The sequence below is a fragment of the Desulfobacula sp. genome (assembly GCF_030611305.1).
GTDB lineage: Bacteria > Desulfobacterota > Desulfobacteria > Desulfobacterales > Desulfobacteraceae > Desulfobacula.
Window position 1 is genome coordinate 1 of record NZ_JAUWQB010000016.1, and the last position, 50,896, is coordinate 50,896.

52 protein-coding genes and 1 pseudogene are annotated in these 50,896 nt (G+C 39.4%); 21 read left to right on the plus strand and 32 right to left on the minus strand.

What is annotated here, in order from left to right:
* Positions 1 to 118 precede the first annotated feature (118 nt).
* The 7 genes from QAI40_RS04655 to QAI40_RS04685 all read right to left on the minus strand — a co-directional run bounded on the left by QAI40_RS04655 (position 119) and on the right by QAI40_RS04685 (position 6,847).
* Entirely contained in the window at positions 119 to 2,695 is a 2,577-nt protein-coding gene (locus QAI40_RS04655) for an AAA domain-containing protein (protein WP_299976550.1), read from the minus strand.
* Between the two features lie 253 nt (positions 2,696 to 2,948).
* The gene (locus QAI40_RS04660; RefSeq protein ID WP_304511461.1) at positions 2,949 to 3,620 is read right to left on the minus strand and encodes a hypothetical protein; all 672 of its coding nucleotides are present in this window, start codon (positions 3,618 to 3,620) and stop codon (positions 2,949 to 2,951) included.
* The gene (locus tag QAI40_RS04665; protein WP_299976555.1) at positions 3,613 to 4,200 is read right to left on the minus strand and encodes a hypothetical protein; all 588 of its coding nucleotides are present in this window, start codon (positions 4,198 to 4,200) and stop codon (positions 3,613 to 3,615) included. Before QAI40_RS04665 ends, QAI40_RS04660 begins: the two co-directional genes overlap by 8 nt.
* Before the next feature lie 158 nt (positions 4,201 to 4,358).
* Entirely contained in the window at positions 4,359 to 4,664 is a 306-nt protein-coding gene (locus QAI40_RS04670; RefSeq protein WP_299976558.1) for an addiction module antidote protein, read from the minus strand.
* 54 nt (positions 4,665 to 4,718) lie between these two features.
* Positions 4,719 to 4,964: a type II toxin-antitoxin system RelE/ParE family toxin gene (locus QAI40_RS04675; protein WP_299976561.1), complete on the minus strand. Its 246-nt coding sequence runs from the start codon at positions 4,962 to 4,964 to the stop codon at positions 4,719 to 4,721.
* 170 nt (positions 4,965 to 5,134) lie between these two features.
* Positions 5,135 to 5,785 carry a hypothetical protein gene (locus tag QAI40_RS04680; RefSeq protein WP_299976564.1) on the minus strand — a complete coding sequence of 217 codons (651 nt, stop codon included), beginning with the start codon at positions 5,783 to 5,785 and terminating at the stop codon, positions 5,135 to 5,137.
* A 177-nt stretch (positions 5,786 to 5,962) separates the two neighbouring features.
* Positions 5,963 to 6,847 (minus strand): alpha/beta hydrolase, encoded by an 885-nt coding sequence (locus tag QAI40_RS04685; protein ID WP_299976567.1) that lies wholly within the window; start codon positions 6,845 to 6,847, stop codon positions 5,963 to 5,965.
* Between the two features lie 94 nt (positions 6,848 to 6,941).
* On the opposite strand from QAI40_RS04685, the gene QAI40_RS04690 reads away from it, so the two are divergent.
* Positions 6,942 to 7,796 carry an HAD family hydrolase gene (locus tag QAI40_RS04690; RefSeq protein WP_299976570.1) on the plus strand — a complete coding sequence of 285 codons (855 nt, stop codon included), beginning with the start codon at positions 6,942 to 6,944 and terminating at the stop codon, positions 7,794 to 7,796.
* Positions 7,797 to 7,813: 17 nt separating this feature from the next.
* On the opposite strand, the gene QAI40_RS04695 is transcribed toward QAI40_RS04690, so the two are convergent.
* From QAI40_RS04695 to QAI40_RS04710, 4 genes are read right to left on the minus strand one after another with little or no spacing between them, the layout of a single operon-like run.
* On the minus strand, positions 7,814 to 8,533 hold the full coding sequence (locus tag QAI40_RS04695) for a pyridoxine 5'-phosphate synthase (protein WP_299976573.1): 720 nt from the start codon (positions 8,531 to 8,533) through the stop codon (positions 7,814 to 7,816).
* 20 nt (positions 8,534 to 8,553) lie between these two features.
* On the minus strand, positions 8,554 to 9,018 hold the full coding sequence (gene ybeY, locus QAI40_RS04700; RefSeq protein WP_299976576.1) for an rRNA maturation RNase YbeY: 465 nt from the start codon (positions 9,016 to 9,018) through the stop codon (positions 8,554 to 8,556).
* Complete coding sequence (locus QAI40_RS04705) at positions 8,915 to 11,299, minus strand: HD family phosphohydrolase (RefSeq protein ID WP_299976579.1); 2,385 nt, start codon at positions 11,297 to 11,299, stop codon at positions 8,915 to 8,917. Before QAI40_RS04705 ends, ybeY begins: the two co-directional genes overlap by 104 nt.
* Positions 11,274 to 12,224: a PhoH family protein gene (locus QAI40_RS04710; protein WP_299976582.1), complete on the minus strand. Its 951-nt coding sequence runs from the start codon at positions 12,222 to 12,224 to the stop codon at positions 11,274 to 11,276. The genes QAI40_RS04705 and QAI40_RS04710 overlap by 26 nt, the downstream gene beginning before the upstream one ends.
* Before the next feature lie 108 nt (positions 12,225 to 12,332).
* On the opposite strand from QAI40_RS04710, the gene QAI40_RS04715 reads away from it, so the two are divergent.
* Positions 12,333 to 12,839: a CvpA family protein gene (locus tag QAI40_RS04715; RefSeq protein ID WP_299976584.1), complete on the plus strand. Its 507-nt coding sequence runs from the start codon at positions 12,333 to 12,335 to the stop codon at positions 12,837 to 12,839.
* A 3-nt stretch (positions 12,840 to 12,842) separates the two neighbouring features.
* Complete coding sequence (gene mazG, locus QAI40_RS04720; RefSeq protein ID WP_299976587.1) at positions 12,843 to 13,628, plus strand: nucleoside triphosphate pyrophosphohydrolase; 786 nt, start codon at positions 12,843 to 12,845, stop codon at positions 13,626 to 13,628.
* A 34-nt stretch (positions 13,629 to 13,662) separates the two neighbouring features.
* On the opposite strand, the gene QAI40_RS04725 is transcribed toward mazG, so the two are convergent.
* A complete protein-coding gene (locus QAI40_RS04725; RefSeq protein ID WP_299976590.1) occupies positions 13,663 to 14,952 on the minus strand; it encodes a class II fructose-bisphosphate aldolase in 1,290 nt (429 codons plus the stop codon).
* Positions 14,953 to 15,247: 295 nt separating this feature from the next.
* Here QAI40_RS04725 and QAI40_RS04730 point away from each other — a divergent pair, with 295 nt between their 5' ends.
* The 4 genes from QAI40_RS04730 to QAI40_RS04745 all read left to right on the plus strand — a co-directional run bounded on the left by QAI40_RS04730 (position 15,248) and on the right by QAI40_RS04745 (position 19,835).
* The gene (locus tag QAI40_RS04730; protein WP_299976593.1) at positions 15,248 to 15,829 is read left to right on the plus strand and encodes a TetR/AcrR family transcriptional regulator; all 582 of its coding nucleotides are present in this window, start codon (positions 15,248 to 15,250) and stop codon (positions 15,827 to 15,829) included.
* A 132-nt stretch (positions 15,830 to 15,961) separates the two neighbouring features.
* Entirely contained in the window at positions 15,962 to 18,013 is a 2,052-nt protein-coding gene (locus QAI40_RS04735) for a (Fe-S)-binding protein (protein WP_299976595.1), read from the plus strand.
* A 65-nt stretch (positions 18,014 to 18,078) separates the two neighbouring features.
* A complete protein-coding gene (locus tag QAI40_RS04740) occupies positions 18,079 to 18,864 on the plus strand; it encodes an electron transfer flavoprotein subunit beta/FixA family protein (RefSeq protein ID WP_299976598.1) in 786 nt (261 codons plus the stop codon).
* A 2-nt stretch (positions 18,865 to 18,866) separates the two neighbouring features.
* Positions 18,867 to 19,835, plus strand: a complete 969-nt coding sequence (locus tag QAI40_RS04745; protein ID WP_299976601.1) for an electron transfer flavoprotein subunit alpha/FixB family protein — start codon at positions 18,867 to 18,869, stop codon at positions 19,833 to 19,835.
* A gap of 315 nt (positions 19,836 to 20,150) precedes the next feature.
* On the opposite strand, the gene QAI40_RS04750 is transcribed toward QAI40_RS04745, so the two are convergent.
* From QAI40_RS04750 to QAI40_RS04760, 3 genes are all read right to left on the minus strand, one after another.
* On the minus strand, positions 20,151 to 21,041 hold the full coding sequence (locus QAI40_RS04750) for a nickel/cobalt transporter (protein ID WP_299976603.1): 891 nt from the start codon (positions 21,039 to 21,041) through the stop codon (positions 20,151 to 20,153).
* Positions 21,041 to 21,646, minus strand: coding sequence for a DUF1007 family protein (locus QAI40_RS04755; protein ID WP_299976606.1), 606 nt, complete (start codon positions 21,644 to 21,646; stop codon positions 21,041 to 21,043). Before QAI40_RS04755 ends, QAI40_RS04750 begins: the two co-directional genes overlap by 1 nt.
* A 187-nt stretch (positions 21,647 to 21,833) precedes the next feature.
* Complete coding sequence (locus QAI40_RS04760) at positions 21,834 to 22,253, minus strand: metal-dependent transcriptional regulator (protein WP_299976608.1); 420 nt, start codon at positions 22,251 to 22,253, stop codon at positions 21,834 to 21,836.
* Positions 22,254 to 22,425: 172 nt separating this feature from the next.
* Here QAI40_RS04760 and QAI40_RS04765 point away from each other — a divergent pair, with 172 nt between their 5' ends.
* From QAI40_RS04765 to QAI40_RS04790, 7 genes are all read left to right on the plus strand, one after another.
* Positions 22,426 to 22,659: a FeoA family protein gene (locus tag QAI40_RS04765; protein ID WP_299976610.1), complete on the plus strand. Its 234-nt coding sequence runs from the start codon at positions 22,426 to 22,428 to the stop codon at positions 22,657 to 22,659.
* Position 22,660: 1 nt separating this feature from the next.
* Positions 22,661 to 24,883 (plus strand): ferrous iron transport protein B, encoded by a 2,223-nt coding sequence (gene feoB / locus QAI40_RS04770; protein WP_299976613.1) that lies wholly within the window; start codon positions 22,661 to 22,663, stop codon positions 24,881 to 24,883.
* A 17-nt stretch (positions 24,884 to 24,900) separates the two neighbouring features.
* Positions 24,901 to 25,044 carry a FeoB-associated Cys-rich membrane protein gene (locus tag QAI40_RS17155; RefSeq protein ID WP_299976616.1) on the plus strand — a complete coding sequence of 48 codons (144 nt, stop codon included), beginning with the start codon at positions 24,901 to 24,903 and terminating at the stop codon, positions 25,042 to 25,044.
* Positions 25,045 to 25,487: 443 nt separating this feature from the next.
* Complete coding sequence (locus QAI40_RS04775; protein WP_299976619.1) at positions 25,488 to 27,233, plus strand: hypothetical protein; 1,746 nt, start codon at positions 25,488 to 25,490, stop codon at positions 27,231 to 27,233.
* A gap of 43 nt (positions 27,234 to 27,276) precedes the next feature.
* Positions 27,277 to 27,885: a MotA/TolQ/ExbB proton channel family protein gene (locus QAI40_RS04780; RefSeq protein ID WP_299976622.1), complete on the plus strand. Its 609-nt coding sequence runs from the start codon at positions 27,277 to 27,279 to the stop codon at positions 27,883 to 27,885.
* Between the two features lies 1 nt (position 27,886).
* Positions 27,887 to 28,294 (plus strand): ExbD/TolR family protein, encoded by a 408-nt coding sequence (locus QAI40_RS04785; RefSeq protein WP_299976625.1) that lies wholly within the window; start codon positions 27,887 to 27,889, stop codon positions 28,292 to 28,294.
* 81 nt (positions 28,295 to 28,375) lie between these two features.
* Complete coding sequence (locus QAI40_RS04790) at positions 28,376 to 28,987, plus strand: energy transducer TonB (RefSeq protein ID WP_299976627.1); 612 nt, start codon at positions 28,376 to 28,378, stop codon at positions 28,985 to 28,987.
* 61 nt (positions 28,988 to 29,048) lie between these two features.
* Here the strand turns inward: QAI40_RS04790 and QAI40_RS04795 are convergent, their stop codons facing one another.
* From QAI40_RS04795 to QAI40_RS04815, 5 genes are all read right to left on the minus strand, one after another.
* Entirely contained in the window at positions 29,049 to 29,852 is an 804-nt protein-coding gene (locus QAI40_RS04795) for an ABC transporter ATP-binding protein (protein ID WP_299976630.1), read from the minus strand.
* Positions 29,849 to 30,751, minus strand: coding sequence for a FecCD family ABC transporter permease (locus tag QAI40_RS04800; RefSeq protein ID WP_299976701.1), 903 nt, complete (start codon positions 30,749 to 30,751; stop codon positions 29,849 to 29,851). The genes QAI40_RS04795 and QAI40_RS04800 overlap by 4 nt, the downstream gene beginning before the upstream one ends.
* A gap of 114 nt (positions 30,752 to 30,865) precedes the next feature.
* Complete coding sequence (locus QAI40_RS04805; RefSeq protein ID WP_299976632.1) at positions 30,866 to 31,945, minus strand: ABC transporter substrate-binding protein; 1,080 nt, start codon at positions 31,943 to 31,945, stop codon at positions 30,866 to 30,868.
* A complete protein-coding gene (locus QAI40_RS04810) occupies positions 31,942 to 33,003 on the minus strand; it encodes a radical SAM protein (RefSeq protein WP_299976635.1) in 1,062 nt (353 codons plus the stop codon). The genes QAI40_RS04805 and QAI40_RS04810 overlap by 4 nt, the downstream gene beginning before the upstream one ends.
* 23 nt (positions 33,004 to 33,026) lie before the next feature.
* Positions 33,027 to 35,024, minus strand: a complete 1,998-nt coding sequence (locus QAI40_RS04815) for a TonB-dependent receptor plug domain-containing protein (protein ID WP_299976638.1) — start codon at positions 35,022 to 35,024, stop codon at positions 33,027 to 33,029.
* Positions 35,025 to 35,718: 694 nt separating this feature from the next.
* Between QAI40_RS04815 and QAI40_RS04820 the strand changes: the two genes are divergently transcribed.
* Genes QAI40_RS04820 through QAI40_RS04845 form a run of 6 tightly spaced genes read left to right on the plus strand, consistent with a single transcriptional unit; the run spans position 35,719 to position 42,505 of the window.
* Positions 35,719 to 37,872, plus strand: a complete 2,154-nt coding sequence (locus QAI40_RS04820) for a TonB-dependent receptor (RefSeq protein ID WP_299976641.1) — start codon at positions 35,719 to 35,721, stop codon at positions 37,870 to 37,872.
* 34 nt (positions 37,873 to 37,906) lie between these two features.
* Entirely contained in the window at positions 37,907 to 38,941 is a 1,035-nt protein-coding gene (locus QAI40_RS04825) for an ABC transporter substrate-binding protein (protein ID WP_299976644.1), read from the plus strand.
* Positions 38,931 to 39,959 carry a FecCD family ABC transporter permease gene (locus QAI40_RS04830; protein WP_299976647.1) on the plus strand — a complete coding sequence of 343 codons (1,029 nt, stop codon included), beginning with the start codon at positions 38,931 to 38,933 and terminating at the stop codon, positions 39,957 to 39,959. The genes QAI40_RS04825 and QAI40_RS04830 overlap by 11 nt, the downstream gene beginning before the upstream one ends.
* Positions 39,959 to 40,807: an ABC transporter ATP-binding protein gene (locus QAI40_RS04835; protein ID WP_299976649.1), complete on the plus strand. Its 849-nt coding sequence runs from the start codon at positions 39,959 to 39,961 to the stop codon at positions 40,805 to 40,807. Before QAI40_RS04830 ends, QAI40_RS04835 begins: the two co-directional genes overlap by 1 nt.
* A 22-nt stretch (positions 40,808 to 40,829) precedes the next feature.
* Positions 40,830 to 41,396: a hypothetical protein gene (locus QAI40_RS04840; protein WP_299976652.1), complete on the plus strand. Its 567-nt coding sequence runs from the start codon at positions 40,830 to 40,832 to the stop codon at positions 41,394 to 41,396.
* Positions 41,393 to 42,505, plus strand: a complete 1,113-nt coding sequence (locus QAI40_RS04845; protein ID WP_299976654.1) for a DUF2117 domain-containing protein — start codon at positions 41,393 to 41,395, stop codon at positions 42,503 to 42,505. Before QAI40_RS04840 ends, QAI40_RS04845 begins: the two co-directional genes overlap by 4 nt.
* A 114-nt stretch (positions 42,506 to 42,619) precedes the next feature.
* On the opposite strand, the pseudogene QAI40_RS04850 reads toward QAI40_RS04845, so the two are convergent.
* Positions 42,620 to 42,808 (minus strand): annotated as a pseudogene (locus tag QAI40_RS04850) (ISNCY family transposase); the annotation flags it as partial.
* A gap of 11 nt (positions 42,809 to 42,819) precedes the next feature.
* Between QAI40_RS04850 and QAI40_RS04855 the strand changes: the two are divergent.
* Positions 42,820 to 43,056 (plus strand): hypothetical protein, encoded by a 237-nt coding sequence (locus QAI40_RS04855; RefSeq protein WP_299976656.1) that lies wholly within the window; start codon positions 42,820 to 42,822, stop codon positions 43,054 to 43,056.
* Between the two features lie 87 nt (positions 43,057 to 43,143).
* Here QAI40_RS04855 and QAI40_RS04860 read toward each other — a convergent pair whose 3' ends face one another.
* The 11 genes from QAI40_RS04860 to QAI40_RS04910 form a co-directional block, all read right to left on the minus strand.
* Positions 43,144 to 43,386 carry a hypothetical protein gene (locus tag QAI40_RS04860; RefSeq protein ID WP_299976657.1) on the minus strand — a complete coding sequence of 81 codons (243 nt, stop codon included), beginning with the start codon at positions 43,384 to 43,386 and terminating at the stop codon, positions 43,144 to 43,146.
* Complete coding sequence (locus QAI40_RS04865; protein ID WP_299976659.1) at positions 43,376 to 44,245, minus strand: NAD(P)H-hydrate dehydratase; 870 nt, start codon at positions 44,243 to 44,245, stop codon at positions 43,376 to 43,378. The genes QAI40_RS04860 and QAI40_RS04865 overlap by 11 nt, the downstream gene beginning before the upstream one ends.
* Positions 44,230 to 44,778: a putative Se/S carrier-like protein gene (locus tag QAI40_RS04870; RefSeq protein WP_299976661.1), complete on the minus strand. Its 549-nt coding sequence runs from the start codon at positions 44,776 to 44,778 to the stop codon at positions 44,230 to 44,232. The genes QAI40_RS04865 and QAI40_RS04870 overlap by 16 nt, the downstream gene beginning before the upstream one ends.
* A gap of 15 nt (positions 44,779 to 44,793) precedes the next feature.
* The gene (locus tag QAI40_RS04875) at positions 44,794 to 45,012 is read right to left on the minus strand and encodes a sulfurtransferase TusA family protein (RefSeq protein WP_299976663.1); all 219 of its coding nucleotides are present in this window, start codon (positions 45,010 to 45,012) and stop codon (positions 44,794 to 44,796) included.
* Between the two features lie 2 nt (positions 45,013 to 45,014).
* Positions 45,015 to 46,109 carry a YedE family putative selenium transporter gene (gene yedE / locus QAI40_RS04880; RefSeq protein WP_299976665.1) on the minus strand — a complete coding sequence of 365 codons (1,095 nt, stop codon included), beginning with the start codon at positions 46,107 to 46,109 and terminating at the stop codon, positions 45,015 to 45,017.
* 325 nt (positions 46,110 to 46,434) lie between these two features.
* Positions 46,435 to 47,187 carry an energy transducer TonB gene (locus QAI40_RS04885; protein WP_299976667.1) on the minus strand — a complete coding sequence of 251 codons (753 nt, stop codon included), beginning with the start codon at positions 47,185 to 47,187 and terminating at the stop codon, positions 46,435 to 46,437.
* Positions 47,184 to 47,600 carry an ExbD/TolR family protein gene (locus QAI40_RS04890; RefSeq protein WP_299976669.1) on the minus strand — a complete coding sequence of 139 codons (417 nt, stop codon included), beginning with the start codon at positions 47,598 to 47,600 and terminating at the stop codon, positions 47,184 to 47,186. The genes QAI40_RS04885 and QAI40_RS04890 overlap by 4 nt, the downstream gene beginning before the upstream one ends.
* A complete protein-coding gene (locus QAI40_RS04895; protein WP_299976671.1) occupies positions 47,597 to 48,229 on the minus strand; it encodes a MotA/TolQ/ExbB proton channel family protein in 633 nt (210 codons plus the stop codon). The genes QAI40_RS04890 and QAI40_RS04895 overlap by 4 nt, the downstream gene beginning before the upstream one ends.
* The gene (locus QAI40_RS04900) at positions 48,226 to 49,047 is read right to left on the minus strand and encodes an ABC transporter ATP-binding protein (RefSeq protein WP_299976673.1); all 822 of its coding nucleotides are present in this window, start codon (positions 49,045 to 49,047) and stop codon (positions 48,226 to 48,228) included. The genes QAI40_RS04895 and QAI40_RS04900 overlap by 4 nt, the downstream gene beginning before the upstream one ends.
* The gene (locus QAI40_RS04905; RefSeq protein WP_299976674.1) at positions 49,044 to 50,054 is read right to left on the minus strand and encodes a FecCD family ABC transporter permease; all 1,011 of its coding nucleotides are present in this window, start codon (positions 50,052 to 50,054) and stop codon (positions 49,044 to 49,046) included. Before QAI40_RS04905 ends, QAI40_RS04900 begins: the two co-directional genes overlap by 4 nt.
* Positions 50,055 to 50,058: 4 nt before the next feature.
* On the minus strand, positions 50,059 to 50,896 hold an 838-nt coding region (locus QAI40_RS04910; RefSeq protein WP_331520619.1), incomplete at its 5' end, for an ABC transporter substrate-binding protein.

The window sequence follows — 50,896 nt, forward strand, 5'->3', positions numbered from 1 at the left end:
CCCTGTGCGGACCCGCATGCAGGGTGTTGTGGGGGCTGGGGGATTAAAACCCCCGGCTACCCGATTGAGTTTTATAATACAATAATCAAGGTTCTACCCTATTATTAGATTTGACTCCCTATGCTATCATTATTTCTGTCAACTTTGTCAATTCATCTTTGAGGGTATCCTTAGTTATTGACGCATGCGTCTCTAACCTCAAAATCGGAATATCATACTTATTAAAAATATCATCCTTCTTTTGATCCCTTAACTGCTGCTCTGGATTATTCAAATGGAATTCAGTACCATCGACTTCTATTGCAAGAACCGGGCTTTTGTCAAACTTGTTGGAAATTAAAAAATCCACGCTGCTTCTTGGCTGTTTGATAAACTTTTTTTCAATTTCACTACATCGTTTCCTATTTAAAAAGATATCCGCGAGTCTTACCTCATGGGAAAACGAATAACATATGAAAGCTTCTTCCGAGAGCAGTTCCTTAAGGATAGAGTAAATTATTAGTTCACTTTTGAAACTAATGTTCTTTTTTACATTACTCATAGCCAACTTTCTTTTCCACAGCCTTTCTGAAAAATCTTTATATAATAGGTCAAATACTGAAATGACACGACCGTTCTCAATATTACTTTTATCATGGTATTCAATATACCTGAGCAAATCACCGATGTTATTTCCGTTCTTTTTATAAAATGCATCAGCGTTTGATATAATAATCAACTGTTTCTCCGCCCTGGACACAGCTACATTAACCATTTGAGGATCATCTACAAAACGCATTTTAAAATTTGATTTAGCTGATTGGTCGAGAATTGTTGAAAACACAATAACCGGTTTCTCCCGCCCTTGGTACTTGTGTACTGTATCTTTTTCAATGGCTGACGGGTTTAGCTTTTCAGACAATTTTACCTGTTTTCTATAGGGAGTGATCAAGCCTATGTCATCCAGGTTCTGAGAGTAAAGGCTGAACTTATAATCTTTTTTATTATCAATCAGGTTATTAAGTTCTTCCAGCTCTCTTTGATTGAAAGGGCCTCTTTTTCCTCTAGTTATCTCCCGCATGTGATTCCCTGGAGCTGTTTTAATAACATTTATGGGGGCGGAATTTTCTGCTTTGGTGTATACGATGAGTTCTCCATTGTAATAGTTCATATTACAGAACCGGATAATGTCTGGATGACATCTGTAATGTTCTTTTAATAATGTTTTCTGAAGTCTCTCTCCATACAAAACATCCAAAGAAGACATGATATTTTGCTTTTGATAATCATAGGCCTCATTCTCAAAATAGTGTTCGGTTTTTTCTGGAATATGAGGTAGTTGTTTCTGATCTCCTACGATTATTATTTTTTCAGCACATGATAACGGCAACATTGCTTTAACTAAGTCAAGGGTCGATGCTTCATCCACTATGACATAGTCAAATACAAATCCATTTGCAGCAGAATTTGTGATTGAATAAGCTGTGCTTAAAATTATCGGATAATCATTTATAAATGAATCAAATACTTTTTTATACTTTTTTATAGTATATTTCTTTCTTTCCTCCTTAAATCGTTGGCTCAAATAATGATCAAAAAGCGTTTTAGAAACTTTGCTGTGCTTTTCTGCCAAATCCAAAAAGTTTCCTTTTCCTAAAATCCGTTCACATTGCTTCAGCTTGTTTTCTAATTCTTTTATCTTAAGTTTGTAAAAAACCTTTTGGAATCTGGAGATAACCTCGTGATTATTCTCCTGTAATTCTTTGAATTTATAGACACCATATTTGGCAAAGAGCTTAAACTTGCTAATGAAATTCAGTTTCTCCTTATTTGAAATCATTATCCGATGGTCTACAAGAAAATCTAAAATTTTCTCATGCCCTAAATTATAAAAGCTGATATAAAGTCTCTCATCTAACTTATCAATTCCATCAACATTGTTATAGTAGGCCTGCTCCAATCTCAAAGCGTTCAGTTTTTCTTTAATCTGCTGTTGCTCCCGTTCTTTTTTCATCAATTGCCGGAGTTTGGTACTGCATTCAAGCAACTCATTTTTAGTGCGTTTAAGATCTTCTGAATCAAGCTGATTCGGCACTATTTCTCTAATAATATTTGATTGATTTAAAAAAAACTTTTCTTGCTTTTCCTTTCTTCCCAATTGGGCATATATGTATCCATAATTGTATTTATTGAGTTTGTCCCTTACGTTATCAACTGCTGCATTATTATTAGATACTAAAGCAACGTTCTTTCCTCTTAGCATTACATTTGCAATAATGTTCAATATGGTTTGTGTTTTACCTGTTCCGGGCGGTCCTTGAATAACACTTAGTTCATTCTTGAATACACTTTTTGTTGCCTCTAACTGGCTAATATTAAATCTAAATGGAAAAATTAACGGCTCTTCGTCATTGAAATTCTCAAACGCAGCCCCATTTAAGTACTTATGCAATAATGAATTTTCTTTAATTTTAATGCCATTGCAATATCTGCCCAGCACTGAAGAACCGTCTTCTGCTTTAGTATCTTGTGCGATCGAAGTATATATTTCAAAAGGATCATTAGATTTGGTTTCGATAGTCACGTTCTTTGAGCTATAAGGGTATGGCGTCTCATTGTTTTTAAACCGGACGATGTACTTATCCCCAATTTTATCCAAGCTTTCAATTTCATTTGTTTGGTCAATACCCTTTAAAAAGATTCTTTTTGTTTCCATGTTTGAGTTTTTCAACTAATTTAAGTGTCAATCCGAATCACTATTGCCAAAATGGTCTGTTGGTCTAATTTTTTGCTTTACCAATACGTTTATTCTCACCAAACAATAAAAATGAAGTTAAGAACTTTGAACATGCTGCGGCTCGGCCGCAGCATGTTGCATGTTGAACGTTTTACAAAAAAAGCAGCCTAATTTCGATCACAGTTTTTTGAGGTAGGGTCACTCCGAATTCTGTGATGGGGACATCTATCCGCTACTGTTCCAAAAGCTTTCGGGATAAACTATGCAATTCCACATTTGCCAGCGCAACAACCTTTTTCTTAACTGTTCTTGAATAATATTCCTTTTCGGTTTTAGTCAATAGGCTTCCTTCTAATTTCTTCTTAAACAATTCTTTTTGTTTAGGAGAAAAAACCTGCGACAAAGCATATTCCATAGAAAATTCTTGAAATTTATCTTTGCGCCTTCGATCCTTTTCAACTTTTTTTTCAAAATAAAGTTCAAAAAGCCCCATTACCCGTTCTGGATCAAATTGATCTTTCCCCGTTTGAGGTGCCTGGTGGTGAACCAAATTATTTTTCCATGTTTTGACACGTTTCTTGTCTTCATCGGAAAATGTTTTTTTGAGTTTGTTGAGCCATGGGAATGAGAGGTGATACGTTGAGTAAACTGAAGCCGATAAAAGCACAAGTTGATGGAATTGTTGTTTTTGTTTTTTGGCATCTAACTGCTGCACGACCATGTCTGGCGAAAAATGATAACTTTCAGCAGCATTTGCCAGTATCACAGGAAACCCTTCCCAAAGACGAGTATCATTACTTTTCACAACCTCTGCCAGTGTTTCATTTACATCTATATCTTCATTTGGTTCAAACATTGGAAAACCCAATTTTGACAGACTGTTATATAGTTCTCGATCAGCCATAAAGTCCATTCTCCCTGAGTTGATCTAAAAAATAATCCATATTCGGTTTTAATCGAACCTCAGCCACTTCGTACAGGAGCAGTTCATTGAAATGCTCCGTCAGTTGTGCGATGTCAATTTTTTCTTTATGTGCATCAAATAGCATCAGGCAATCTTCAAAATCAACCCGGGTTCCACGCATCAACTTACTGCAAATCAGATCATAATCGTTTAAAATGCCAATATAAAGATGTGAATATTCCTTTAAGGCGGAATTTCTATCATCCTCTAGGGGAGAGTCGAGTAACTCCGTTGTATGAATATGGTTACCGCTAAAGAGATCAAATCGAAATATCTCTTTATTCCGCTTCCACCCTGATCCGGTTGTTTGTTTATACCCTAACGCTTTTAACAGTTTGGTCAGGTATGTGAATTCTTTTATATTGGGGATCATGAAATCAACATCTTTTGTAGAGGGTTTTACTCCTAACAAAGTCATGGCTGTCCCACCACAGGCAATCAGATGTACCCTGCGTTTGAGGAAGCGGTTCCATTCCGCCATAATGTCGAGAAGCTGTTCTTTACCTAATCCATATTCCATTTGTAGCTTTTCATACATTTTTTTGTATATATATCTACATTACTTTGTATCTATATGTACAAAATAGTTATCTCCTTGTCAAGTTCCATTTTAGATATCAATTCGGGCTCAGTTCTAAAGCAGCCCCTTGCTGTCCGGTCACTCGCTGGTCGGGCTGTTTAGGAAGTTGTTTGAATTGCTTCTGCATGCAATTTTAAGCCAAGTGCACCAATGACTTTGAGGATTGTGTCAAAGCCCGGATTTCTTTCACCAGAAAGTGCCTTGTAAAGACTTTCGCGGGAAAGGCCAGCATCCCGAGCTACCTGTGACATTCCCTTGGCCCGGGCAATGTCACCCAAAGCTTTAGCAATAAAAGCAGCATCCCCATTGGCTTCCTCAAGACAAGCTTCAAGATAAGCCGCCATTGCTTCCGGATTACGAAGATGCTCGGAAACATCATATCTTGTGGTGATAGTTTTAGCCATGATAGACTCCTATAAATTCTGCGCCAATTGTAAGGCGGTTTTGATATCTTTTGCCTAGGTACGCTTGTCTCCACCAGCCAACAAAAATACTATAGACTCTCCGAGCTGCTTATAATACACCCGATAACCAGCTCTGTAATTGATTCGTAACTCTGAAACACCTTCGCCCACTGCCTTAACATCTCCTGGATTTCCGGCAGCCAGTCGCTCAATTCGTACCAAAATACGAGTGCGAGCACGGATGTCATGTAACTTATCAAGCCATTTGACAAAAAGTTCAGTTTTTCGAATTTCAATCATTGTTCAATTGTAGCCAGGTGGCCACATGTTGTCAATAAACAATTTACGATGCCATGTTTTAAGCCCAACGAATAAGGATAGATTGTGGTTCGTTCCTCACACAATCTATCCTTATTCGTTAGAAGTTATTTTTTATATTAAATTTGAGATTCAATGGTTTCCCTTAAGTTTTACAAAATACCTTTAACAAAAGGAATGACTACAGTAAGCCGAGACCATTCTTTGAATTCTTTTTTGTGGTAAAGTTCAATAACAAGTAAATAGTCTTTATTTTCACAAATTCCCAAACAAACTAAAGAAGCGTCTTTTACAAGTAATTTTTTATAATCATAAGATTTTCGACAAAGAAAAACTTCAACGCTGAAAGGTTTATTTTTAAAACCATCGATAGGAATAATAATATCATTTGAAGTGATCTTTTTTTGAAATATGGGTAATTTATTCGGGGCTTGAGGAATAATAGTAAAAATTCTTTTGAATTCTATCATGTCTTCCAATGGCTCAACAGAATTTATGAATAATCTATCTTCACTAGTATTGGAACGTAAATGCACTATTGCTGGATCAGTATCTCTCGGTGGATGATATGTAAAATGTGATCCGACCGGGGTAACATTTACAGCATCATTAAAATTAACTTTAGTCTTTCCGCTCTGTTGCCCCTCGGGTATTTTAATTTCACCAAGCTTCATTTCTTGTGGTTTAGATAATGATGACCCAAATGAAAACGAACCATCTTTAAGAGGGATTATAAAAAAGAATTTTCTTAATTGATTATTTTCCGACAACAGAATTCGAGTTTTATTGTTTTGTTTACTCATTTTTTTCTTCTAACGTATCATATTAAGCAGAAAAAAATCTGCATATTAACCTTATATATTTTTTTATAATTATGATATTAAAGCATCCAAATACAGTTTTAAGGCAAGTTGTTAAAAATAAATATACTCTTGGCATATATATAGTGACCCCGGCTGTCAAGACAAATCCTGTAGCGTTTAAGAATATTTTTTAATAAAATTTCCTATGTGTTTAATAGCCTGTCTTCCCTCTGAAAGATATTTGGCGAAATAATGCCATACATGAAACATTCCTTCCCAGATTTCCAGTTGGACCGTTGCGCCCGCCTTAGTTAGCTTTTTTGACAGGATTTTCGAATCGTCAACCAGGACTTCATGTTCACCGGTTTGAATCAGGACAGGAGAGATCCCTGAAAAATTATTGTTGATAGGGGATATCAGAGGGTTAGACAAGTCTTTGTCAGTATAAAAAAGAGCGGTTTTCTTCAAAATGCTTTGACTGAGCATGGGGTCTTTTTTTTGGTTTTCAATATGGGATTTGTTTTTGCATTCAAGATCAATCCAGGGTGAGATCAATATAGAGCATATGGGCAAAGGGCGCTCATCTGTCAGGAGACCGGATAGAAGGGCAAGGGCAAGGCCTGCCCCTGCAGAATCTGCAACAAGGCTTATTTTGTGTGTATCTTGAAAATTATCCATCACCCATTGATACACAGCCCTCACATCGCAAAGCCCCTTTGGAAAGGGATGTTCAGGGGCCAGCCTGTAGTTGAAAATCAAAACTTTTGCATCAGAAGCAATCGCTATTCGTGATGCAAGATCCCTGTGGGAATTTATTGAGCCGGCAATATATCCTCCCCCATGGATATATATGATGATTCGTTTTTTATTATGATGTAAAGGCAACAGCCATTGAGCTTCAATGGCTTTGATACGAAACGGCTCAGCTTTGATGGATTTATCCGGTTTAAAGGCAATAGCGCTTTTTTCAAGAAGTTTTCTGTATGGCTCAATACCGATAGATTCAAAGGTAGGCCGTGATTTTAGATGTCTGAAAATAGCTGATAATATTATTGATGTCATTTTGCTCATAAAAAAACCATATTGTTTATCTATCTAAAAAAAGGTATCACAGTTTGGTGTGAAACCAAATATTTTTTATGGGGAATACAGGGAAATGGGAAAAAATTTTTTTATCACTGATTTTGACGGAACATTATTAAAAAATGACAAAACCATCTCCCGCGAAGACATCAAAACCCTTGAGATGTTAAGACAGAGAAAAATAGTGACTGCTATTGCAACCGGACGGTCCGTATACTCATTTGAGAAAGCGTTGAAGGTTATTGGCATGGCCCGGGGGGATAATTTTTTACCTGTAGATTATGTCATATTCTCGACTGGTGCCGGTATTATGGAATTTCCAGGCGGTAAGGTGATCTGTCAAAAGGCTGTGCCATCTTCGGACATTGGAAAGATAACGAACTATCTGGACCATCGAAAGTTTGACTATATGGTGCATAAGTCCATACCTGATACAAGACATTTTTTATATAAATCCCATGGAAATCATAATCCTGATTTCCAAGCCCGGCTGGCCCTTTATAAGGAATACGCATTGCCCCTGAAGGACGGGCATATCCATTGCGATCCGGCCACTGAAGTACTGGCCATTATACCGGGTGGAGCGGATATGGATTCCATAGAAACAATAAAAAAGGATTTATCCGGTTTCAGTGTGATCCATGCTACGTCCCCGCTTGATCATCTATCATCATGGATAGAGGTCTTTCATAAAGATGTATCTAAGGCTAAGGCCGCCTCCTGGCTTGTTAAAAGGCTTGGTGTAAACCGCCAAAATGTTATTTCAGTGGGAAATGATTATAATGACCAGGACCTTCTGGCCTGGTCAGGAAAAGGATTTGTCGTAGAAAATGCCCCTGATCGCTTAAGGAAAGCCTTTAAGACCGTGTCTTCCAACAACCGGTGCGGTGTGTCCCAGGCTGTAAAAGAGTCAGGATGGATAGATTAGAATGTTTATCGGCAATATCAAAGTCCTGAAATTAGTTGTTTCATATCTCTGACAGCCTGTTCCATGCCTGTCAGTATGGCTCTTGCAACAATACTGTGCCCGATGCTGAATTCGCTGATTTCGTGAAGTCCCTTAAAGGCTTTAATCGTATTGTAACAGATGCCGTGACCGGCGTTTACCTCAAGTTTTAGCTTGGTTCCGATTTTTGCTGCGTCAACGATTCTAAAAAATTCTTTTTGTTTCTGGGCACCTGTGGTTGCATCGCAAAAAGCACCCGTATGAATTTCGATCATGTCGGCATCAATTTTATGGGCGACTTTAATCTGGTCAAGATCCGGATCAATAAAAATGCAGACGGCAATTCCGGCGTTTTTTAAAGTTGTGACGGCTTCCCTGACATAATTTTCATGGCTGATCAGGTCCAGCCCCCCCTCTGTGGTCAATTCTTTTTTTGTCTCAGGAACAAGGGTTACGCAGTCCGGTTTGATATCCAGTGCAATCCCTAACATTTCACTGGTGGCGGCCATTTCCAGTATGAGTTTTGATTGTACAATTTTTCTTAACAGCCTGACATCCCTTTCCTTTATATGGCGGCGGTCTTCTCTTAAATGAACAACGATTCCGTCAGCCCCTGCAGTCTCGGCAGCAACAGCCGCCGCAACAGGTTCAGGATAGTTGATTCCCCGGGCTTCCCTTAAAGTCGCCACATGATCTACATTTACAGCAAGTTGAGCCATTTGTTTTACCTCTCCATTATTTAAAATATATTCAACTCTTTATTGGTTTCAATTTTTCTTAACAGCTCAAGGCTTTTGTCTTCCATCTTCCGCGCATCTGACTGGCTTGCTTCATGGTCAAATCCCATCAAATGCAGGATGCCGTGGATCAGAAGCTGGGACATCCTTTCATCCAGGCTGAAGTTTGCCTTATCAGCCTCTTGTTTAGCGGTTTCACAGGAGATGACAACATCTCCTAAAAGGCCTGGTGTTATATCAGCAAATTGGCCTTCCTGCATAGGGAATGCCAAAACATTTGTCGGTTTGTCTATACCCCGGTATGTCTTGTTGAGCTGTTGAATCTGATCATTATCCGTAATCACAATGGATATTTCATGGGCATCACAACCCAAGGCGTTTAAGATCTGTTTTGTCTTTTGACAGATTGTATCCGTTGGTATTTTCTTTTTTTGCTGATTGTCGATCAGTATCTTTAGATATTCCATTTTTTTCTTTTTTCTTTTCCTGATTTTTTCCCGGGGATCTATCCGGGTATTCTATCCGGCTGTGATAAATGCTGGTTAAAATATTATTGAAGCTTTTCGCAATCTGGTGAAGATCTTTTAGTGTCATTTCGCATTCTTCCAGTTGCCCGTCGGCAAAAATATCGTTAATCAGTTCTTTAACCCGTCCCTGGATTCTCGCAGGTGTAGGACGGTCTAATGCTCTGACAGCCGCTTCAACAACATCCGCCAGCATGACAATACCGGCTTCTCTTGTCTGAGGTTTCGGGCCCGGATATCTGAAATTCTCTTCTTTTACCGTGGCGTTTCCGCTTTTTAAGCTTTTTTGATAAAAATATTTGATCAGGGATGTACCATGATGTTGAATAATTCCCTCAATAATTTCTTTCCCTAGTTTATGTTTTTTAGCCAGCTCAACACCCTTTTTCACATGCCCGATTAAAACGAGGGCTGACATGGAAGGGGAGAGCTTGTCATGCCTGTTTTTACCGTCTGCCTGATTCTCGATAAAGTATAATGTTTTACCCAGCTTTCCGATATCATGGTAATATCCCATTACTTTTGCCTTAAGGGTGCTGGCATTTATGGCCGATGCAGCAGCTTCCGCCAGGGTGGCAACAATAACGCTGTGATTATACGTCCCGGGGGCTTCAATCATCAGTTTTTTAATTAAAGGCTGATCAAGATTTGAAAATTCCAGAAGGGTTGAGTCTGTTGTATAATCAAAAATAAACTCAATCAGAGGGGTAAATCCGATGGTAAAGGTGGCTGAAAAAAGACCACCGCAAAAAGCCAGGGCCATTTCTTTTGCAAGAATGGGAACATCGGGCTGGGCAAGGGAATAGAATCCAAGGGAAAGAGCCAGGATAGCATTGAAGGCTGCAAGCTTGAACCCGGCTATGATAAAGTTTTTCCTCTCTTGCCGCTCTTTGATCCAATAGGCAGCCGTAATACTTGATAAAAAGAAAAAGATAAAGACCTCGAAACTGCCTGAAAATGCAAGGCTTGTCAGCAAGGAGAGAATAATGGTGAAAAAAACGGCAATATCAAACCCCAGGAACAGGCAGGTCAGCATGGCCGCTGCCGGGATCGGGATGATCATGAAAAACGATAGAGAGGAGAAATCCCACATAATTTCAGGATTTGCCGACTGGGCAATATAGGTTGAAAACTTGACAAAGGTGAGATACAGGATAAGCCCTAAGGATAGAAAGAGGATATGCTTATTATGAGCCGTTTGTAATTTTTTGTGGTCTTTTAAGAATAGGAGATAAACCACCAGGATGGATAAAAAAGTGATTAAGGAAATCCCTGTGCTGGAAATGAAAATATCCTTTTCTTCTGCCTGGTCCTGAAGGGCAACAAGCTTTACCTGCTGTACCTTATCTACCCGTTCGCCTTCCCTTAAAATCATTTCACCTGCTTTGATTTTATACAGAATCGGTTTGATTTGGGTTTCAGCTTCCCGGATCCTTTTTTCCGTTTCATTTTTATTTAAGGTAATATTGGGCTGCAATAGTTTTTGGCACAAATCAACGATCAGGTTGGAAAGATTATAGTTGATATCCTTTAATAGGGGTTGGCCTTCGATTCGAACCATGGCTTTTGCCTGATCCGGACCATAAAAGACTTTCAAATTATTGACAGTCCTCTCTTCTCTGGAGCCTATGGTTTGAAGAATAATTCCCTTGTGTGCTTCCTTTAGTAAAAATTCTTTATTTGCCACAATTCCGTTTATAAGAACTTTGTTGATAATGGCTTTAATCTTCAGGGTAATGTCAGGAGAAAATTGATATTTGTAAAAAATAGAATAAGCTCCCTTGCTGATTTCAATTCCCAGTTTTTCTTCAAATTCGGGTTTGGTAGCCAATACAATAGCAAAGGTCGGATCCGGTTCTAAGGTCTGCTCATCTGCTTTCTTGAACAGTTCCCGGGGAATTTTCATTGCAGCATCAATGTTGGAAGAGATCTTTTTAAGCAGGCCGGCATCAAAATCATATATAATTTTAACAGATTCTTTAACTTCATTCTTTTTAATATTTGTGGCTTCTTTATCTTCAACAAAGAAATTTCTGGGCGCTTTGATATCCCTTTTTGCCACATCCCCGATACTATAAGAATAGGATGTTTTACTCTGTTCCGGGTAATGTGTAATGGTAAAGAATACCGTGATAATAATCAGTAACATCCACAACACATAAGGTGATGTCGAAAGAAATTCTTTTACCTGGTTGAGATTATTTCCGTTTTTGGTTTTTCTCATAGGCGTCTATAATGTTTGATACAAGTTTATGCCGGACAACATCATCCTTTGAAAAATAAATAAATTCAATCCCTTTTATATTGGTTAAAATTTTTTTAGCTTCAATCAGACCGGATTTTTTTCCGGATGGCAGGTCTACTTGTGTGATATCACCGGTGACAATGGCTTTTGATCCATACCCGATACGTGTTAAAAACATCTTCATCTGGTTTGATGTTGTATTCTGTGCTTCATCCAGGATAATAAATGCATTATTTAATGTTCTGCCCCTCATAAAGGCAAGAGGGGCGATTTCAATGGTATCCTGTTCAATGAGTATTTTTGCTTTTTCAAAGTCCATCATGTCATAAAGGGCATCATATAAAGGCCGGAGATAGGGATTGATCTTCTGGGCCAGGTCTCCGGGTAAAAATCCCAGGGTTTCTCCTGCTTCAACAGCAGGTCTTGTTAATATAATTCTTTTAACTTCCCCTTTTGAGAATGCGGCCATTGCCATGGCCATGGCAAGATAGGTTTTCCCTGTTCCGGCAGGGCCGATGGAAATAAGAATATCATTCTTGCGGATCCCTTCGATATATTTTTGCTGGGCAGGATTCCTAGGGGTGATGGCTTTGTTTCTAATCGTTTTAAATACCGTGGTCGAAAAGATATCTTTTAAATGAGAGTTATTGTTGTTCTTTATGGTATTGATTGCTGCATCAATATCAGCTTCCCCAAAGGAGAAGTCGTCTTCTAAAAGTTGATAAAGCTGGTCGATCAGTTTTTCAGCAAGATTTACATCATGAGGCTTGCCGCTAACCGACAGCGTGTTGCCCCGGGTGTTGATTGTAACTTTAAACGCCTCACAGATTTTGTCCAGATTGTTGTTATGATGTCCAAAAAGTTCCCTGGTAAGCACCAAGTTTTGAAACGTAATGTTTTTCATGGTGTATAGGGTGCATTTTATTTGCTTAAAGGTCAATAAAAATCTTGACTAAAAAAGGGGTTAGCTGTTATTGAAAAAACGCTCTTAATCAAAGAAAAAGGGAGGAATATGAACATTTTTGATATTGCTGTGATTGTTATTATTTCAGTTTGTTTGATACGGGGACTCTTTAAAGGATTAATTGGAGAAGTGTCAGAAATAATCGGTGTTGTTGCCGGTTTTTACGGTGCCTATACATACTATCCTCTGATCACGCCTTATGCTGAAAAATGGATTGGAAACCCCGGAATCAGAAATCTTACCGCTTTTTTCCTCCTGTTTTGCGCCATTTTAGTTATTGTCAGTCTTATTTCTGTACTGATCCGTAAATTTTTAAAACTTGTTTTTTTGGGGTGGGTTGACCGGGCCTTCGGTTTCGTTTTTGGTGCTGCCAAAGGGGTGTTGATTGTTTCAGTTTTTTTTATTATGGTCACAATATTTTTCCCGAAAAGTTCAAATATTTTTTCCGATTCAAAATTTTCTCCTTATATTGCAAAAGTATCCAAAGCCATGACAGTGTTCGTTTCCCAAAAGACCAAAAGTGATTTTTTAAAACAGCTGGAAGGAATCCTTTAAAATTTGAAAACACTAGACAGACTGTTTGATATTATCCGAACATTAAGAAGTGAAAACGGGTGTGTCTGGGATAGAAAACAGACACCTGAAACCATATGGAAATGCCTTGCAGAAGAAGTATATGAACTTCAAGAGGCTATGGCTAAACAAGACCTGCAAAATATCTGTGAGGAATTGGGGGATATCCTGTTTCAACTTGTTTTTATTGTGGAGATTTTTCAGGAAAGAGAGGAATTCACTCTTTCAGATGTGGTGGGCCATGTGGCCAGAAAAATGATTCGTCGCCATCCCCATGTATACGAAGATGCCAGGATATTAACCCAGGAAGAATTAAACCGGCAGTGGGAGACAATCAAAGCCCTGGAAAAGAAGGAAAATGGACAGAAAAGAGCATCTGTGCTTGATTCGGTCCCTCAAGGGATGCCATCGTTGATTCGGGCGTTAAAAGTATCCGAATGTGTCGTAAAAGAAGGATTTGACTGGGATAATATCCACGAGGTGCTGGATACGGTCAAAGATGAAATAGATGAATTTGAGGCGGCCTTAAAATCCGGGAACCAAAATGAGGCAATTATGGAATTCGGAGATATTTTGTTTACCCTTGTCAATGTTGCAAGATTTGCAAAATTTCATCCGGAAACAGCTCTTGCCGGTTCGACTGCCAAGTTTGAAGGCAGATTCAGGTTGATGGAAAACGAATTAAAGGAGAAACAGGTCAAGCTTAAAGGCCTTTCAAGGGATCAAAAAGACCTGCTTTGGAGCCGGGCAAAACAATCCTATGAAAGATAACCCTCTTCCTTGAAATTTAAAACCTTAGATTTTTTTAATCGTCAAAGTCTCCTGCAGGACCCTTGTCGGCAGTGATATTTGAAGCTTTCTCTATGATTTTTTCTTTTGTCCACTCATCTTTAGATTCAATTTTTTCAGCCTTGAAACCCGGATCATGGGATTTGTTTTTTAAGATTTCGTCAATCACTATCTGGGCTGTATCTGTAGTGTTGAATACGTTGGTTAACAGATCATATACGAATTTTTCGACATCTTTTGCCATCCTGTCTCGGATTTCTTTTGGCTGAACCAGCAATTTACTTTCAAATGGAAGGTTCAGTTTTTTAAAGTTGCCGCCTTTTAAATCATTTGCTTTTGTATAGGCAAGCATTTGAGACCACATATCCTCTGAAACACCTCTGCCTTTTTGTTTGATGAAATTACCATTGTCAAGAATAGCGTTTCCATAATCATTAACTTCAAGGCCCCAGGAGATCATTTGCAGGGCAGTTGCCACATTGGCTTTGGTTGTCCGGGTTTTTGAGACTATCTCACGAAGCCTTTCTGAGTTGTTACCGGAGGTGCCGTGCTGGGCACCGGAGATTTTATATTTGGAAAGGGCTTCATGAATTTGAGCGGTCAGCTCAACATTGATGCCTGTATCGCTGGCTTCAATGCCATGGGTTGTACCATTATTTAAGGCAATCCAGTTGGGAAAAATATTGTGGGCATTGAGTCCCTGGATGAGAAAGAGCGCTTCCTGGGCAGTTGAGAGCCCCAATTTTCCTTTTATCTCACCCACTTCTGTTTCAAGGCCCGCCCAGCCAGGAACATACGGACATAATTCAATATTTGCCAGAAGATTCTGGTCATCCGGCATATGAGAGGCATCAATGGCAATGGAAGTAATACCTGAATCAAACAATGACACGATTTCTTTTTTTGCAGGTTCAATATCTTCCAATTTTTTAATACCGAAATGATCCGCATGGATAGCAACGGGAATGGTAATGCCAAGTTCATTCATAAAGGCATCGGTCATTCTTGCAATATTCCACAGATTCACTGCACAATAGGCGCCTGTCCCTCCTTCAGATCTGGCAATTTCAATCATAATCGCGGCATTGGCACGTTGAGCGGCCGAAAGAGCGCCCTTGATAACAAAAGAGTTTCGTCCGTTGGCGGCAATGGTCATGCAGTTTTCCTTGAGCAACATGGCCTGATCAATATATTTCCCACTGACAAGAAGTGCTTTGGAGTTTGGAAAAAGTTTTTTCACATTAGGGGGTCTGCCAAGGTCAAGAGCGGTCTCAAAGTCTGAAGAGTATTTTAGTGGTTTTATCATATTCTTCTCCCTGATTTTCTTGGATTATTTTTAAATATTGATTATTTTTTACACGAAAAGGGTTTTAAATCAAGAAATATTAAAGAATGAATTTATATTCATGATACTTTTCCATTAAAAGCCTGGAACTACTTTTAAAACAAAAAACAATGTTTATTCATAACTGTCTGTAAAATAACATAAAATAAATTTTTAAATAAATTTTATAATAATAACTATCTGCTTGACATTTATAAAATTCTTTTGTTAAATAATGAACCTTTATTCATTTATATTAAGGAAGGATGATACAAGTTTGCAGAAAAATAAATCGGAAAAATATAATAAAATATTGAACAGTGCAGGTGCCGTTTTTGCAGAATATGGATTTTACAAAGCAACCATATCACAAATAGCAGCACAGGCTGGTGTGGCTGATGGGACATTATATTTGTATTTTAAAAATAAAGATGACATTCTTTATCAGTTCATCAGTTTCAAAACCAATGTTGTGTTTAAGGAAATGCATGCTGCTGTCAAAAAGGGTCGGAATGCCGAAGAAAAGTTGCGGTATTTGATCCGGTGTCATCTTACAGAATTTCAAAATGATAGAAACATGGCGATTATTTTTCAGTCGGAAGTAAGATACTTAAGAGACATTGAATCTCAAATCAAAGATATATCAAAAATGTATCTGGGTCTATTGTCAGATATTATTGAGCAGGGGCAGATTGAAGGTTCCATGCGCCAGGATCTTTTTATCGGTCTTGTTAAGCGATTTATTCTTGGCGCCGTGGAAGGCGTTATCAGTACCTGGGTGTCTGCCGATGGTAGATATGATCTGGTTTCAATGGCAGATCCCCTGGTAGACCTTTATCTGACAGGACTCAAAGGATAATAAATGTCAGTTAGTATCTGAACAATCTAAATTTGTTGAATAAGGCTTTTTGCTTGACGTGTTCTTTTATGTTTATTAAATCTTGCTGAGTTTTTATTTATAAGGTTAAGAAATATTTGGAGGTAAAGAAGCATGGCTTCGATAATCGGTCCGGCAAGTTTTAAATTTTTCGGGATATTTCCCGCAGTAATATTGTCATTTATTTTGCCTGTCATCGGGATAGGACTGTTTTCCTACATTATGGCCAGGCGTATTGCACCTCTTGTGAGGGCAAACCCTGATAGCAGGTTTGATCAAATTGGTAAGCGTGTCAAGAATCTTATCCTTGTATGGCTGGGCCAGATTAGACAGCCAAGGTATATGCTGGCAGGCGTGCTCCATATTGTCATCTTCGCGGGTTTTTTAATTCTGTCCATACGCTCTACGTCACTTGTTATTGTCGGTTTTTCAGATGGATTTGTAGTACCCGGGTTTGGGGGGCTTTTAGGCGATATCTATAATTTTTTCAAAGACTATGCCGCAACCTGTGTGCTCATTGCCTGTATCATTGCAGCTGTCAGAAGGGGGATCTTTAAACCCAAACGATATGCAGTGCCTGAAAAATATGGCAAAGATCATACCGCAGAAGCTGTTTTTGTATTGGGTATTATTGCAACACTCATGATTTCTGAAAGTCTTTTTGAAGCATCTGAGCTTGCCTATACCGGCCATGAACATTTTTTGGCTCCTCTTTCTCTGGTATGGATTTTTAAAGGCATTCTTTCCTCGGCACCCCAAAATGTTCTCCAGGGACTTCATATCTTTACCTATTTTGTTCATGATTTAACTTTTTTCTTTTTTCTGTGTTTCTTACCCATGGGAAAACATTTCCATGTAATTACATCTATCTTCAATGTGTTTTTCATGCGGGTTCAGAAAGGCAAAATCAAACCGGTAATGCATGGGGTTTCCGATGACAAGCTGGATGATCTTGAATCCTTTGGTGTGAAAAAACTTGAAGATTTTACCTGGAAACATATGCTGGATTTTTACTCGTGTGCCGATTGCGGCAGGTGTTCTGATCATTGCCCGGCAAACGCAGCGGGGCGTCCATTATCTCCTAGGTTTATCACCATTAAGGCAAGGGATTTGATATTTAAAAATTATCCCATGTCAGGAGAAATTTATAAAAGCAATTTATTGGTAGAAGATATCTATACTGAAGATGAAATCTGGTCCTGCACCACCTGCGGCGCCTGTGAAGAAGAGTGTCCTCTGGGGATTGAATATATTGACAAAATGGTTGATTTACGTCGGGGTATGGTAGACGAAGGCATGGTGCCCCAGTCCCTGCAAAAACCCTTGAAGGCCCTTGAAAAACGGGGTAATCCTTACGGAAAAATGGAGAAAAAGCGGGCAGACTGGGCAAAGGATAAGGAATTTAAGGCAACTCATCAGATTAAAGATCTTGCCAAGGAAAAAGCAGACACCCTCTATTTTGTAGATAGTATTACATCCTATGATGATGAAATTCAGGATATCGCAAGGCGAACTTCCATTATCCTTGAAAAAGCAGGGGTCGACTTTGGAATTCTGGGTAAGCTGGAAAAGGACAGTGGGAATGAGGTCATTCGGTTTGGTGAGGAAATGCTGTACCAGGATTTAAAAGAGCAAAATACTGAAGCTATTATGGAAAGTGGTGTTAAACAAATTGTGACAGCAGATCCCCATGCTTATAATGCATTGAAAAATGATTATGACAATCTTGTTCCTGTTAAACATATCAGCCAGGTGGTTGCCCAAAAAATAACAACGGGTGAGCTTGATCTTAAACCCTGCCAGAATCCTGACAAGATCTATGTATATCATGACCCATGCTATCTGGGGAGGCACAATGGTATATATGAAGAGCCCAGGCAGGCGATGGATGCCATTGACGGGTTAACAAGAGTAGAACTTGAAAAGAGCCGTGATCGATCATTCTGTTGCGGTGGCGGCGGGTTGATGCTTTTTTATGAACCGGAAGAAGAAATAAGAATGGGTGTTTTAAGAGTCAATATGGCTGCTGAGGCAGGAGCAAATGTCATTGTAACTGCCTGTCCTTTTTGCCTGGTTAATATCCAGGATGCGATCAAGGTCGCAGGAAAAGAAGGAGAAATGGAAGCCTTGGATTTTACAGAACTCATTGAGCAGCATCTTAAATAAATAAATGAGTTACAGTTTTAAGATTAAAAAATCTGTGACAGATAATTGATTTAAAGGAGGCAATAATGGAGATTTTGGTATGTGTCAAGAGAGTACCGGATACTGCTGAGAATGAATTTGAACTCAACAGTGCCGGAAATGATCTTGATCGTGATGATCTGGTTTATTCAGTTAATGAATGGGATAATTATGCGGTTGAAGAAGCGATCCAGATTGTTGATAAAGTCGGTGGAAGTGTGACGGTTATCACTGTTGGTGATGATGAATCAGAAGAAGTGTTGAGGCGTGAGATGGCAATGGGTGCCAATAATGGTATTCTTCTTTCTGACGATGCATTTGAAGGATCTGATGGCTTGGGGATTGCGGCCATTCTTAAGGCAGAAACCCAAAAAGGCAATTATGACCTGATTATGTCAGGTGCCCAGGCAGACGAAGGAGCAGGCCAGGTGGGTGGAATGCTCGCCGCAATGCTGGATTACCCCTATGCATCTCTGGTGAATAAAATTGAGATCAGTGATGGCAAAATAACAGTGGGCAGAGAGATTGAGGGCGGAAACCAGGAAATGAATGAAATGGACCTTCCTTGCGTTCTTTCTATCCAGACAGGTATTAATGAGCCCCGTTATGTGGGCATCCGAGGTATCAGAAAAGTGGCCAGTGTGGATATTCCTGTTAAGGGAACGTCTGATCTTGGTCTTGATGCGGCTAATGTCGGAGAAGCCGGTGCAAAAACCAAAAGAGTCGATTATTTTGTCCCTGATACGGGTGAAGGTGCCGAGATGCTTGAAGGCTCCACCGACGAGATCATTGAAAAACTGATTGAGAAGCTTAAAGCAAAAGGAGGGTTATAATCATGACACAGATTTTTGCATATATTCCATTTAAAAATGGTGCTGCTGAAGACGTGGCCTTGGAGTATCCTTCAGCTGCCAAAAAAATTGATGAGGGTGCATCCTTAACTGCTGTTGTAACAGGATCAGGTGCAGATCTGGATAAAGTGGCCGATGAGATGACTTCCATTTATTCGGAAGTGATTAAAATTGATCATGCCGATCTGGCTTATCCAAACGCAGAAGTTGTCAGAAAAGTTCTGGTCAATATTATTCCAACCGATGCTATTTTTCTTACGGCTCACGATACGTTTGGGATGGACCTGGCGCCAGGCCTTTCCGTTAAAATGGATTCAGCTTATGCAGCTGATATGGTTGATTTTGAAGGGATAGACGGAACAACCCTGAAAGCAGTTCGCCAGGAACTTGGCGGGGCTGTGAGCACCCATGTGGCCATTGATATATCTTCCGGGGTTGTTATGACCGTCCGGCCCGGATCTTTTGCGCCGGTTGACGGCGGGTCAGCCAGTGGGGCAGTGGTTGATAAATCCGGTGATGCCGGTGATCTTTCCGCAAAAAGAAAATTCCTTGAAATTGTTGCGGCAGAAGTGGGTGATGTGGACATTACTAAATCTGATGTTCTCGTGTCTGTTGGCCGCGGTATTGAGGATGAAGAAAATATTGAAGTTGCCCAGGAACTTGCTGAAGCAATGAATTCGGTTGTATCCTGCTCAAGACCGATTGTTGATGCCAAATGGCTTGAGAAATCACGACAGGTTGGAACATCCGGCCAGACCGTTAAGCCAAAAGTATACATGGCCATGGGGATTTCAGGTTCTTTCCAGCATATGGGCGGCGTAAAGGGCAACCCGTTTATCGTTGCTGTTAACAAGAACCCCAAAGCACCGATTTTCCAGGTAGCAGATGTCGGTATTGTTGAAGATATCCTTGATTTTATGCCTGAACTTACCGAAGCAATTAATGATCTTTAAGATTTTAAGATTATTTAAAGAGATTTTTTGAAAAGGGGCCTGAAATTTTGAGTAAGGCCCCTTTTTATTTTTTCTGCCTTTCAGATTACAGCCATTCAACCGGTTCAAGCATCAACCTTCTCACCATCTACTTGATTTCATATATCTTTTCATCCCAAGTTATAAGTTTATCAATTAAAATTTTTAAACTAAAGAATAGCATCTTTATCTTTATATGCCTCAAAACATAAAGTTATATATGCCGAACATTTAAATGTGTCAATGAAAAAATGAGGTCATCGAGGACTTATTAGTTTGATATTTTAAATTTTTACTTTAAAGACTGGTACTTAAAAGGATAAAGCCTAAACAAGCTACCAATAGGCCTGCCATGGCTTCAATCATATATTCAAGTATGGTTAAAATCCTGCTGTGATTGGAAGCCAAAGAGAGAACAGCGACTTTGCCTGACATGCCTGCCATAACAATCAATGTAATGGTTGAGGCCATGCCGAAAGAAATGGTTGTGCCCAGTAGAATTCCCAGCCAGGTTAAATCCATGGAAATGGCAAACAACATCACCATTACCACACCGGGGCAGGGAATGATACCAACTGCGATTGCTGTTATAAATGGATTGGCAAACAGTTTTGTACGGGGCTTGGGATGTGCTGTTTTATTTTTGATCCATTTATAAATACTTGTGAAAAATATGATGAGCCCAAGGCAGGTGATCAAAGAATAGCTGATGATTTGAGTGATACTTGTCATGGTTTCAAGTGATGCGGAAATGCTTGTTTGTAATAAGTATTTTACGGTCAGAACAAAGAAAATCCCTGAAAATCCATGGGTTAATGCCACAAGATTGCCGAAAATCAAGCCCTGGGAAAAACTTGGTTTGCAGGACAGAATATAGGACAGGGCGACGGCCTTTCCATGGCCGGGGCCGGCTGAATGGATAACGCCATAGGCAAAGGCTGAGGCAATAAGAATAAAAAAGGGTGTCGGGCTTTTTCTTGTTTTGGCCTCACGTATCAAACTGGACATCTTTTCTCTTAACTGCTGCTGCCAGAAAATTATCTTAACAAAGAATTTGCTTTTTATCAGTGGCTCAGGTGTCGTGTGCTGATTTTCAGGTTTTGCTGTAAATGGATTATGAGCACTCCCCATAGAGGCAGGTATAAAAAAAAATGACAATAAAGCAATAATAATTAGAATCTTTTTCATTACTTTAATTTGAAATCCAGAAATAATGCCCAAGGATTCACCATGTCATAGTATATCAAGGTAGCTTTGTCTCTTTTTATGTGAGCATTGACCTCAAACTTGTCATTGTTTTCAATTGCAAAAGGATGTTGTTCTGTAAAATAAATGGCAGAGTAGTAATTCGGGTCATAGAAAGCAATGTTAATGTGTTTAAAATTTTTTATGGCACTGACATGGCAGGGGATGAAAAAACCATAAATCAATTTTCCGTTTTCAAGTTTGGCAGAAAAGTCAGTCACATATTTAACGTTAAAAGGAGTGCCGTCAATTTTTACATAAATAAAATAATTGAATTCGGCAATATAGGAAAAGGCTTTTTCCCTGATAGATGCCACCTCGGTTTTTTCAAGAGTTCCGTTTTTATTCAGATCATGATCCTCGCAGATCATGTTTGAAAACATGTCATCAAACTTCCAGTATACATTAAAACCTGCCAAACCTTTTTCATCAAACACGATTTTCAGATTCTGGGCAATAAAAACATGGGGATGTGCCCATGTGATTCCGATGGAGAGAAACAACAGGCAGGAGATGACAAAAACAGATTTGATAACTATATGTTTCATATATTTCATACCAGTATTTTTATAGTATTCGTATTTTTTGACCCCGTATATAGTATGGGTAATATAAAATTGAAATAGAAAAAAGATACGGCCGGTACAAACAGGGCAGAATGAAATTACATGACTGGCATTTTGGGTAAATAGCGCGATATCGTCTGCTGAGGTATGCCCAATTCTCTTTTGGTAGTTAATCTGTGATTGGTTCGATGTCACAATGGGGACAGGTATCGATTTTTTTTAAAAAAGCCCTGAATTTTTTAAAGGTCTGTTTATCCATTGCATGTTCCATCTGGCACGCCGTACGGTCTGCTGTCTCTTCATCAACCTTTAATATTCTGAAAAGAAAATCTTTTAAAAAAATATGACGGTGCTCTATTTCCACTGCGATTTTTCTGCCTTCAGGAGTTAAGGTGACATATCCATAGGGTTCATAGTTGATAAGCTTGTTTTCAGTAAGCTTTTTTAACATCCCTGTAACGGAACCTCTTTTAATATCCATCTTTTCGGCAATATCCTTTGACCGAGCCACTGTTTTTGTTCTCTGCAATTCAAGTATGATTTCAAGATAATCTTCAAGGCTTTCTGAAAGCTGATTTTTTTTAGCCATGTCTTTTCTCCATTAAGTTTATCATCATATGTTTATATTTAAATATTTAGTAAGTCAAATATTTATTTTATACATGCAGCTCATTTTTTTATTGACAATAATAAAAGTTGGGCTTATAAAACATTCCATGCAGCAACGAATTTAATGTGCTATGAAAAACAAGGAGATAACCATGGGAATAATAAACCTAAGACAGATGGGTGTGGATCAAACCGGGATCATTACCCGTGTAAAAGCAAATGGCGAGCTTGGCAGGCGGCTCAGGGACATGGGGTTGATCCCGGGTAAGGAAATCAAGGTGCAGGGGAAGGCCCCTCTGTATGACCCGGTCTCTTTAAGGATTATGGGATTTACACTAACGCTTCGTAATAATGAAGCCGACTATATTGAAGTAGAGGTGCAATAAGATGAGTACGGCAATCGTATTGGCAGGGAACCCGAATTCAGGCAAAACAACTCTTTTTAATGAATTAACAGGCGCGCGACAGCATGTAGGGAATTATCCCGGCGTGACTGTTGAAAAAAAACAAGGAACATGCGTAAGCGATTCCGGGAAATTCAATATAGTTGATCTTCCCGGAACCTATTCTCTGACTGCATATTCTTTGGAGGAGGTTGTTGCAAGAGATTTTCTTGTAAATGAAAAACCTTCCATGATCGTCAATATTGTTGATGCATCCAATCTTGAAAGAAATCTTTATCTGTCAGTCCAGTTTATGGAAATGGGGATTCCTGTAACCATTGCATTAAATATGATGGATGTGGCAAAAAAACGGGGTATTCAGATTAATATTGAAAAATTGTCAAAACTATTGAATGTTCCCATTGTTCCGATTATTGCCCGAAGTGGCGAAGGGAAAAAAGAACTGCTGCAGACCATTGCCGCAAATATGAATGGTAAAGTTGAACCTTTAACGATTTCCTATGGATATGACATTGATACTGCCCTTGATGAAATGGAAGAAATTATCCGGTCCTCCGCTTTTTTAACTGCAAACTACAGAGCAAGATGGACTGCTATCAAATATCTTGAAAATGACAGCCAGGTTATTGAATCAGGTAAAAAGGACAATATAAAGGTTGCTTTGCAACTGGAAAAGATTGTTGAAAAAGTTACCAGCCATCTTTTAGCAACCCTTGATACACATCCTGAAGGAATAATTGCAGATCAGAGGTACGGATTTATCAATTCAGTTCTAAAACAGAACGTGATCAGTTATTTTTATGACAAAAACAGAATGCAATTGTCAGATAAAATTGATAAAGTAGTGACAAACCGATTCCTGGGACCCATCATTATGGTTGCGATTTTGATGGGACTCTATAAATTTACATTTACCTATAGCGAAATCCCGGTGGGGTGGTTTGAAAGCTTTTTCGGGTGGGTTGGAGGTGTTGCAGATAATGCCTTGCCTGAAGGGCATTTAAAATCCCTTGTTATTTCCGGAATAATTGACGGGGTGGGTGGAGTTCTTGGATTTGTGCCTTTGATCATGTTCATGTTTTTAGGGATTGCTTTCCTTGAAGACTCGGGATACCTGGCACGAATGGCCTTTATGCTGGACAGGGTGTTCAGGATGTTCGGTCTCCACGGCAGTTCTGTGATGGCATTTATTGTATCCGGCGGTATTGCAGGCGGATGTGCAGTCCCGGGTGTTATGGCCACCAGAACCCTTAAATCTCCCAAAGAAAGACTTGCAACGCTTTTAACAGTTCCGTTTATGAATTGTGGTGCCAAACTTCCGGTATTTGCATTGCTGGTAGCTGCATTTTTTGCTGAAAATGAAGCAACTGTGATGCTGCTTATTACAATGATCTCATGGATGGGTGCATTGCTTGTGGCCTGGGCTTTGCGGTCTACTATTATAAAAGGAGAATCAACGCCATTTGTCATGGAACTTCCCCCATACAGGATGCCGACTTTTAAAGGTATTTTGATTCATACCTGGGAAAGAACCTGGCAGTATATTAAAAAGGCAGGCACTGTTATTTTAGGAGTCTCCATTGTTCTCTGGGCCATGATGACATTTCCAGGGCTTCCTGAGACTAAGACTCAAGAATTTGAAAACCAGCGGTCAACCATTACATCTGGTGTACCATTTCAGATTTTGGATGAACTTGAAATCCTTGAACAAGGTAACCTGAAGGTCACACGTAAATTGTCTGCAAAGGCACTGGCCGTAAAGGAAAGCCTTAACCAGGTTGATTTTGATGAAGCCCATGCAGGTTTGAAAAATTCCATTGCTGGCAGAATTGGTTCTTCCCTTGAAGGGATAACAAAGTTTGCAGGATTTGACTGGAGAACAAATATTGCCCTTGTGGGCGGATTTGCCGCAAAGGAGGTCGTGGTATCAACTCTTGGTACTGCCTATTCCATTGGCGAAGTAGTTCCGGAAGAAACTGCTTCTCTTTCTGACAGGCTAAAAGCAGCAGAGGGTTGGGGACCTCTGACCGCATTTAGTCTGATCATATTCACTATTTTTTATGCCCCCTGTTTTGTGACAGTGGTCTGTATTGCAAAAGAGGCAGGATCATGGAAATGGGCTGCCTTTTCCGTTGTGTTTAATACGGCACTTGCTTTTGGATTGTCAGTAATTTTTTACCAGGTCGGGTCCCTAATCCTGACATAAATAAAGGAAGATAAATCATGGATTCAATTATTGTTGGAATTATCGTAATCGGTGCGGTGATTTTCAGCGTAAAAAGTTTTATTAAAATCTATAGAGGAGAAGGTGATTGCAGTTGTGGTGAAGGATGTTCCTGCTCCTCCAAGAATTCTTGCAATCCCTAATCCTTAATTTTTTTCTTCACCAATGAGGGAATAGTAGCTCGTGCAGAGAATGACTGGAATTCAATCAAACTATTGCATTTCCTGTTCAGAAGCTCAATGGCGGAACTAATTTTTTAACGGGTGATCTTTTTGCCTGTGGTATTTTTCCAGGACAGATATCAATTTTTCAACTTTGTTTTTCCGCGGTTCCAGGAATGCCGCAAAATCATGAATAGGATGTTATTTTAAAATAATTAAAAATAGATACATGACTGAGGCATAAATAGGAAATAAAATGATTGACATACCCTGATGAATTAAATATGAAAGGCAATAATTAATCACCCGAAGGTGATAAGATAAGATAATTTAGTTCTAGTTAATATTTGTATCTAAAAGCCATGAAGGCCTTTTTCTGAGAACAGAAAAAAATCCTTCGTGGCTTTTTTATTTTTGAGGATAAAATGAAGTTTATAATTATTTTCATAGTTTTCTTTTTCCCCTGGTCGTTTTCCCAGGCCCATGTAAAACAGATGGAAAAAGATACTGACGGAGACGGTAAGATAGATCAGATTGCTTTTTTTGATGTTCAAGGCAAGATCAAACGGCTTGAGATCGACAGCAACAAAGACGGCCTCATTGATCGTTATCAATATTATCTGGATGAAAAACTTATCAGGATTGAAAGAGATACGGATTTTGATCAGAAGATTGACTGTAGGGATAATTATCAATTAGGGAAAAGGATAAAACAAACCCGGATTACCATTGATGATAAAGTCATTCAGATCACTTTGTTTGATGAAAACGAGCAAGTTTCTTTAATAAAAAAAGATAGTTCCGGCAATGGGGAGTTTGATCTTTTTTACTATTATCAAGCAGGCAGCCTGATCTTATCCACAAAAGACACCAATGATAACAATAAGATCAATATATGGCAGACATATAAAAACAACAGGCCTTTTGAGCAAAAGGTGGATGATAATGAAGATGGTAATTTTGAAAGAATTGTATTGTATGACCAAAACGGGGTTCCCCAAAAAAGCCTTCACGACCTTGATGGGGACGACAGTCTGGAGACATTCCGGTTTTATATCAAGGGCGAGATTTTAAAGCAGCATAAGGATGCCAATCTTGATGGTATAATGGATTCCAAGACTTATTTTGAAAACTCCGTTCCAATTGAACAGAAAACAGATTCAAACTTTGACGGAAAATTTGATATTTTTACAACCTTTAAAAACAACAGGCCTGTAACCCGGAACAAGGATACGGATTTTGATGGAAAGATAGACTGCTTTACCCTGTTTGACCAGGCAGGTTTGGTAAAAGAGATAAAAGAGGATACAAAAAATAGCGGTAATATTGACAGGCTCAGATTTTTTAAAGATGGAAAGCCCACACGCGTAGAGTATGATTCAGATGGAGATGTTTTCTTAGAAACCAAATCGTATTTTAAAAACGGTAAAATAAGTATTCAGACGAAAGATGAAAACAGCGACAAAAAGCCTGATATCAGAATTATTTTCAACTCCAGAGAAGAAAAAATAAAGGTTGAAATGGATACGGATTTTACCGGGAAAAATGATACCTGGCATTTTTACAAAAACAATGGGCTTGTCAGAACTGAGAAGGATGAAAACAAGAACGGAACAGTTGATCTGGTCATCTGGTATGACAAAGGTTCCAGGTCGAAATTGGCAAAGGATACAAATAATAACGGATGTTTTAACATCACCCAGAGCTTTGACAGCCCTGAATGGTCTATGGTTACAGAACAGGATATGGATTGTGACAAGAATGTTGAAGCCTGTTTTTTTTATAAAGATGGTGTGCTTAGGGTAAAAGAACTGGATGAAAATAATGATGGTCTTATTGACCTTAAAGAGTATTTTGATCCAAAGGGAAAAATTGTCAAAAGCATGGAAGATGATGGCTTTACCGGCAGACTCAATCTTGTCTGGTTTTTCGATGACCTGGAAAATCCGGTCAGGGCGGAAAAAGACAATGATGGAGATGGTAAGGCTGACACATGGTTTTTTTATCATAAAGGCAGGTTGGCAAAAGTAGAAGAAGATACAAATAAAGATGGGCTTCCTGATTTGTGGGAACAATACGATGAAGCAGAAATATTAATTAAAAATGAAAAAGACCTGGATTTTGACGGAATGGCTGATGTCATAGAGTATCATAGAAGATCATCAGAATGATTCATAAAAAAGGTCAATATAATTATCAGGCAGGGAGATTTAAATGGTTGAATTTTTATCAAAAGGCGGGATGCTGGTAATTCCGATTCTGTTATGTTCGGTTTTTGCCTTGGCTATATTTTTAGAAAGAATGATCAGCTTTGCAAGAATGCGCACTCGCGGCAGGGAAATTGACCAAAAAGTCGCCTCACTTCTTATGGAGAAAAAAGATGACGAAGCAAAAAGGGCAGCCCAAAACAGTGACTCTCCCATGGGACGTGTGCTTACCCAGGCTCTTGAGGTCAAGAACAGGGAGAGGGAAACCCTGGAAACTGTTATTATCAATGCCATTGACAGAGAGGTGCAGAACCTTTCATCATATATCCAGACACTTGCCACCATTGGCAATATTGCTCCCCTGCTGGGTCTTCTCGGGACAGTTGTCGGGATGATTAAGGCTTTTATGGTGATTCAGCAGATGGGGGGCAAGGTTAATGCAGCAGTTCTTGCAGGCGGCATATGGGAAGCTATGCTTACCACAGCTATCGGCCTTGCAGTGGCGCTTCCAACCATGGTTGCCCATAGCTACCTTTTAGCCAGGGTGGATAAATATGAAGCAAGACTTCAAAACGGGGCAGTGACATTTATTAAGGCCATTTCCAAAGGAGATTAAAATGCTTGTTCATAGAAAAAGAAAACCTCGTTACCAGATACAGACACCTCTTACATCCTTGATAGATATCATCTTTATGCTGCTTATCTATTTTCTTTTGACCACCAACTTCATAGTGGATGAAGGCATTAAAATCAAACTTCCCCAGGCAAAATCGGCGCAACCCCAGATCAACAAAGAAATTACCGTTTATGTTGATAAAAACGGTCAGGCATTTATAGGGGAGAATAAGGTTCCTGAAGATCTTCTTTTTAAAACATTAAAAGAGATGATAGGCAATAAAAAAGATAAGTTGGTGATTATTAAGGCAGACCGGACTATTGTGTTGAACAAAGCTGTTAAGGTCATGGACATTGCCAAGGCTGCAGGTGCAGGAAGATTATGCCTTGCAACGGAAAGGAAATTGTAATCGGTGTATTCTTTACCAGGTGATCAAAGGAGAATAAACTGGCTGTTAAATGGTTTGATAGCGGTCTCGCTAGGAGTCCATGTGTTGATATTTATGCATATGGCAGGAATTTGCAGGACTGAAGCTTTGACATATATTGAAATCGGTATCAAGGATATTTCAAAACCTGTTGAAAGGCTGATCCCAAGGCCCAGGACCAGACAAAACCCAATATATAAAATACCAAAAATGGATACAATCAATATTGCGAAACAAAATATACCCCCTATAAAAATTAACCGGGTGAAGACCAGTCTGTCAGATACTTTAATGGAAAGTATAAAAGTGCCTGACTTGCCTTTTGTACCGGAGCAATCCAATATCAATATATCGGATTTCAAATCTGACAATGTATCTGATTTTTTAACAAAAAATGATTACTTTGACATGTTAAGATTAAAAATAGAAAGCAATAAAAAATATCCTGATACTGCACGGTTAAAATATATTGAAGGACGGGTAGAGATAAATTTTATTATAGCCAAAGACGGCCGGATATCTGATTTAAAAATTGTCAAGCCTGCAAGGCACAACAGCCTGAACAAGGCGGCATTAAAGGCGGTAAAAGATTCTGCTCCTTTTTCTGTGCCGCCGTCAAACCTGTTTAAGGAATCACTTAAAATTGAAATAACAATTGTTTTTGAAATAACATGATTTTATTTGGTATTCAAGAATACAAAAAAGATTGGAGATCATCACGGCCAAATGAAACTGATCAAGCCGGTATTGTTTCGTTCCTGTCCAAAGGAGCAGTACTTATTTTATACATTATCACCTTCTCCGTGTCTGTCCCCAAAATATCAAACTCTATATCGTAGATTTTTTTAAGATTTTTTTCATCAATAATTTTCTCTACAGAGCCATAATCTATGATTGTACCGTCTTTTATCAATACGATTTTATGCGAAAATTTGATGGCATCATTTGGGTCATGGAGGCTCATAAGCACTGTTAAATTTTTCTCACGAGCTATGTCTCTAACAATGGTTAATACTTTCACTTTGTTTTTAATATCCAGATGAGCTACAGGTTCATCAAGTAATAAGATCTTCGGTTCTTGCATTAGGGCCCGGGCAATAAAAGTAAGCTGACGTTCTCCGCCACTGATTTGGGTATATGGTCTTTCAGCAAGTCCCGATATACCTAGTTCGGATAGTATCTTTCTGCCTTTTTGATAGTCTTCCTGTAAGGGTGATGAAAAAATGGACAAATAGGGTGTCCTGCCCATGACGACAAGATCAAGCACTTTATACGGAAAGCTGTTCTGATGATCCTGCGGCACTCCTCCGACAATTTTGGCCAGTTCAGATGACTTAATTGTAGATATTAGTTTGCAGTCAAGATAAATACGCCCTTTTTTCGGATTCAGCAGTCCATAGATAGATTTAAGAAGTGTGGTCTTCCCTGACCCATTAGGTCCCAGGAGGGATACAACTTCATTTGGTTCTATTTTTAAATTTACGTTCTTGATCCCGGAATGGTCATTATACATAAAGTGCAAATTATTTATTGTTATCAATTCCAGCCTCCTGCAACCTTTCGAAGGAGATAGATAAAGTATGGGGCTGCGACCAATGTGGTAATTATACTTACCGGAATATCATAGGTGGTTAATGTTCTGCATAAGGTGTCAGTTATAAGAAGCAGACTGGCGCCAAGGCCAGCGGAAGCCGGGATAAGATACTTGTTATCCGGGCCTATCAGGCTTCTTGCCATATGGGGAACAATCAATCCTATCCAGGCAATTATTCCGGTTACTGCAATTATCGAGCTGCACATCAATGTGCTTAAGGCGATTACTATCAAGCGATCACGATTAATGTTTACCCCCAGCAATTTGGCATCGTTGCTACCCATGGAGAGCACATTAAGCCTGTAGCGCATTAAATATAATATGGAGAAACCAATAACCAGCCCCGGTAAAGCCATCAGGATATCGTCCCAGCAGGATTTATGAAAACCACCCATCATCCAGAAGACAATTCCGGAAAGACGGTAAGGATCCGAGGCAAGCTTAATGATCGAAAGCAGGGCAGTAAATACCCCGGCTACAATAACCCCGGAAAGCACAGTAGTCACCGTGGAGAATTCACCCCTTACCCTGGCTAAAGAACATGCAAGACCAACAGCTATAAAACTGAAAACAAGTGCTGAAGCGGGAATCAGATACATGCAGTTGGGCAAGAATAACATTGCCAGGGCAGCCCCGAATGCCGCCCCTTGGGATTGCCCCAAAATATATGGGGCAACAAGGGGATTACGCAAACATGATTGTAAAGAAGCCCCTGCCACTGAAAGCGCAACCCCGGCCATCATGCATAAAATAATCCGTGGCGCTCTTATATTAAGCAGAACAAAAAAATCCTCCGAAGAAAGAGAGGTGATAGTCAAAGAATATCTACCCAGAAACAATACCATTAAAGCAATCGGAAAAGGTGACAAGGTTAGATAAAAGCTGTTGGTTTTGATAGATGCATTCACTTCATTTTGCTCCAAATTGATTTCAAATCGACTTTGATTTAGTTTTCCTCGTCATGGAATGTAAATCTCATACTTATCAACAAGATCGGTAAAAAAATTATTAGCGCCGTACATTACCCGGAATATTTCGTTTCCTTGTTTTTCAATATCCAGATTTCGAAAATGATCCGGATAGGCTGTTTTAGCTATCTGCATAATATTGATCACAGTGGTTGAAGGATACCAGCCGCACCAACCGATTATAACATTATATACTCTCTTGTTTTTAACCGCTTTTACCTTCTGCCATTGCTGGTAATCAAGAAGTTCCCGAGGTGATATCCTGCTTAAAATATGAACAAAGACGATTTCTGGTTTCCAGATCATTACTTGTTCAGGATTTAATTGATACCAGACCTCACTGTTTTTAACTGCTGTATTGACTACACCGGCGGTATCCAAAGGATCGGGATGCCCATTGGCACTAATTGCACCGGGGACCATTGCCGATACTATGATCCCCTTACGTCTGTTGTCTTTGGGGATTCGGTCGGTAAAAACCGTTATTCCCGAAAGCTTACCCTCCAAATACTGTACCAGATAATCGGCTCGTTCCTGCTTATTAAGTATTCGGCCAATCAAGCTTATTAATTTAAAAGAAAATTTTCCCTTCCCGGCAGGAGGATTAATCCTTACACAAACGACAGGTATCCCTGTTCTTTTCTGTAGACTGTCGGCCATATCAGCCCGGTTGGCATCACCAAAGATAATATCAGTCTTCAGTTTGACCAGTTCTTCCGTGTTCACGGCATCCATCATCCTTCCCGTGGCAGGCAAACTCATAATCTGTGGAAACAATTCAGTAAAAACAGGGTCCGCCTTCATACTGCCGTCTATCCCCACAATCTTATTTTGCTCTCCAAGGGCAAATATTGTCCGGGTGGCTTCCGGCCACAAACTGACAATACGATTAATCCTTGCAGGTATATGCACGGTTCTGCCCGCCTGATCCGTAATTATAATTTTTTCGCTTTCCGAAGAATGTGCCACAAAAGGCAGCAAAGCTGCTGCCAGCATGAATACAACCATCATCCCGGCAGCCAAAACCACGTTTTTAATTGTCAATTGCTTTGGTTTTATTATGGTTCTCATTTATTTTTATCTTTGTTAAAAAGGTCCGGCTTCATTCCCAGTCCTTTAATAATTCTGCATGTAAGAGGGAGCCGGTCGCTGTATTCCAGGTTATAGACTGTTTTAGTAACTATCTCTGAGGATTTCATACCCTTAAATTGCATTCTCGGTCTGTGCACATGGGGTCCCAGATGGATAGCCCTGTTTGCGCCGGCCATAACCCATATAGGCAAGAACTGCGGGTCATTCATCATTCCTCCAAAAGAAATGTCAACATCTCTAAGTATCAATCTGGCTACAGCTCCTACCTTAGCCACCTCCATTGTTAAAGCAGTCTTGTGATTACTCATTCCCGCTCCCGGTATCGGTCTGAGACCGGTTACAGGAAAATGGCTTAAGTTCTGAAAGTTGTTAAGCCAAAAAATATGATCAACATAATTTTGATAACTGCTGCCCAGGCCAACCATCATGACACTTGTCAAGCCAATACCAACTTCATCAATCTCACTGGCAAGTTTCTTTCTGGCATCCAGACTGTCTCCTGGCTTAGTTGCAGCAAAGACCTGCGGGTTACAGGTTTCAAGGGAACAACAGATCTCTTTTACCCCTAACTCCTTTAATTCAATCAGATCATCCTTACAAAGAGAAGGCCCGACATTTATCCATATGCCTAGATTATTGTCAACTTCTTTTATTGCCTTTACAGCCGCGATTATTTTTGTTGAAGCATCGTTTGCTCCGGTACCTCCGCCAATTTCCACCATTTTTACATGACATTCGGAAACAAACTTTGCAGCTAAGCGAACTTCCTGAATGGTTAACGGTTCGGAAAATGATGATTTTCCATCCTTCAACGACCTGCTGCAATATTTACACGGGGGATCAATGGTGCAATCTGTCAATGTGCCGATAAACCCGTCGAACTTGAAAGTATCCCCCACCTCTTGACCTCTTACCTTAGAGGCTGTTTTAAAAAGCGCCAATAATTTGTCCATAGTGGTTGCTTCATTTAAAAGCAGCAGCGCCTCTTCAGGGGATACGGATTCTTTTTCTGCTTTGGTTAATATCTTTTCATACATTGTCTTATCTCCTTTTGAATGAATTAAAATTTTACGGTTAATGATGCACTAATCAGACGTCCCGGCGTTTTATATAAATCCGAGATATCGTATCCCTTATCAAGCAGATTTTCACACTCAAGGCTGAACTCCGCATGTTTAAAGATCTCTTTTGTGATCTTAATGTCAACAGTCCAGTAATCATCCAGCCTTGTTTCTTCTGAATTTTCTTGGTCAACATACATCTCATCCGTATAACGCAGCCGGACATCGGCTTTAAACAGATCAGGATTATTATAAATTACTCCCAAACTGAATTTGTTTTCAGGGGTATAAGAAAGGTTATTTCCTACTACTGACTGATCAACGTCATTTTTTTCAATAGTGGATTCATTAAAGGTATAGCTTGACTGGCATGATATTTCATCGGTGATATCATACCGCAACTCAGCCTCAATTCCACGCATTTGCACTTCGGAAATATTGTCAAATTGCACTTTATTTACCCCAATGGTGCGTGTACTGATAAAATCATCACCCTGAGCTTCATAAAGCGTGAGCTTAACTAAAAGATTATCAAAAAAGTTGTGGTCCAGGCCAACCTCGTATGAGATCATGGTTTCCGGCTTAAGATCGGGATTACCCCAAATTTGCTTGGGGCCACGAAGCATATATGTATACAGGCGAGGCAGGCTGGGAGCCTGAAAAGCTTTGCCAATAGATGCTCTCAATGTTGTGTTTCCGGTAGCATGATAAACAAGCCCAAGTTTTGGATTAAATGAATCCCAGGACTTATCATCGTAAGAAATATCTATAGGGTTTAAAGGATTTGTGTCAATGAGTGAACCGTCATAGCTTTCAAACCAGTCCTGACGTGCTCCCAGATTAACCAGGAAACTATCATTGAAAAAGGCTGCTTCATCCTGCAAATAGAGGGAATAATAACGCTGTTTTCCTTTAGTTTGATCAAACCGGACTACTGTTTGGTAAACTCCCTTTTTATCAATACCGCTTTGCTTAAACTCAAATCCTGCGGTTAAGATATTCCATTCAACCAAAGGATATGATGCCTGCATTGAAGCTCCGTAGGTCGGCACATCGAAATCCTCTACTAAATTGAGGTAATTATAGAAAGGAGGTTTGTCAAACTCAACATCCCAATCTTCATTATGTATGTAGGATACAAATCTAAGCCCCAACCCGTTTTTTATATCTCTGTTAAAGGTGATATTTCCTCTGTTGATCTCACGATCAAAGTTTGAATATTTTGTGCCCCTTCCTATGTTGGATTGAGAATGCGACAGGTTAAGTGAAAGAGTGGAAATTTCATCGAAATCATAACTTAAACGAGAGTCAAAATTGCTGTTCTCATAATCATTCATGATATTATATGGTTGCTCCTCTTTGGCAGCCACGTAGCCATCCGTAGTTGCATATTTCCCGGATAACCCATAGCCGAACCGGCCATTTTTCCCTCCAACATTAAAATAGGTTGATCGAGTATTCAAACTGCCGTAGCTAATCCTTGCAACCGCCTCAAAAGGTTTTTCCGGTTTTTTAGTAATAAAATTAATTACACCGCCCATGGCGCTTGAGCCATACAGACTTGAGCTGGGGCCACGGACAATCTCAATCCTTTCTATATTATCGGTTGGTATCTGACCCCATTCAACCCAACCGTGCCAATTACCATTAACAGGCACGCCATCAACAAGGATTAATGTTTTGCCCTGATCGCTAACTCCTCTCAAGCTAACCTGGCGGCCACGACTATCACAGCGATGGCTGCCCATTATGTCAATTCCGGCGGTATTTCTTAAAAGCTCGTCAGCGGTGTCCGCAGTTGACCCTTTTATCTCTTCCTGATCAATAATTGTTACACTGGCCGGCGCATCTTTTAAGGATGATTCCTTACGAGTAGCTGTTACCACAATATCATCCAGCCGGACCGTGCTTGCATCTTCCTGTTTCTGGTTTGCCAAACAAACCGTGTTTAATAAAAAGAGTATGCTCGCACATAAAATAATGACAATCTTATTCATCAATCTCCTCCTTTAATCATTTTGTCAGTACAATAAAGATATTTCCCAGAACCGGATGCATTGACGAGCTATTACCACAGTGTTATAAGGAGGGTGTAAGCTCCTGAATATACGGGGCTTCCCCGGAAGACAGCATGTTTCTTTGATCGGATACTGTGCTGTCTTCCTATTTTTATCTTAATTTTGTACTTTGACAGTTTTTTATAATTTGTTATGTAAAATCTCCCAAATAAAAAAAGCCAAGAGTCCTAAATAGAATTCTTTCTATCAGGCCTTCTTGGCTTATATTCAAATCTTGATCTTAAATTTTAACTACTGCAATTTCGATTGCAATTTTCAATGATCATACTTTAATCTGATACCCCTTGTCAAGGACAAATCCAGGGCAAACACGGTAAATTTGTTCTTCTTGAATAACTCCAGATTTGGGTTGACAGGTTTGCTTTGTCATTGTATTAACATTGGCATTGGCAGAAAATTGCATCTATAATTAATAGATTGCAATAAATGACATCAAGAAGGTGTTTGTAGTAATGCAGCAAATTGTCAGAAAATTCTGACAAAAAGCACTGATAGATAATAATAAATTTAAAGCCATGAAGGCTGACAGAAGTTCTGTTTGCCTTCATGGCTTTTTTGTTTTAAGCAATGCGGGCTATTAAATAGCTAAGATATAAGAAAAGGAATAAAAAAAATGATGAGGAAAAGAAAAATATTTATAATTATATTGATAATATTCGGGCTTGTCTCTAATAATTTAACCTGGGCAGATTATCAAAATCAACAGGAAGTCATTAAGCTTAAGGAAATTGTTGTAACAGCGCAGGTGGAAGACAGGAAGTTAGTGGCAACTCCTGCCAGTATCAGCCTTATAACTGCTGCTGAAATCCAGGAAATGGGAGCAAAAACCATTGCCCAGATTATTGAAAATATTCCAGGTATGGTGCATGAAAATTCTACCAGAGACTATATAACAGTTCGGGGTAATAGAAGTTCGCAGTCCTCAGGGGTTCTGGTACTTGTAAATGGTGTTCCGGCAAATTCAGGAGTGAGCGGCTATACTGAATATGATGCTATCCCTGTATCTGATATTGAAACCATTGAAGTTTTACGTTCATCAGGAAGCATTATCTATGGTCCTGATGCTGCACGCGGTGTCATTAATATCATTACAAAAAAAGGAGAAAGCAAATCTCCTAAAACACGGATTTCTGCCACCTATGGTTCATGGGATACCAAGGAAGTATCTGCCGGTATAAGCGGCGGAATTAATAAGTGGAATTATGCCTTTGGAGCCTCTTTTTTGGACACAGACGGATACGCAGATGATAATAAAAAAAGAGAGGCTGTGCGCATGGATATAGGATACAGTTTTTCAGAATCAACTGATATTAGTTATAATATAGCCTGGCATGAAGTAGATTATGATACAATCTATGGCAGGACAAAGTGGCAAATTGATAACTTTCGGAATGATTCCATATTCCCCACATCAGCAACTAATGACACATTGATTCATTATCGGGAAAACAGTGATGAAAGTCTCTCGCAGAGCCTTAAACTCTCGCACAATGCAGAGAATTTTTTCTTAACCGGCTTTCTCTGTTACGATGATACTGATCATGTTTATGATTATCTGAAGTACCGGCTGAATCCTGCTTACAATAAGACCAGCTCCTACTATGATTACAGAGAGGACAGAGACCAGAAAAGAAGTTTAGCACGACTTTTTGGGGGATATCATTTTGATTTTGATAAAATTGCTTACACACCTGCTTTTGGTATTGATTTTGAAAAAACAGATTTTGATCAGAAAAAATCATATCCATGGTCACCTGTGCCCAATTCAGCTTCACAACTAACTGCCATTGCCAAAGGTGATCTGAATACACAAAAAAAGAGACTGGGAGTTTTTACAAGTAATGAATTCCTTTTTGGAGAAAAATGGGAGCTTAACTTAGATTTAAGGTTTGATAATGTCAAATACGATATTAAAAACGCACAGCCTAAACATGTCAGCAATGAAGACAGTGACTACAGCTGGAAGATAGCACCGGCATGGCATCCTTGCCCGGATTCAACAATTTACACCTCAGTGTCAAAATCGTTCTGGTATCCTGTTCTTATTTATTACAACTATGCCATGCAATATGGTGACACTGAAAACAGACCTGAAGATTTAAAACCTGAAGAATACCTTACCTTTGAACTTGGATACAAACATTATTTTAATTCAAAGTTAAGCCTGGCTCTTGCAGGATATTATATGAAAACAGAAGATAAATATTTATCGCTTTATGATGAGTCTGACTGGAAAGGCTATCAAAATGTTGGAAAGGCAGAACATAAAGGAATTGAAATAGAAGCGTCAGGACGAATCAATTCTCTCATGGGGTACCGTTTCTCAGGAGCATGGCAGGATGTAAAATGGGATGATGCAAATTTTAGAGCATATGTTTGGGGTGCAACTCCTGCTTCCGATACCAGACAGAATGTTGACATATCAGGCAAACAGGTTCCCCAAATTCCTGAGTATACAGCATCCTTTGGTCTTGATTTTTATTTTTGGGATTATTTCAAACTCAGTAATGACGTAAATTATATTGGCTCGCGCCATATTGATGTATTGAATCGTTATAAAACAGATGATCATTTTACTTTTGATACAATGCTATCCTTTACACGGAAAAATTATAAATTTTGGATTCTCGGATCAAACCTTTTTAATAAAGAATCTGAAAGTATGTTTAACGAGACAGGAAAAAGAAATGCTGATGGTACACCTGCTCACCTGTATTATCCGGTGGATGGCAGGTATATTGAAGCAGGAGTTACAATAACTTTCTAATATGACACGTTTTATTACAAAAACAGGTTTTAGTTTGATAAGTGTTTTTATATTGTTGTGCCTGAGTGTTTCAGGCACAACAGCAGTTGGTCAGACAAAAATTGTTGAAATCCAGGATGCCAATGGGAACTTTGTACAAGTACAATTGCCGGTTCAAAGAATAGTAGTCTTAACATCTGATGCTTTAGAGATTGTATGTGCTCTTAAAGCAGACAACCTTATAACAGGTGTATTTACCGGCATTTCAAGAGAAGCCCTTTTTGAAGCCAAATTAAAGCAAAAACCAAAAGTCGGAGACTGGAGAGAAGTTAATTACGAACTTTTGGCTGAGTTAAAACCTGATATTGTATTATGTTATGCACGATCTCCAGGGAAAAATCTTGAAAAAAAACTTAACCCATTTGGTATTAAGGTAATACGGCTTAATTTTTTTAAACTGGAAACTTTAGATCAGGAGATAAAAACACTTGGTTTGATTTTAGGAAAAGCAGAGCAAGCAGAAGCGCTTATAAACTGGCATCAAAACAGGCTTCAGTTTTTACAAGAAAAATTAAAGGGGATTAAAAATCCTCCTGATATCTATATTGAAGGAGATTCCAGATATCATACAGCAGGACCCGGTTCAGGCGGAGACAAAATGTGTACCCTTGCAGGCGGCAATAATATTGCAAAAAATCTTTCAATACCTTATCCGGAAATAACCTGTGAATGGATTTTAAAAAACAACCCGGAGGTGATTATTAAAGTAGCCACCCGCGGTTCCTATAACATCAAAGCCAAGAACATCAAAACAGATATAAAAAGCAAAACCAGACTGGTTGCTTTAAAAACAATACAGGAAGAAATCATGGTACGTCCTGCCTGGAATCATATTCAGGCTGTAAAACAGAAAAGAGTTCATGTAATAACAAATGAAATCTGGGCAGGTCCCAGAGCTGTAATCGGAGCAAGTTATTTGGCAAAGTGGTTTTTCCCGGAAAAGTTGAAACATTTTAACCCTGAAGAGATCCATAAAGAATATATTAATAATTTCCATAATATTAAATTCCAGGGAAAGTATGCATACTGAAAAAATATATACAGAGTATAAAAAATTTAATGCGAAAAAAGTATTTTATATACTTATTTTTACTATAATTTTAGGAATTATAGCTTTAGGAGCACTTTTGCATGGACCATCATCCATTGGATTTAAAAATTCATTTACAGCGCTTTTTAAAGAAACCGGCATTGCCAGTGCAATTGTATGGGAGCTCAGGCTGCCTCGTATCATTATGGCAATTTTAACAGGATGCGGGCTTTCCATTGCCGGAACTGTATTCCAGGCAATACTTAAAAATCCCCTGGCATCCCCCTATACTCTCGGTATTGCGTCTGGTGCCGGATTTGGCGCTGTGCTTGCAATTATTTTTGGAGGCAGTTTGTACAGTGAATATCTTATTGCAGGATCAGCCTTTTTCTTTGCCATGCTCTCTTCTTTAATTATTCTTTCAATTGCCAGATTAAAGGACCCAAGCCCTGAGACCATGATACTCGCAGGTATTGCAATCATGTTTCTCTTTTCCTCTTTAAGTTCTTTTTTCCAATACATTGGAACAATGGAACAGGTTCAGGAGATTGTATTCTGGTTCTTTGGATCACTTTCAAAAACAGGCTGGAAAGAAATTAGTATTGTCTCTGTTATGATATTTGTTCCCATACCTTTTTTAATAAAATCATCATGGAAATTAAATCTTCTTGCTACAGGGGATGAATCTGCAAAAGCTCTGGGCGTTAACACTACAAAGCTCAGAATGCAGGGAATGATTTTTGCCTCTTTAATAACATCTGCCTGTATATGTTTTACAGGTGTAATCGGCTTTGTAGGACTTGTGTCGCCTCATATAGGCAGAATGCTGGTCGGTTCAGATCATAGATTTCTAATTCCAACGTCTGCTTTGATCGGTACCATCCTTGTTCTTGTTGCAGATACCTTTGGCAGAATATTATGGGCACCCCAGGTCATCCCCATAGGGATTGTCACTTCATTTATCGGAGTTCCTTTCTTTTTTTATTTATTAATAAGGCGAACAAGGGGGTACTGGTAATGTTGAAAGTTCATGGGTTAAAATTTAAATACAAAGACAGAGATATACTTAAAAAAATAGAAATTCAGATCAATAAAGGGGAAATCTTAAGTATTCTGGGACCTAACGGGACTGGTAAAACAACCCTTTTAAAATGTATTGCCGGGATAATAAAACCTCAAAAAGGCTCTTTTTCCATTGGCAGCAAAAATATGTCGCATATTAAAAGAAACAGTCTTGCCAAACAAATTAGCTATGTTCCCCAGAGTTCTCCCTCAAAATTTCCCATTACTGTATTTGAAGCTGTTCTGATGGGAAGAAGCCCTTATATTATGTGGAGACCATCAGAAAAAGATTTAAAAATCGTAGTAAATGTTCTCAAATTTCTTAAACTTGAAGAATTTGCTTCAAAAAATTTTGATCAGCTAAGCGGAGGAGAAAAACAAAAGGTTTTAATAGCCAGAGCAGTGGCACAGGATACTGAGTATTTGCTCATGGATGAACCCACCAGCAACCTTGATTTAAAACATCAGATGGAAATTATGGAGGTAATTTCCAATATGGTCAAAACAAAAAATGTGGGTGCTGTTTTTGCAATGCATGATCTGAATCTTGCATCCAGATTTTCCGATAGAATAATAATGCTAAGCAGAGGAGAGGTGTTTTGCACAGGCAGGCCTGAAGAAGTTATAACCATTGAAAATATAAAGAGAGTTTATGGGGTTAATGCAACAATAAAAAATAATAATGGTATTTTGTATGTATTCCCGGATAAGCCGGTTAATAACAAAAATAGTAACTTGATTAATAAACCACCTAATAATCAGGCACACTCGGAAGTATTCTATGATTCTAAAATAAAACGATAATTCAAATAAAAGGAAAAAAACAATGGATTGGGATGCAGTTAAAAATGATACCTATTATCGAGGCAGAAAGCTTGAAAGCGATGCAAGAAATGATTCAGACATGGACAAATGGGAAGAATATGCAGAGTTAAAAATTCTTAAAGGAAGCCATACCCTGGGAATTAACGGATACATGAATGCAGCTGCTTTGTCAGAAGCGGGCAAAGATATTGATACAGCAGTATCTTATTATGAAAAAGCTCTTTCAACAGCTATCAGGGTTAAATATAAAGATCTGGTTGTTATCCTGGGTTATAAAATTGCATTGCTCCATGAAAAGAGAAAAGAATGGGATAAATGTATTGCTGTGTATGAACAGGTTGCAGAATTTTGTGACATGCAGGGGGAACATTTTCTGGCAGCAGATGCCTATGAGCATGCAGCAGAGATGACAGTCATGTCAGGAAAAGATGCAGCAGATTATACAAAGCCTATTGATCTGTGGGAGAGGAACATCGTTCACTGGGAAGAAGAAGATCATCTCCATGATGCAGTATGGAGCAAAGAACATATTGAACTTTATAAAAAAATGATTGGAATAAAAAAATGATTGGAATACTATTTCACGGAGCTGAAGTAATTGATTCAGGGTGGGCAAAAAAAATCATAGATGCCATGGAAACCCTTGATGATGTGCGCTGTGTACTTGCAGGCACCATGGGGCGCACTGCAGTTATTGACAGCGGACTTAAAAAATTTGAATTCTGGGGTAAAATGCCGGGTGAATCTCTTGGTAAACTTGCAACAGAGGCAGACAATATTATTCTTGCAACTTCAAGCAAATCAGAGGAATCTGCCACGACTTTCGGAGGCATGGTTGTTAAACATGCAGATGTGGTAACTCCAGTTGTACAGGTTGAATGCAGTAATCCCTTTTATGTTGAATGGGTAGAAGGAATTTCCCCTGCAATCATAGATATGTTGAAAATAATGGGAATAAAGCAACAACCAGGCATAGAAATAAAAGAATCTGTATGGGAATCTGATGGAAAAATATTCAGAAAAATGACAACTGCCAAACCCAACGACTTTATACTTGTAGATGGAATCATGGTTGGCAGAGCAGAAAAGGCCAAAATTATTTTTGTATGCAAAAACGGTCACATAATAGATATTCAGGGCTGCAAAATTAAACAACATGGAATTGAGAAACTGGATAGATTTGGCAATCTTGATATTAAAAAAGCCAAGCTTGCATCAACATTTTCAATACGCGGCACTGAAACCGTACCACGGATACAACCGGTAAAAGGCAGCGGGGTTTCATTTATTGACCATGCCGGAATGCATGTATATGATCTTGCTCACAATGTGGAAGGGGTTGTTACAGTGGGAGATGATACTACCACTGTGGTTGCAGATATCCTATACAGGAGTCAGATACCTGTTATAGGCATTATTGACGGAGACAGAGATACAATTCTTAAAAACCCTCATTACACGCCTGGTTCAGTATTGTTTACTGTACCGGAAGACGATGAATTCGGCTTAAAAGTCTTTGATACCATTTTCCAAAACAATCAAAGGCTTGATGCAAAATTTGATGAAGTGCTTGCGCAGACCGAAAAGCTTGCAAAAGGAATTTTAATTGAAAAAAGAGTCTTATCTATGGATGGTAAAAGGATAGGAGTACCAGATAAAAGCCAAGCATTTTTTTAACCACGGTAAATTTGTTATAGTGAACAACTCCATGAGAGGCTTGGCTATTCCGAGTCATTTTCAAATAATCAAAGACAGCACGCGTGTTTAAAGGTAGTTGGCGCATTTTTTGAGCAACACTTTTTTATTACCAGGGCTGTAGAAACCTTTATCAAAGCTGCAACCTTTCAAATTAAAAAATTTATTTTGAGCTGATTCAACCATTGATACCGCTATTTTGTCATCAGTTTCTTTTTCCATCACCCGGTGATGCAGGATCAGACCATACTGATCTTCCAAAATACAAACCCGCAACCCTAATTGTGTGAATGATCATGGGCCTCATGATTCCTGTGATCATGATCATGAGGCCCATGTGTATCTGTATGATCATGGATTTTCTCTCCGTCATGGCTATGGCTGTGTTCGTGGTCATGTGCATGGATATGGTGGTGAGGATGGTTATGTTCCTTACCATCGTGCTGATGGAGATGATCATGCTCATGGTCATGGTCGTGCTTGTGACTGTGCTTGTTGAGGTTGACTTCCATTGTATGTCTCCTTTTTATTAAAAATTTCAATAAACAAAAACTTTTGCGTTTCAGAGTGTGATAATGGGATCAACTATTTTTTAAGTATAATTGCGTTACTCATGAAAATCAATTTTTAATTTGAGTTATGACAGCAGCTTCCAAATCGTCCAGAAGCCTTTTCAGGTCAAAACCATAAATAGCCGACACACTGTGAATGGTTTCAAAAAGTGACTTGCAGCAAATGCACTCTCCTGCAAGCAGGTCGTATTTCTTAAATACCGGCAGGGTTTCCTTATATGCTGCCACAACATCAAGGACTGTCATTTCCGGATTGATGAGTTGCCGGCCACCATTTTTCTTATTGCACATTATACTCCTTTAATACCTTTTCCAGAGCCCGAGGGATATGCGAGATAATTTCGCAAACCTGAGTGGCAGGGGTCGGTTTGGCATTAAATCCGGCAACCCGGTTAACTTTTGCTGCAATTTTTGCTGCTTTTGAAATTGGTATTCCTGTCCCTGCAAGGGCAGTGACAATGCCGGTAATTGTATCCCCCGTCCCTCCCATGGCTTCCATGGCTTCGACTATTGGGTTGTCTACAGAAAAAATGACACCACTTTTATCTGCAATATAGTCTGTTGCCCCTTTTACGAGCAAATTTTTTGCTGCATTTCCATGCAGGTACGCCCGGCTGATAAGATCAGGAACCTTATTGTCATCGTGTAAGATAAACCCCCGGGTGTAAAATGGGTGTGGTGCGGTTTCATCAGCAAGAAACGAAAGCTCTCCCACATCCGGTGTAAAAAGGTCATAAGATTGAGCCTGACCGCTCATCTTGGCAGCATACATAAAACCGGCGTCTGCTATCAATACTGGTTTTTTTTTCAAATCATTCAGCATGAACAGAATCCGGTTATGCCAGTCTACATCCGGCTGAAGGTAATGGAATACAATGGTATGGAAATCAATTTGAGACCTGTTTTCAACCAGGTATTGATACAGGTCGCGGCTGCCGTCGCCAAGTCCGATATCCCCTGCAATAAACCCGGTTATATCCTTTGGACCCAATACCTTCAGAGTATTGACCATAGCGCCTAAAAGCGCCGGGGTTCCCCGGTTCACCTGGACATATCTGCCATCAATTCTGAGCCTGTTTTCAACCATATCCACTTTGCCAATAGTCAGGGGAAAATCCGGGTCCGGTACTGTGCCTACCACTGCGAGCATTTTTTCTGCATCTCCTTAAAAGCAAGTCCAAGGGCATAGCCACAGAGGGTATGCCCGATGTCCAGGGGATTGGGAGCCTGTGCCATGGTTTTGCCCACAAGCATGAAAGCAAGATACGGCACATCCGGGCAACCGCCTCCGGAAACATTGACGATCAATTGGGTACTTTTTTCAACAGTGATTTTCATATTGGCAGCCCTGATCATGAGAAACTCTCCAAAATCTTTTATCTGAAAAAGGTCTACCGGCTGGAGCAATGGATCGGTTACAGGAACCGTCTCAATCGGCGGGATCCCTTCCTTTTCAAGGAGCCGCAGGATATTGAGTTCCTGGATCAAAGGAAACTCAATCACGAGATCACACCCGCTTTGAATCTCCGGCGGCGGACCCATTACCCTGATTTCCCAGTCATTTCCCAGTAAAACTTTTTGGGCAGCAATGACTTCGCTTGTATTTTCAAACACAAGGATACCCAGTTCTGCCCGGGAAAGATGATGCTGTTTTTTTTCTTTGAATAGTTTAAATTTAAACAAAATGCCCTTACGCCATTAATCTTTTACAATTGTAATTTGGTATTCATCACCTTGCTGCCGAATATCAGTGACATTGTATTTTTTGCTTTCCGCAGCCCTTGAGACATTCTCTTTTGAAGCATCCGTATCCACAAGCATAATTATCTCTTTTTCATTGCCTGATTTAATGGCTTCCATAAACATTAACACTGGCTGAGGGCATGAAAACCCTCTTGCATCAATCGTTATACTCACGGCTATACTCCTTTGATATTTTTTCTCATTGTAAATCCGATAAACAGGCAGACGATAAGCCCGACTGCTACAGCAGCAATTCCATGGGGGCCAACACCTTTAGGAGAACTGGCCAGTCCGAAATTATGAGCAATGGCAGCCCCCATAATCATTCCCAGAACAAAGACGGCGGCATCACCATCCCCTTCACCCGAAAGAAACAGCTGACGTCCGGGGCATCCTCCTGCCAGGGCAAAGGCAAGGCCTGCAAGCACCATCCCTGCAAAATTCCAGACCTGCATAGTATGGGCAACCGGCTGCCCTTCAAACCCGGGATTAAACTGACCCAGAACAAAATTTGTAACAAATGCAAATAGTACAAGAGAAATCAATCCTGTTAACAGATGAATATGGCGAAATAAAATCAGATCCCGAAAAGCGCCCATGGTGCAGAATCGGCTTCTCTGGGCTGCAAAACCTACCACAAGTCCGATCACAAGGGATATAAATAATGGTGCATGCATGGCCCCGGGACCTTTAAGGCTGTATAACAAAACCCCGCTTTTATTTTCTCCTGCCACCTGGGGGTAAAGAAACATCAGGCATAAAAAACCCAGCATGATAAGTGGGAAAATCAGGCCGACACTTTTATGGGTTGCCTGGCTTCTGCCCAGGTTGTACCCGTTTTTTAAAAAAAGAACACCGATCCAGATCCCCCCTGCCAGTCCCAGCAGGCCAATAATGGCATTGCCATCCCCACCGGCAAGGCGAAGCAGGGCACGCCAGGGACAGCCTAAAAAAACCAGGGCCCCGATCATGGCAAAAACACCCAGAACAAACCTGGCAATGGGTGCAGATCCGCTACGGGGTTTAAATTCCTTAAAACTTAACGCAGCAATTAAAGAGCCTAAAACAAAGCCAATAATCTCCGGACGCATATATTGCACCACGCCTGCCCTGTGAAGTCCTAAGGCTCCTGCTATATCCCTTTCAAAGCATGCCACACAGATCCCCATGTTTCCCGGGTTCCCCATTTTTTGCAAAACCCCTGCTAAAATACCGATAACCGCGCCAACACAAATAATACCCCATCGGCCGGCAAAAAAATTCTTAACCATATTATTTCATCCTTTTAAAAATATTTAGTATAATTCAACTCACTACTCGCTTGGGCATCTTTCCCACAGGTTGTTTGGAAAGTCCAATTGATAATTAATATATAAAAACCGGCTTCCATAGAAGAAGTCAATACAGCTATGATATTTCTGTTTTTAACAGGACTTTAATTCGACATCCTTTTTTCATCAGTTAAATCCGGGCTCTGGTTTTTCTTTCTTCTTCATTGTAAGTATGGCAGGCCTGCCAGGTGAGATCCACCACATTGGCTCTGGATTCTTCAAGGATTTTGAGGTAAGATCGGTTCATCGTGTCAAATATACTTTGTCAGTTAAATTCAAATTTTACAGGAATTTTAACCCACATTGCTTCAGGCACGCCATTTTTTTTACCTGGTTCAAAGAGCCAGTTTTTAACAGTTTTGAAAGCCTGGTTATCAAGGGATTTATACCCGCTGGACTTAAAAATCTTTAAAGAGTTAACTTTACCTTTTTCTGAAACCAGCACAATTAGTTCGACTGTTCCCACGTAGCCTCTTTTTTTAGCGATAACAGGATAAACAGGCAAAGGGTTTTTCTTGTAAAGCGGTTTTGCAAATTCAATATAGGCCTCTTGCTGTTTGATATTTTCTTTTTTTCGAGGAATTGTTTTTTTAAAGGTTGCAGGCTGCACTTGAAAATTTTGCTTTTTGACCGCTTTGATCGGCTTTGCTTCAACCACTTTAACAGGATTCGATTCTTTCTCTATCACTTCTTTTTGTTTTACCTTTTTTTCAGGCTTAGCCAGATCTTTTTTCTTAAGAATATTATTGGTTTTCTTTTTCGGGGTAATAGATATGGTTTTTTTGGGATTTGGTATGATTTTTTCTATTTTGTTTATTGAATGGGTTTCTTTTACAGGTTTATCTGGTTTAAGAGATGTTTTTTCTATTATAGGCTGTCTATGGGAGAGGGTGACCAAAACCGGTTTGATTTTGGGGGGTAAAATTTCATTATTTTTTTTTATTACCGAAGGAACTAATACCATAAGAGCAATATGGAAGCATAGGGCAATTAAGGCAGATAGTATAATACGGCTCATTTTGAAATTTGATCTTCAGGGTCAGCCTGCAGAGAAATTTGATTCAATCCGGCCTGTCTGATTCTGTCTAAAACTTTAAAAAGATGTTGATAGGAAATACTTTTATCTGCAAAAAGAAGAACGTTTGTTTTTTCTTCTTTTTTTGCCTTCTGTTCAAGAATCCGGGTTAAATGTTCCAGGTCAACCAGCTCTTTGTTGACAAAGATTAAGTAGTCTTTATTTATGGTAACTGACAGAATTGTATCTTTTTCAGAGTTACCAACAGAGGATTCAGGCAGAGTGACGGGCATGCCTTTGTGCACGGCCATGGACAGCATGGTATAGATAAACACAACCAGAAGAAGGAAAACAACATCAATCAAAGGCAGCATTTCGATCCTGGGTTTATTATTTTCAGGTAAGCGTATTTTCATTTTTTGCTTCTAAGATGATTGTTTTTTTCAAGCAGGATCTGTTCATAAACAATTTCAAAGCTGGTGGCATATTTTTCCATAATTCCTGCTGCATGCTTGGTTCTTGCGTTAAAGTAGTTGTAGGGAAAAACGGTTATGATGGAAATAGATAAGCCTGTTGCAGTTGTTATCAGGGCCTGGGCAATACCTGCCGTTACAGCCTGGGGGTTTTCAATCCCTGATGTTCCCAGCATGTCAAAGGAATTGATGATGCCCATAACAGTACCCAGTATGCCCATAAGCGGGGCAACGGTTATCATGGTATCCAAAACTCCCATAAATCTTTGCATCCCATTGATTTCGTCTGCGGCTGATGATTCCATGGCCTTGATCAGGGAATATTCACGATGAAGGATCCCGCTTATAATCATTCTGATGACATAATTGTGTGAGCCCGATGCCTTTTGGCGGACAAGATCCCACTCCCCTTTCCCTGTAAGCTTTAAAACTTCATCTAAAAGTTTTTGATTTCTCTGCATACCAATCTCAATCCAGAAAAATGTCCGCTCAATGATAATGGTCAGAGAAATAATGGAGCACAACAGCAAAGGATACATGATGGGCCCACCATTATTAAATATTTCAATCATAAGATAGGATTCTCCTTTTGATTTAAAGCATTTTGGCTAACAAGAAAAAGACAGGGTCTTTTTGACACAGGGTTTTTTTGAATTTTTACTGTTGTTTGGTAAACTTCCTGGATTGATTCTTCCGACAGGACCTGTTCACAAGTCCCGGTTTGATAAATGGTTCCATTTTTTCCATTGAGCAAAACAAGCCTGTCAGAATATTCTGCTGCCAGGTTTAAATCGTGAATCACCATCAGTACAGAGATAGAGAGCGTTGTTTTAAGAGAGCTTATCAATTCAAGAATTTGAATCTGGTGCGTTATATCAAGATGAGATGTCGGTTCATCAAGGATCAGAAGCATGGGTTCCTGGGTTAAAGCCCTGGCAATGGCTGCGAGTTGTCTTTCCCCTCCGCTTATTTCATTGATGGGGGCGTGCGCAAGTTTTAAAATACCGGTCAGCTCCATATATTTATGGGCCAGAGCAATGTCTTTGGCAGTTTCAAAGAATTGATATTTTTTAAAAAAAGGAAGCCTTCCTAAAAGGACATATTCTTCAACACTCATGGAAACAGGTTCAGAGGATTGCATGACAACTGCAATATGCCTGGCCAATTGCTTGTTTGACATGGTTTGAATATTTTTACCTTTTATATAAATATTTCCTTTTTCAGGCTTGTTTATCTTTGAAATGATTTTTATCAGGGTTGTTTTCCCACAGCCATTAGGGCCGATGATTGAAATGAATTCACCCGGATCTGTTGAAAAACTTATATCTTTTAGTACATTTTTTTCGTGGTATTTGAAGCTGAGGTTATCAATGAAGAGAATCTGGTTCATAGGGTCACCTGCTTTCTTGAAAGCACCCAGATGAAAATAACTCCGCCGATGATGCCTGTTATGACACCTACAGGAAGTTCAAGCGGGGATATGACAACCCTTGCAATCACATCACATAGAACTAAAAATGCAGCACCGGCCAGAAATGAACTGATTAGAAGTATTCTATGGTCCGGCCCTGCTATCATACGCATGAAATGAGGAACAATAAGGCCTGCAAACATGATGATGCCGGCAACAGATACGCTTAATCCCGTTAAAAAGGATGCAATGATAAATAAAAACTTTTTAGTTCTTGTTGTATTGACACCCAGATTTGCTGCTTCGTCTTCACCCAGAAGCAGGGCATTTAAATCAAAGCAGAAAAAATACGAGACAACAAGCCCGGCAAGGGAGCCGAAAAGCACCATTTTTATTAAAATTGTGTTGGGTTCATCAAGGGAGCCCATGATCCAGAGAACAATATTTTGAAGATCATCGGTTTTTGAGACAGCCATGAGCAGCATGACCAGGGAGGAGGCAACGTAGGAGATCATAACACCTGTTAAAAGCATCCTGTTGGACTTGATGTTTTTTGTATTATTGTTCAAATAATAAACAAGAAAAATAACAAGACTTGCTCCTAAAAATCCTGAAAGGGGATATGCGATAATGCCTATTTTGCTGTAAAAACTAAAAACTATATTGATGCATACACCAAGAGACGCTCCTCCTGAAATGCCAAGGGTATAAGGTTCAACCAGGGGGTTTTTAAAAATTCCCTGGAGCAGGGCGCCGGCAAGGCTTAAGGCCCCGCCGATTGAAAGGCCTAATATGATTCTTGGCAATCGTATGCCTAAAAGGATACTGTAATCACTAGTTCCTTTGCCATAAAAAAGGATATGGGGGATGTCTTTTAATTGGATGCCTGCACTGCCCGTGCATAGTGCCAGAAGACTCACGAGAATGATCAGGGCCATGAGGATGATTAAAATAATGGACCAGTATTTTATCTTGTTTTGTTTCATTTTTTTATATCAGCTCCGGATTTTCAATCGTGGGTTTTAAGTCAATATTAGGATGAATTAAAGATAAAATCTGTTTTAAGCCTTTTACAAAGGTAACAGGAGTCGGGCTTAAGATAAGTTCAGGATCCAGAACATAGATCTGGTTTTTTATGGTGGCATTTAAAGAAGTAAATTTCATCCATCTTTGTTTTTCAATCTCTCCGGCTTTTTTATCTGTTCCCATGGTTGCAATTAAAATAACATCCGGATTTTCCTTAAGGACTTTTTCCCTGCTGTATATTCCTGATTTTTCATTTTCAGCAATATTGATTCCACCGCCATATTTAATATATTCATTGATAAAGGTGTCTTTATTGGCAGAATGCAAGGGTTTCATGCCGATCTGGATAAATACCTTTTTTTTAGGAAGACCTGCTGTTTTCATTTTAATGGCTTCAACCTCTCTTACAGCAGCTTCTATTATTTTTTTTGCCATATCTGTCTGCCCGAGAGCCTTGCCGATTGTCATTGTGATCTCACACATTTGAGGAAAGGTTTGTGGGTTTTGGATTTTAGTCACTTTTATTTTCTGATTCTGTAAGATTTGTATTTGTTTTTCCCTTGAAAGCGGGCTTGCAATAACAAGATCAGGGTGCAGGCTGATAATTTTTTCAACATTCATCTGGATAACCGATCCTATTTTTTCTTTAAATTGGGCTTCCTCGGGTGAATTACAATAGCTTGTATTGGCAATCAGCAAATCCTGGGCATTTAACAGATATATGGTTTCTGTGATAATGGGCGATAATGATATGACTTTTTGGGGGCTGATGGCAGTTGCCCGGGGGGGTTGCCGATCCAAA

Excerpts from the sequence above, each read along its gene's own strand:
- QAI40_RS04665 (WP_299976555.1), bottom strand. The coding sequence starts at position 4,200 with ATGGAATATGGATTAGGTAAAGAACAGCTTCTCGACATTATGGCGGAA.
- QAI40_RS04800 (WP_299976701.1), bottom strand. The coding sequence starts at position 30,751 with ATGGTATTGTTTCTGGGTAGATATTCTTTGACTATCACCTCTCTTTCT.
- QAI40_RS04805 (WP_299976632.1), bottom strand. The coding sequence starts at position 31,945 with ATGAGAACCATAATAAAACCAAAGCAATTGACAATTAAAAACGTGGTT.
- QAI40_RS04745 (WP_299976601.1), top strand. The coding sequence starts at position 18,867 with ATGACACAGATTTTTGCATATATTCCATTTAAAAATGGTGCTGCTGAA.
- QAI40_RS04840 (WP_299976652.1), top strand. The coding sequence starts at position 40,830 with ATGGATTGGGATGCAGTTAAAAATGATACCTATTATCGAGGCAGAAAG.
- QAI40_RS04830 (WP_299976647.1), top strand. The coding sequence starts at position 38,931 with ATGCATACTGAAAAAATATATACAGAGTATAAAAAATTTAATGCGAAA.
- QAI40_RS04810 (WP_299976635.1), bottom strand. The coding sequence starts at position 33,003 with ATGTATGAAAAGATATTAACCAAAGCAGAAAAAGAATCCGTATCCCCT.
- QAI40_RS04710 (WP_299976582.1), bottom strand. The coding sequence starts at position 12,224 with ATGAAAAACATTACGTTTCAAAACTTGGTGCTTACCAGGGAACTTTTT.
- QAI40_RS04655 (WP_299976550.1), bottom strand. The coding sequence starts at position 2,695 with ATGGAAACAAAAAGAATCTTTTTAAAGGGTATTGACCAAACAAATGAA.
- QAI40_RS04780 (WP_299976622.1), top strand. The coding sequence starts at position 27,277 with ATGGTTGAATTTTTATCAAAAGGCGGGATGCTGGTAATTCCGATTCTG.
- QAI40_RS04845 (WP_299976654.1), top strand. The coding sequence starts at position 41,393 with ATGATTGGAATACTATTTCACGGAGCTGAAGTAATTGATTCAGGGTGG.
- feoB (WP_299976613.1), top strand. The coding sequence starts at position 22,661 with ATGAGTACGGCAATCGTATTGGCAGGGAACCCGAATTCAGGCAAAACA.
- QAI40_RS04715 (WP_299976584.1), top strand. The coding sequence starts at position 12,333 with ATGAACATTTTTGATATTGCTGTGATTGTTATTATTTCAGTTTGTTTG.
- QAI40_RS17155 (WP_299976616.1), top strand. The coding sequence starts at position 24,901 with ATGGATTCAATTATTGTTGGAATTATCGTAATCGGTGCGGTGATTTTC.
- QAI40_RS04750 (WP_299976603.1), bottom strand. The coding sequence starts at position 21,041 with ATGAAAAAGATTCTAATTATTATTGCTTTATTGTCATTTTTTTTTATA.
- QAI40_RS04905 (WP_299976674.1), bottom strand. The coding sequence starts at position 50,054 with ATGAAACAAAACAAGATAAAATACTGGTCCATTATTTTAATCATCCTC.
- QAI40_RS04705 (WP_299976579.1), bottom strand. The coding sequence starts at position 11,299 with ATGAGAAAAACCAAAAACGGAAATAATCTCAACCAGGTAAAAGAATTT.
- QAI40_RS04775 (WP_299976619.1), top strand. The coding sequence starts at position 25,488 with ATGAAGTTTATAATTATTTTCATAGTTTTCTTTTTCCCCTGGTCGTTT.
- QAI40_RS04675 (WP_299976561.1), bottom strand. The coding sequence starts at position 4,964 with ATGATTGAAATTCGAAAAACTGAACTTTTTGTCAAATGGCTTGATAAG.
- yedE (WP_299976665.1), bottom strand. The coding sequence starts at position 46,109 with ATGGTTAAGAATTTTTTTGCCGGCCGATGGGGTATTATTTGTGTTGGC.
- QAI40_RS04820 (WP_299976641.1), top strand. The coding sequence starts at position 35,719 with ATGATGAGGAAAAGAAAAATATTTATAATTATATTGATAATATTCGGG.
- QAI40_RS04670 (WP_299976558.1), bottom strand. The coding sequence starts at position 4,664 with ATGGCTAAAACTATCACCACAAGATATGATGTTTCCGAGCATCTTCGT.
- QAI40_RS04765 (WP_299976610.1), top strand. The coding sequence starts at position 22,426 with ATGGGAATAATAAACCTAAGACAGATGGGTGTGGATCAAACCGGGATC.
- QAI40_RS04895 (WP_299976671.1), bottom strand. The coding sequence starts at position 48,229 with ATGATTGAAATATTTAATAATGGTGGGCCCATCATGTATCCTTTGCTG.
- QAI40_RS04690 (WP_299976570.1), top strand. The coding sequence starts at position 6,942 with ATGGGAAAAAATTTTTTTATCACTGATTTTGACGGAACATTATTAAAA.
- ybeY (WP_299976576.1), bottom strand. The coding sequence starts at position 9,018 with ATGGAATATCTAAAGATACTGATCGACAATCAGCAAAAAAAGAAAATA.
- QAI40_RS04760 (WP_299976608.1), bottom strand. The coding sequence starts at position 22,253 with ATGGCTAAAAAAAATCAGCTTTCAGAAAGCCTTGAAGATTATCTTGAA.
- QAI40_RS04695 (WP_299976573.1), bottom strand. The coding sequence starts at position 8,533 with ATGGCTCAACTTGCTGTAAATGTAGATCATGTGGCGACTTTAAGGGAA.
- QAI40_RS04900 (WP_299976673.1), bottom strand. The coding sequence starts at position 49,047 with ATGAACCAGATTCTCTTCATTGATAACCTCAGCTTCAAATACCACGAA.
- QAI40_RS04890 (WP_299976669.1), bottom strand. The coding sequence starts at position 47,600 with ATGAAAATACGCTTACCTGAAAATAATAAACCCAGGATCGAAATGCTG.
- QAI40_RS04680 (WP_299976564.1), bottom strand. The coding sequence starts at position 5,785 with ATGAGTAAACAAAACAATAAAACTCGAATTCTGTTGTCGGAAAATAAT.
- QAI40_RS04685 (WP_299976567.1), bottom strand. The coding sequence starts at position 6,847 with ATGACATCAATAATATTATCAGCTATTTTCAGACATCTAAAATCACGG.
- QAI40_RS04755 (WP_299976606.1), bottom strand. The coding sequence starts at position 21,646 with ATGAAACATATAGTTATCAAATCTGTTTTTGTCATCTCCTGCCTGTTG.
- QAI40_RS04735 (WP_299976595.1), top strand. The coding sequence starts at position 15,962 with ATGGCTTCGATAATCGGTCCGGCAAGTTTTAAATTTTTCGGGATATTT.
- QAI40_RS04740 (WP_299976598.1), top strand. The coding sequence starts at position 18,079 with ATGGAGATTTTGGTATGTGTCAAGAGAGTACCGGATACTGCTGAGAAT.
- QAI40_RS04865 (WP_299976659.1), bottom strand. The coding sequence starts at position 44,245 with ATGCTCGCAGTGGTAGGCACAGTACCGGACCCGGATTTTCCCCTGACT.
- QAI40_RS04835 (WP_299976649.1), top strand. The coding sequence starts at position 39,959 with ATGTTGAAAGTTCATGGGTTAAAATTTAAATACAAAGACAGAGATATA.
- QAI40_RS04785 (WP_299976625.1), top strand. The coding sequence starts at position 27,887 with ATGCTTGTTCATAGAAAAAGAAAACCTCGTTACCAGATACAGACACCT.
- QAI40_RS04660 (WP_304511461.1), bottom strand. The coding sequence starts at position 3,620 with ATGGCTGATCGAGAACTATATAACAGTCTGTCAAAATTGGGTTTTCCA.
- QAI40_RS04855 (WP_299976656.1), top strand. The coding sequence starts at position 42,820 with ATGGGCCTCATGATTCCTGTGATCATGATCATGAGGCCCATGTGTATC.
- QAI40_RS04725 (WP_299976590.1), bottom strand. The coding sequence starts at position 14,952 with ATGATAAAACCACTAAAATACTCTTCAGACTTTGAGACCGCTCTTGAC.
- QAI40_RS04885 (WP_299976667.1), bottom strand. The coding sequence starts at position 47,187 with ATGAGCCGTATTATACTATCTGCCTTAATTGCCCTATGCTTCCATATT.
- QAI40_RS04860 (WP_299976657.1), bottom strand. The coding sequence starts at position 43,386 with ATGTGCAATAAGAAAAATGGTGGCCGGCAACTCATCAATCCGGAAATG.
- QAI40_RS04815 (WP_299976638.1), bottom strand. The coding sequence starts at position 35,024 with ATGAATAAGATTGTCATTATTTTATGTGCGAGCATACTCTTTTTATTA.